At 59.7% G+C, this 57,545-nt stretch carries 50 protein-coding genes and 1 pseudogene (2 of these 51 running past the window's edge); 25 read left to right on the top strand and 26 right to left on the bottom strand.

From position 1 onward, the window contains the following. On the top strand, positions 1-608 hold the 3' portion of the coding sequence (locus tag QZR14_RS16885) for a fatty acid desaturase (protein WP_311997174.1). 463 nt of this gene lie to the left of the window's left edge; the window shows 608 of its 1,071 coding nt (coding positions 464-1,071); the start codon falls outside the window, past its left edge; the stop codon is at positions 606-608. 177 nt (positions 609-785) lie between these two features. Here the strand turns inward: QZR14_RS16885 and QZR14_RS16880 are convergent, their stop codons facing one another. Genes QZR14_RS16880 through QZR14_RS16870 form a run of 3 tightly spaced genes read right to left on the bottom strand, consistent with a single transcriptional unit; the run spans position 786 to position 4,821 of the window. Further along, positions 786-2,396 carry an arylsulfatase gene (locus QZR14_RS16880; RefSeq protein WP_311997173.1) on the bottom strand — a complete coding sequence of 537 codons (1,611 nt, stop codon included), beginning with the start codon at positions 2,394-2,396 and terminating at the stop codon, positions 786-788. 14 nt (positions 2,397-2,410) lie between these two features. Then, positions 2,411-3,226, bottom strand: coding sequence for an ABC transporter ATP-binding protein (locus QZR14_RS16875; RefSeq protein WP_250606466.1), 816 nt, complete (start codon positions 3,224-3,226; stop codon positions 2,411-2,413). Continuing rightward, positions 3,223-4,821, bottom strand: a complete 1,599-nt coding sequence (locus tag QZR14_RS16870; protein WP_311997172.1) for an ABC transporter permease — start codon at positions 4,819-4,821, stop codon at positions 3,223-3,225. Before QZR14_RS16870 ends, QZR14_RS16875 begins: the two co-directional genes overlap by 4 nt. A gap of 396 nt (positions 4,822-5,217) precedes the next feature. Here QZR14_RS16870 and QZR14_RS16865 point away from each other — a divergent pair, with 396 nt between their 5' ends. After that, on the top strand, positions 5,218-6,231 hold the full coding sequence (locus QZR14_RS16865) for an ABC transporter substrate-binding protein (protein ID WP_311997171.1): 1,014 nt from the start codon (positions 5,218-5,220) through the stop codon (positions 6,229-6,231). Between the two features lie 122 nt (positions 6,232-6,353). Here QZR14_RS16865 and QZR14_RS16860 read toward each other — a convergent pair whose 3' ends face one another. Then, positions 6,354-7,274, bottom strand: a complete 921-nt coding sequence (locus QZR14_RS16860; protein WP_250606463.1) for a LysR family transcriptional regulator — start codon at positions 7,272-7,274, stop codon at positions 6,354-6,356. A gap of 181 nt (positions 7,275-7,455) precedes the next feature. Here QZR14_RS16860 and QZR14_RS16855 point away from each other — a divergent pair, with 181 nt between their 5' ends. After that, the gene (locus QZR14_RS16855) at positions 7,456-8,364 is read left to right on the top strand and encodes a TauD/TfdA dioxygenase family protein (protein WP_311997170.1); all 909 of its coding nucleotides are present in this window, start codon (positions 7,456-7,458) and stop codon (positions 8,362-8,364) included. A gap of 182 nt (positions 8,365-8,546) precedes the next feature. On the opposite strand, the gene QZR14_RS16850 is transcribed toward QZR14_RS16855, so the two are convergent. Next, positions 8,547-10,163 (bottom strand): alkaline phosphatase family protein, encoded by a 1,617-nt coding sequence (locus QZR14_RS16850; protein WP_311997169.1) that lies wholly within the window; start codon positions 10,161-10,163, stop codon positions 8,547-8,549. Positions 10,164-10,378: 215 nt separating this feature from the next. Beyond that, a complete protein-coding gene (locus tag QZR14_RS16845) occupies positions 10,379-11,323 on the bottom strand; it encodes a LysR family transcriptional regulator (protein ID WP_311997168.1) in 945 nt (314 codons plus the stop codon). A gap of 165 nt (positions 11,324-11,488) precedes the next feature. Between QZR14_RS16845 and QZR14_RS16840 the strand changes: the two genes are divergently transcribed. Then, positions 11,489-13,849: a TonB-dependent receptor gene (locus tag QZR14_RS16840; RefSeq protein ID WP_311997167.1), complete on the top strand. Its 2,361-nt coding sequence runs from the start codon at positions 11,489-11,491 to the stop codon at positions 13,847-13,849. A gap of 16 nt (positions 13,850-13,865) precedes the next feature. On the opposite strand, the gene QZR14_RS16835 is transcribed toward QZR14_RS16840, so the two are convergent. Continuing rightward, entirely contained in the window at positions 13,866-14,228 is a 363-nt protein-coding gene (locus QZR14_RS16835; RefSeq protein WP_311997166.1) for a hypothetical protein, read from the bottom strand. A gap of 346 nt (positions 14,229-14,574) precedes the next feature. Here QZR14_RS16835 and QZR14_RS16830 point away from each other — a divergent pair. The 12 genes and pseudogenes from QZR14_RS16830 to QZR14_RS16775 form a co-directional block, all read left to right on the top strand. Continuing rightward, positions 14,575-14,916, top strand: a pseudogene (locus QZR14_RS16830) (ArsR family transcriptional regulator); the annotation flags it as partial. Positions 14,917-15,106: 190 nt separating this feature from the next. Further along, positions 15,107-15,433: a hypothetical protein gene (locus QZR14_RS16825; protein WP_038359731.1), complete on the top strand. Its 327-nt coding sequence runs from the start codon at positions 15,107-15,109 to the stop codon at positions 15,431-15,433. A 380-nt stretch (positions 15,434-15,813) separates the two neighbouring features. Beyond that, positions 15,814-16,617 (top strand): energy transducer TonB, encoded by an 804-nt coding sequence (locus QZR14_RS16820; protein WP_311997165.1) that lies wholly within the window; start codon positions 15,814-15,816, stop codon positions 16,615-16,617. Positions 16,618-16,662: 45 nt separating this feature from the next. Continuing rightward, a complete protein-coding gene (locus QZR14_RS16815) occupies positions 16,663-17,388 on the top strand; it encodes a MotA/TolQ/ExbB proton channel family protein (protein ID WP_250606459.1) in 726 nt (241 codons plus the stop codon). A gap of 1 nt (position 17,389) precedes the next feature. Continuing rightward, on the top strand, positions 17,390-17,791 hold the full coding sequence (locus QZR14_RS16810) for an ExbD/TolR family protein (protein WP_003220570.1): 402 nt from the start codon (positions 17,390-17,392) through the stop codon (positions 17,789-17,791). Positions 17,792-18,161: 370 nt separating this feature from the next. Continuing rightward, the gene (locus QZR14_RS16805) at positions 18,162-18,743 is read left to right on the top strand and encodes an alpha/beta hydrolase (protein WP_311997164.1); all 582 of its coding nucleotides are present in this window, start codon (positions 18,162-18,164) and stop codon (positions 18,741-18,743) included. A gap of 55 nt (positions 18,744-18,798) precedes the next feature. Further along, positions 18,799-19,731 carry a sigma 54-interacting transcriptional regulator gene (locus QZR14_RS16800; RefSeq protein WP_311997163.1) on the top strand — a complete coding sequence of 311 codons (933 nt, stop codon included), beginning with the start codon at positions 18,799-18,801 and terminating at the stop codon, positions 19,729-19,731. A 167-nt stretch (positions 19,732-19,898) separates the two neighbouring features. Further along, positions 19,899-20,696 carry a MetQ/NlpA family ABC transporter substrate-binding protein gene (locus tag QZR14_RS16795; protein WP_250606457.1) on the top strand — a complete coding sequence of 266 codons (798 nt, stop codon included), beginning with the start codon at positions 19,899-19,901 and terminating at the stop codon, positions 20,694-20,696. Positions 20,697-21,605: 909 nt separating this feature from the next. Continuing rightward, a complete protein-coding gene (locus tag QZR14_RS16790) occupies positions 21,606-22,271 on the top strand; it encodes an amino acid ABC transporter permease (RefSeq protein ID WP_311997162.1) in 666 nt (221 codons plus the stop codon). Next, positions 22,252-22,911, top strand: coding sequence for an amino acid ABC transporter permease (locus tag QZR14_RS16785; protein WP_311997161.1), 660 nt, complete (start codon positions 22,252-22,254; stop codon positions 22,909-22,911). The genes QZR14_RS16790 and QZR14_RS16785 overlap by 20 nt, the downstream gene beginning before the upstream one ends. Next, a complete protein-coding gene (locus tag QZR14_RS16780; protein WP_250606455.1) occupies positions 22,908-23,690 on the top strand; it encodes an amino acid ABC transporter ATP-binding protein in 783 nt (260 codons plus the stop codon). Before QZR14_RS16785 ends, QZR14_RS16780 begins: the two co-directional genes overlap by 4 nt. Beyond that, the gene (locus QZR14_RS16775) at positions 23,687-24,559 is read left to right on the top strand and encodes a transporter substrate-binding domain-containing protein (RefSeq protein WP_311997160.1); all 873 of its coding nucleotides are present in this window, start codon (positions 23,687-23,689) and stop codon (positions 24,557-24,559) included. Before QZR14_RS16780 ends, QZR14_RS16775 begins: the two co-directional genes overlap by 4 nt. A 209-nt stretch (positions 24,560-24,768) precedes the next feature. On the opposite strand, the gene QZR14_RS16770 is transcribed toward QZR14_RS16775, so the two are convergent. Then, positions 24,769-25,965: an AAA family ATPase gene (locus tag QZR14_RS16770; protein WP_311997159.1), complete on the bottom strand. Its 1,197-nt coding sequence runs from the start codon at positions 25,963-25,965 to the stop codon at positions 24,769-24,771. Positions 25,966-26,166: 201 nt separating this feature from the next. Between QZR14_RS16770 and QZR14_RS16765 the strand changes: the two genes are divergently transcribed. The 3 genes from QZR14_RS16765 to QZR14_RS16755 are packed head-to-tail and all read left to right on the top strand — an operon-like array spanning position 26,167 to position 31,438. Then, on the top strand, positions 26,167-27,270 hold the full coding sequence (locus QZR14_RS16765) for an efflux RND transporter periplasmic adaptor subunit (protein ID WP_250606452.1): 1,104 nt from the start codon (positions 26,167-26,169) through the stop codon (positions 27,268-27,270). Then, positions 27,267-28,331, top strand: a complete 1,065-nt coding sequence (locus tag QZR14_RS16760) for an efflux RND transporter periplasmic adaptor subunit (RefSeq protein ID WP_250606451.1) — start codon at positions 27,267-27,269, stop codon at positions 28,329-28,331. Before QZR14_RS16765 ends, QZR14_RS16760 begins: the two co-directional genes overlap by 4 nt. Beyond that, on the top strand, positions 28,328-31,438 hold the full coding sequence (locus tag QZR14_RS16755) for an efflux RND transporter permease subunit (protein ID WP_311997158.1): 3,111 nt from the start codon (positions 28,328-28,330) through the stop codon (positions 31,436-31,438). Before QZR14_RS16760 ends, QZR14_RS16755 begins: the two co-directional genes overlap by 4 nt. 143 nt (positions 31,439-31,581) lie before the next feature. Here QZR14_RS16755 and QZR14_RS16750 read toward each other — a convergent pair whose 3' ends face one another. The 12 genes from QZR14_RS16750 to QZR14_RS16695 all read right to left on the bottom strand — a co-directional run bounded on the left by QZR14_RS16750 (position 31,582) and on the right by QZR14_RS16695 (position 43,965). Then, complete coding sequence (locus QZR14_RS16750) at positions 31,582-32,208, bottom strand: class I SAM-dependent methyltransferase (protein WP_250606449.1); 627 nt, start codon at positions 32,206-32,208, stop codon at positions 31,582-31,584. A 172-nt stretch (positions 32,209-32,380) separates the two neighbouring features. Continuing rightward, positions 32,381-33,025 carry a methionine ABC transporter permease gene (locus tag QZR14_RS16745; RefSeq protein WP_042557114.1) on the bottom strand — a complete coding sequence of 215 codons (645 nt, stop codon included), beginning with the start codon at positions 33,023-33,025 and terminating at the stop codon, positions 32,381-32,383. Beyond that, a complete protein-coding gene (locus QZR14_RS16740; protein WP_311997157.1) occupies positions 33,015-34,136 on the bottom strand; it encodes a methionine ABC transporter ATP-binding protein in 1,122 nt (373 codons plus the stop codon). The genes QZR14_RS16745 and QZR14_RS16740 overlap by 11 nt, the downstream gene beginning before the upstream one ends. Positions 34,137-34,138: 2 nt before the next feature. Further along, the gene (locus QZR14_RS16735; RefSeq protein WP_311997156.1) at positions 34,139-34,948 is read right to left on the bottom strand and encodes a MetQ/NlpA family ABC transporter substrate-binding protein; all 810 of its coding nucleotides are present in this window, start codon (positions 34,946-34,948) and stop codon (positions 34,139-34,141) included. A gap of 164 nt (positions 34,949-35,112) precedes the next feature. After that, the gene (locus QZR14_RS16730; protein WP_311997155.1) at positions 35,113-36,471 is read right to left on the bottom strand and encodes an LLM class flavin-dependent oxidoreductase; all 1,359 of its coding nucleotides are present in this window, start codon (positions 36,469-36,471) and stop codon (positions 35,113-35,115) included. Then, a complete protein-coding gene (locus tag QZR14_RS16725; RefSeq protein WP_250606445.1) occupies positions 36,471-37,664 on the bottom strand; it encodes an SfnB family sulfur acquisition oxidoreductase in 1,194 nt (397 codons plus the stop codon). The genes QZR14_RS16730 and QZR14_RS16725 overlap by 1 nt, the downstream gene beginning before the upstream one ends. A gap of 38 nt (positions 37,665-37,702) precedes the next feature. Continuing rightward, positions 37,703-38,944 carry an SfnB family sulfur acquisition oxidoreductase gene (locus tag QZR14_RS16720; RefSeq protein ID WP_311997154.1) on the bottom strand — a complete coding sequence of 414 codons (1,242 nt, stop codon included), beginning with the start codon at positions 38,942-38,944 and terminating at the stop codon, positions 37,703-37,705. Positions 38,945-39,232: 288 nt separating this feature from the next. Further along, positions 39,233-39,997, bottom strand: coding sequence for a hypothetical protein (locus QZR14_RS16715; RefSeq protein WP_250606443.1), 765 nt, complete (start codon positions 39,995-39,997; stop codon positions 39,233-39,235). Between the two features lie 470 nt (positions 39,998-40,467). After that, the gene (tcyN, locus tag QZR14_RS16710; RefSeq protein WP_250606442.1) at positions 40,468-41,217 is read right to left on the bottom strand and encodes an L-cystine ABC transporter ATP-binding protein TcyN; all 750 of its coding nucleotides are present in this window, start codon (positions 41,215-41,217) and stop codon (positions 40,468-40,470) included. Positions 41,218-41,221: 4 nt separating this feature from the next. Further along, positions 41,222-41,887, bottom strand: coding sequence for a cystine ABC transporter permease (tcyL, locus tag QZR14_RS16705; RefSeq protein WP_311997153.1), 666 nt, complete (start codon positions 41,885-41,887; stop codon positions 41,222-41,224). Beyond that, positions 41,887-42,687, bottom strand: a complete 801-nt coding sequence (tcyJ, locus tag QZR14_RS16700; protein WP_311997152.1) for a cystine ABC transporter substrate-binding protein — start codon at positions 42,685-42,687, stop codon at positions 41,887-41,889. The genes tcyL and tcyJ overlap by 1 nt, the downstream gene beginning before the upstream one ends. A gap of 285 nt (positions 42,688-42,972) precedes the next feature. Further along, complete coding sequence (locus QZR14_RS16695; protein ID WP_311997151.1) at positions 42,973-43,965, bottom strand: D-cysteine desulfhydrase; 993 nt, start codon at positions 43,963-43,965, stop codon at positions 42,973-42,975. Between the two features lie 190 nt (positions 43,966-44,155). Between QZR14_RS16695 and epsC the strand changes: the two genes are divergently transcribed. After that, positions 44,156-45,082: a serine O-acetyltransferase EpsC gene (epsC, locus tag QZR14_RS16690; RefSeq protein ID WP_311997150.1), complete on the top strand. Its 927-nt coding sequence runs from the start codon at positions 44,156-44,158 to the stop codon at positions 45,080-45,082. A gap of 400 nt (positions 45,083-45,482) precedes the next feature. Further along, complete coding sequence (betT, locus tag QZR14_RS16685) at positions 45,483-47,444, top strand: choline transporter BetT (RefSeq protein ID WP_311997209.1); 1,962 nt, start codon at positions 45,483-45,485, stop codon at positions 47,442-47,444. Between the two features lie 24 nt (positions 47,445-47,468). Here the strand turns inward: betT and QZR14_RS16680 are convergent, their stop codons facing one another. After that, positions 47,469-47,729 carry a hypothetical protein gene (locus QZR14_RS16680; protein WP_311997149.1) on the bottom strand — a complete coding sequence of 87 codons (261 nt, stop codon included), beginning with the start codon at positions 47,727-47,729 and terminating at the stop codon, positions 47,469-47,471. Positions 47,730-48,076: 347 nt separating this feature from the next. Here QZR14_RS16680 and QZR14_RS16675 point away from each other — a divergent pair, with 347 nt between their 5' ends. Next, a complete protein-coding gene (locus QZR14_RS16675; RefSeq protein WP_311997148.1) occupies positions 48,077-48,478 on the top strand; it encodes a type II toxin-antitoxin system HicB family antitoxin in 402 nt (133 codons plus the stop codon). A 5-nt stretch (positions 48,479-48,483) separates the two neighbouring features. On the opposite strand, the gene QZR14_RS16670 is transcribed toward QZR14_RS16675, so the two are convergent. Further along, positions 48,484-49,521 (bottom strand): LacI family DNA-binding transcriptional regulator, encoded by a 1,038-nt coding sequence (locus tag QZR14_RS16670; protein WP_311997147.1) that lies wholly within the window; start codon positions 49,519-49,521, stop codon positions 48,484-48,486. A 131-nt stretch (positions 49,522-49,652) separates the two neighbouring features. Between QZR14_RS16670 and QZR14_RS16665 the strand changes: the two genes are divergently transcribed. The 3 genes from QZR14_RS16665 to mgrA all read left to right on the top strand — a co-directional run bounded on the left by QZR14_RS16665 (position 49,653) and on the right by mgrA (position 54,376). After that, the gene (locus tag QZR14_RS16665; RefSeq protein ID WP_442967406.1) at positions 49,653-51,950 is read left to right on the top strand and encodes a TonB-dependent receptor; all 2,298 of its coding nucleotides are present in this window, start codon (positions 49,653-49,655) and stop codon (positions 51,948-51,950) included. A 2-nt stretch (positions 51,951-51,952) separates the two neighbouring features. Continuing rightward, on the top strand, positions 51,953-53,272 hold the full coding sequence (locus QZR14_RS16660) for an LLM class flavin-dependent oxidoreductase (RefSeq protein WP_311997145.1): 1,320 nt from the start codon (positions 51,953-51,955) through the stop codon (positions 53,270-53,272). Between the two features lie 66 nt (positions 53,273-53,338). Continuing rightward, positions 53,339-54,376 (top strand): L-glyceraldehyde 3-phosphate reductase, encoded by a 1,038-nt coding sequence (gene mgrA / locus QZR14_RS16655; protein ID WP_123449464.1) that lies wholly within the window; start codon positions 53,339-53,341, stop codon positions 54,374-54,376. 198 nt (positions 54,377-54,574) lie between these two features. Here the strand turns inward: mgrA and tauD are convergent, their stop codons facing one another. The 4 genes from tauD to tauA all read right to left on the bottom strand — a co-directional run. Continuing rightward, positions 54,575-55,417 carry a taurine dioxygenase gene (tauD, locus tag QZR14_RS16650; protein ID WP_311997144.1) on the bottom strand — a complete coding sequence of 281 codons (843 nt, stop codon included), beginning with the start codon at positions 55,415-55,417 and terminating at the stop codon, positions 54,575-54,577. A 142-nt stretch (positions 55,418-55,559) separates the two neighbouring features. Then, positions 55,560-56,399, bottom strand: a complete 840-nt coding sequence (gene tauC, locus QZR14_RS16645) for a taurine ABC transporter permease TauC (protein ID WP_311997143.1) — start codon at positions 56,397-56,399, stop codon at positions 55,560-55,562. Then, complete coding sequence (gene tauB, locus QZR14_RS16640; RefSeq protein WP_250606430.1) at positions 56,396-57,190, bottom strand: taurine ABC transporter ATP-binding subunit; 795 nt, start codon at positions 57,188-57,190, stop codon at positions 56,396-56,398. The genes tauC and tauB overlap by 4 nt, the downstream gene beginning before the upstream one ends. Positions 57,191-57,206: 16 nt before the next feature. After that, a protein-coding gene (gene tauA, locus QZR14_RS16635; protein WP_150649930.1) for a taurine ABC transporter substrate-binding protein crosses the window boundary here: on the bottom strand, positions 57,207-57,545 show its final stretch. It continues 639 nt past the right edge of the window; only the last 339 of its 978 coding nucleotides appear in the window; the start codon falls outside the window, past its right edge — the gene reads right to left on this strand; the stop codon is at positions 57,207-57,209.

Below are 57,545 nucleotides of genomic sequence, written 5' to 3'. Positions count from 1 at the left end.
CTCGTTTGCTGATGGTTGGCGATAACGTGATGTCGGCGTTCATCCGCATGCTGCGGGCCAAGACCTGGGCGCACAAGTTCAGCATCATCAAGCGCACGCTGAAGGTCTATGCGCCGCTGGCGCTGGTGCATTGGGGCGCGTGGTATATGTTTCTCGGTTTTCATGCGGCCAATGGGATTGCATATCTGCTGGGCGCACCGATTGAATGGTCAGCGACGACTTTGTCGGTGATGCAGGTGATCGATATCGCCGCCGTGGTGATCATCGGTCCGAATGTGTTGCGCACGTTTTGCCTGCACTTCATCAGCTCGAACATGCATTACTACGGCGATGTCGAGTTGGGCAATGTGCTGCAGCAGTGCCAGGTGCTGAACCCGTGGTGGTTGTGGCCGTTGCAGGCGTTTTGCTTCAACTTCGGCAGCAGTCACGGGATCCATCATTTTGTCGTGAAGGAGCCGTTTTACATTCGCCAGATGACCGTGCCGGTGGCGCATAAGGTGATGCGCGAGATGGGCGTGCGGTTCAATGATTTCGGCACGTTCGGGCGGGCGAACCGCTTTGTTCGTCGGGATGAAGTTGCGGTGTCTGGTGAGGCGGTGGAGGCCTGACAAGCTGCCCTCACCCTAGCCCTCTCCCAGAGGGAGAGGGGACTGACCGAGTTGTTTGCGCTTGATACATCGACCTGAAACTGCGAGTCGAACTCAGGTTTGAAGAACATGAAGATCTGCTCCCTTTCCCCCTCTCCCTCTGGGAGAGGGCTGGGGTGAGGGGCTCTTGATCCTGTCTCAATCCGGCTGAAACGGCGAAGCACTGAGAATCACCCCGGTCTCTTCCACATACTGCTGCCAATGCCCGATCAACGTGCTGAGCTTGTCCGGCTCACTCAACGCCAGATCATGAATCTCCCCCGGATCACTGCTCAAATCATAGAGCTGCCACGTCGCCGGCCCCACCGGCCCGGGAATCCATACCGCTTTCCACGACCCTTGGCGAATCGCTCTCCGTCCGAACAACTCCCAACCCGTCACCGTATGCTCGTCATGCACTTGCACGGTCTCGCCGGACAAGAATCCCAACCACGATTTACCGCGCAACGGCGCCACCGGTTTGCCGTGCCAGAGCTTGCCCGGATGCCTCACGCCGGCCAGATCGAGAATGGTCGGCGTGATGTCCATCACCGTGCCGAAACCATGGCTGATCTGCCCTTTGAGCGGCAACTGCGGATAGTGCAGCAACGCCGGCACGCGAATCCCGCCCTCGGTGGTGAACGCCTTGAACAGACGCGACGGCGCAGTCGCTACCTGCGCCCAGTTCGGCCCGTACCAGACGTAGGAATTGGCCCGGCCGATGTTGTCGAGGCTGTTGTCGTAATGCTGGTTCAGATAGGTCATCAATTCCGGGCCGAACTTGGGGAACGCTTCCAGTAGCGCACCTTCGGCACCGTTGTCGGACATGAACAGGATGAACGTGTTGTCGAGTTGCCCCTGCTGGCGCAGATAGTCGACGACCCGGCCGATGTTCCAGTCCATGCGCTCGACCATCGCCGCGTAGACCTCCATCGCCCGCGCGGAAATCTGTTTTTGTTCCTCGCTCAACGCGTCCCACTGTTGGGTCAACTGAATCAGTGGATGCGGCTCGACGTCTGGCTCGATCAGCCCCAACGCTTTGAGTTTTTCCAGTCGCTCCAGACGCAGCACTTCCGGCCCGGCGTCATAGCGGCCACGGTATTTCTCGACAATGTCGGCCGGCGCCTGCAACGGCCAGTGCGGCGCGGAGAACGGCAGATAGGCGAAGAACGGCCGGCTCTGGTCACGCTCCTTGAGGTATTGCAGCAGCTTGTCGCCAAAGGCATCGGAGGAATAGAAATCCTTGGGCAATTCGTCGAGGAAGTTGTCGTCCTCGATGTACAGCGCCGGGGTGGATTTCAGCAGGCCTGGGGTTTGCTCATCGTAGGTTGGCTCGAAGCCGTAATGGTTGGCCGCGCCCGGCAGCAGCGAAAACGAGCGCTCGAAACCTCGCGCATGGGGCGCCAGTTCAGCCTTCAGACCGAGGTGCCATTTGCCGCTCATCAAGGTTTGATAACCGGCCTCGCGCAGCAGCTCCGGCAGCGCCACAACACGATCATTGAGGTAACCCTCGTAACCCGGTTTGCCGATCAGCTCTGGGGTCAGCGCTTCGGCCATGGTGCCGATGCCGGCGATGTGGTGGTCAGTGCCGGTCAGCAACATCGAACGGGTCGGCGAACAGGTTGGCGCGGTATGAAAGTCGGTCAGGCGCAGGCCGTTGTTGGCCAGGGCATCAAGGTGCGGCGTGGCGATTTCGCCGCCGAACGCACCGATGTCGGAGAAACCTAAATCGTCGGCAAGAATCACCAGAAAATTGGGACGTTGCGGCATCGCAAAACTCCTGTTCAGCAGGCAATGAACGTCAGCGGCAGATCGCGGATCTGCACCGGCACGCTCGGTTGGTAATGGTCGTCACTGGTCAGCTCGTGCAGCAGCTCTTCACGCAACTGATGGAAGTCGAAACTGCTGCGCTGGCGCGGGTGCGGCAGGGCGATGTCAACCACCTGCTTGATCCGTCCCGGACGCGGCTCCATCACCACCACGCGGTCGGCGAGGAAGATCGCTTCTTCGACGTCATGTGTGACGAGGATCGTGGTGATTTTTGCGCGATCGCGAATCGCCAACAGCTCGTCCTGCATCTGCTGGCGGGTCAGTGCATCAAGGGCACCGAAGGGTTCATCAAGCAGCAGAATGCGTGGGCTGGCGACCAGACCGCGAGCGATCGCCACGCGCTGGGCCATGCCGCCGGACAACTGATGCGGGTAGGCGCGGGTGAAATCGCGCAGGCCGACCAGATCGATGAAGTCGTTGATCCGTTGTTGCTTCTGCGCAACGCTCAGCGGTTCGTTGACCAAGCCCAGACCGATGTTGTCGGCGACGGTGAGCCACGGGAACAAACGGTGCTCCTGAAAGACGATGCCACGCTCGCCACCGATGCCGCTGACGGCTTTGCCGTCCACGGTAATCTGCCCGCGAAACTGCGTATCCAGGCCCACCAGCAAGCGCAGCAAGGTGGATTTACCGCAGCCGCTGGAGCCGACAATGGCGACGAATTCGCCCTCGGCGATGTCCAGGTTGAATTCGCGAATCGCCTCCAGTTCGAAACCGTCGACGTCGAAGGATTTGCCTACGTGATTGAAGCTGACAATCGGTGCGTTCATGCGTGTCTCCAGCGGGTCGCGCGAATTTCCAGGCGTTGGCCAATGAGGTTGAGCAAGGCGCCGGTGAGACCGACGAAAAGCATGCCGGCCATGATCAGGTCCATGCGCAGCAGTTGTTGTGCGCCGATCATCTGGCTGCCGATGCCGCCGTTGGACGGCATGAAATATTCAGCGCCGATGGTGCCGAGCCAGGCGTAGATCAGGCTCAGTCTGAGGCCTGCAAAAATCCCCGGCGCGGCGCCCGGCAACACCAGTCGGCGCAGGCGCTGGCCGAGGCTCAGGCGCAGCACTTGTGCAGCTTCGTTGAGCTGTGGCGAGAGGTTGGCGACGCTGCGTTGCGTGGCAATAAACAGCGGGAAGAACGCAGCGAGGGCGACGAACACCCACTTCGCCAATTCGCCGAGACCGAACCACGCGGTGAGCAGCGGCACCCAGGCAAAAATGGCGATCTGGCGGATGGCCGCGAGGGTCGGGCCGAGCAGGCGTTCGCTGGTGCGCGACAAGCCCAGCAGCAAGCCGAGGGCGAAACCGAGTCCGCCGCCCAACAGCAAACCGCCGAGGGTGCGACCGAGGCTGAGCGCCATGCCGCTGATCAACGTGCCATCGAGCACGCCAGCCCATGCCGTGCTCAAAACGGCCAACGGGCTGACCAGAATATTGGCGTCGACCCACTGCTGGTCACTCGCCAATTGCCACAGCGCCAACAAGCCCAACGGCAGCAGCCACGGTTGCAAACGCTGCCAGCCTTCATAGCGCGGGCCGCGACGGATTTCGGCAGTGGCCGGGTGCGGCCAGTGCACCAGTTTCTTGTCCAGCAGACCGATACCGCGATCCATCGCCACGCCGATCAAACCGATGACGACGATGCAGACGAACACGATGTCGAGCATGAACAGTTGTCGCGCCCAGACCATCAGGTAGCCGATGCCTTCGCTGGAGGCCAGCAACTCGACGGCCAGCAATGAGGTCCATCCGGCGGCGAGCGCCAGACGTACGCCGGCCATGAACGCGGGGAGGGCGGCGGGCAATACCAGGCGCCGAATCAGCAGGCGTGGCGGCAGGCGCAAAACGGCGGCGGCTTCACGCAATTTCGGCTGGGCATCTCTTACGCCGACGAGTGTGTGCAGCGTCACCGGCACCACGATCGCTTTGATCAGCACCACCAGTTTCAGCACTTCGCCGATGCCGAAAAAAACCATGAACAAGGGAATCCACGCCAGCGTCGGTACTTGCGACAGGCCGGCGAAGCTCGGGAAGATCAAACGTTCAAGACGCTGACTGAAGCCCAGTGCTGCGCCGAGCAATGCACCGGCCGAAACCCCGGCAAGCAGGCCCCAGAACAAACGCTGCAGGCTGATCCACAAATGGCTCCATAACTCGCCTTGAGACAGCTCGACAGCGCTGTTCCAGACCAGCGACGGCGCGGGCAGGATCTGCTCGCTCATCCATTCATTGCGTGCGGCCAGCCACCACAGCGCGAACAGACTGAGCGGCAGCAGCCATGGCAACAGGCGGTGGTTCAGGCTTGGCCAGGTGCGGCGGCTTTTCAGCGGCGGCGCGGGTAGGGGGAGACTGAGCAAGGATTGGCGGGCCATGGGTGACCTCCGTTCTCGGGTTGGCTCAAGATCAAGATCAAAAGATCGCAGCCTTCGGCAGCTCCTGCGGGGGAATGCGTCCGTGAAGTGACCCCTGTAGGAGCTACCGAAGGCTGCGATCTCTTGCGGTATTAACTAAGAGCTAATGGTTATAAATAATCTTTAATAAGTTGTTTTTAGAGATAAGCAGCGCCATTTAAGGCCTCCAGCCCACACGCATCCAATGCATTCGAAGAATATTTTCAATGCTGTTAATGCATATGCCGCTGCAAGCCCCGGCGCTGCTCGCTTAGCGTAAAAAGCTATAAAAATGTGCATTTATAGTATTTAAGCGCTGGTAGTCGTTCGGCCTACTTTCGGCTCCTCAACGCCCGTCGTGATCAAGGAGCAGCACCCATGAACCTTCCCTTCAAACGTGTTTTCAGTCTGTTTGCCGTTCCGGCTCTGGCGGGCCTGCTGGCGTTCACCGCCCATGCCGAGGAGCTCAAGGAAATCAGGATCGCCGTGCCTGACCTGAGCGCCGGCACTCAGCACAGCGGTGGGGGCGTGGTTGATGTGTTGCGCGATCAGCAGATCTTCGAAAAGGCCTTCGCCGATCAGGGCATCAAGATTCAGTGGAGTTTCTTCAAAGGCGCGGGACCGGTGATCAATGAGGCGTTTGCCAACGGTCAGGTTGATCTGGCGTATCTGGGCGACCTGGCGGCAATCATCGGCAAGTCCAACGGCCTGGATACGCGTTTGCTCAGCGCCAGTGCGCGTGGCGTGAAGCAGTACCTGGGCGTGGTGCCGGGTTCGGGGATCAAGACGTTGCAGGATCTCAAGGGCAAGCGCGTGGCGATCTTCCGTGGCACCGCGACGCAGTTGTCGTTTGATGCGGCGCTGGCCAGTCAGGGCCTCAGCGAGAAGGACCTGAAAGTCATCAATCTGGATTTCAATGCGGCGGTCGCAGCGCTGGCGGCCAAGCAGATCGATGCGTCATGGGGCAGCTCCGGATTGAGCGCATTGCAGGCCAAGGGGCTGGCCGAGTTGCCGCTGAACACCAAGGATCTCGGTGGCGCAGGCAGCGTGCAGTCGGTACTGGTCGGCACGGGCAAGTTTGTCGACGCGCACCCGGAGGCGGTGGCCAGGTTGCTCAAGGCGCAACAACAGGCCGTGGAGTGGCTGACGCAGGACAGCAACAAGGCCGCTTACGTGCAACTGGTCTCGGGTTTGGCCAGCTATCCGCCGGTGATTCTGACCCAGGATCTGCAGGATCAGAAGTTGAGCGAAGTGTTCCCGTCGACGCTGGATCCGGTGTTCCTTGGCAAGTTGCAGGACTCGGTGGATCTGGCGGCGAAGGAGAGGCTGATTCGCAAGCCGTTCAAGGTCAGCGATTGGGTGGCGCCTGAGCTGGCTGCGGCCAAGCTATGAATCTCTAGCGCTTGCTCTGGCCTCTTCGCGAGCAGGCTCGCTCCCACAGGGTTCTTAGGTGAACACAGATTCTGCATTCACCACCGAACCACTGTGGGAGCGAGCCTGCTCGCGAAAGGGCCCTAAACAGCGACGCTGATCTTCTGCCGATCCACCGCCACCAACGTCTCGATCATTGCCCGTGCCGCCGGCGACAGCCGAAACCCGGTACGACTGACAATCCCGCAGCGCGCATTCATGCTCTCCAGGTTCTGCGGCAAATTGCGCCAGTGCAGCAACACCAGCGAACCCTTGGCAATGTCCTCGACAAATGCCTCCTCCGTACCGACGCCAATCGCATTCGATTGCAGCACCACTTTGACCAGCGCCGGAAAGTGCTCGGTCTCGATGCTCGGGGAAAAATCGATGCGCCCGCTGAGGTTCGCCAGCAGTTTGCGAATGCCCGGCGGGATCAGCGTGGTCGCCAGCGGATAGTCGAACATATCGTTGGTCGACAGGCTTTCCTTGGCCAGCAACGGATGCCCCGGGCGGCAGAAAAACACCCCGCGCTTGGGCGTCAGCGCCTGGGTCTGGAAGTTCGGATCGGACTCGAAATGGCGAATGTCGGCGATGAAGAACTCGATCTCTTCACGGCTCAGTGCGCGGCTGAGTTTTTCCCAGTTATCCACCTGAAAACAGGTGCGCACTTTCGGGTGCGCATTGATGAATTGCGCCACCGCATCCGGCACCAGTTTCACCGCCGGTGCCGGGCCGCAGCCGAAGTGCACCTCGCCGGCGTCGAGCTTGGTCATCTGCGTCACTTCGGCGCTGAGCAACGCTGCGCCCTGCACCAGCGTCAGGGCGTGTTGCAGCACCACCTGGCCCTCGGGCGTGGGGCGCAGATCCTTATTGCCGCGATCCACCAGTACGCAACCGAACTCTTGCTCCAGCCCTTGAATACTGCGGCTGAACGCCGGTTGAGTGATGCCCATCGCGTCGGCCGCGCGGACAAAACTGCGGTGTTCGTTGAGGGCGATGAAGTAACGCAACTGGCGAAGATCCATATGCTTTTCCGGCATCCTAAAAATAGCTCGAAGGCATTTGCGACGAGGGTTACTAGAGGTTTTAAATGCATGCTCTTATTCCGTCAACGAAGCATGTGGCTATCTATTAGATGTAAATGGAATATAGATAGAGCGTTGTTTCGCTGCCGCCAAACCGTAAGCAGTCGATGAGGGTCTACCCATGAGCAATGCCGCACTCGCAGTAAAACCCGCTGTCCACGCGCTGGAAATTCATCCGGTGGCCGGTCGTATCGGCGCCGAGATCCGTGGCGTGCACCTGTCCGGTGAGCTGGACGCCGCCACCGTCGAAGCGATTCAACAGGCCCTGGTCCAATACAAAGTCGTGTTCTTCCGCGAGCAGACTCAGCTCGACGATCAGCGTCAGGAAGCCTTCGCGCATTTGCTCGGCGAGCCGGTGGCGCATCCAACGGTGCCGTCCCGCGAGGGCACGCGTTATCTGCTCGAACTGGACGGCGCCGAAGGCCAGCGCGCCAACTCCTGGCACACCGACGTGACCTTCGTCGACGCCTACCCGAAAGCCTCGATCCTGCGCTCGGTCGTCGCGCCGGCGTTCGGTGGCGATACCCTGTGGGCCAACACCGCGACGGCGTACAACGGCTTGCCGACCGAGCTGCGTGAACTGGCCGACAAACTGGTCGCCGTGCACAGCAACGAATACGACTACGCCAGCGCCAAGCCGGACGTCTCGGCGGAGAAGCTTGAGCGCTATCGCAAGGTCTTCACCTCGACCGTTTACGAGACCGAACACCCGGTGGTCCGCGTGCACCCGATCAGCGGTGAGAAGAGCTTGCTGCTGGGGCATTTCGTCAAACGCATCAAGGGCTATTCGCAGGCGGATTCGGCGCATCTGTTCGGGCTGTTGCAGAGCCATGTGATTCGTCAGGAAAACACCGTTCGCTGGCGCTGGAAGGCCGGTGATGTGGCGATCTGGGATAACCGCTCGACACAGCATTACGCGATTGATGATTACGGCACTCAGGATCGGCTGGTGCGTCGGGTGACGTTGAAGGGGGAAGTGCCGGTTGGGGCTTCGGGACAGCGTAGCCAGACCATCAAAGGTCGCGATTGAAGATCAAAAGCCCCTCATCGGAACGCCGCCCGCCCAGCCCTCTCCCGGGGGGAGAGGGAGCCGATCGGGGGCTTTTCGAACCTGAGTTCAACCTTGATATTTCAGGTCGGCGTAAACCTAAAAAACAACTCGTTCAGTCCCCTCTCCCTCCGGGAGAGGGTTAGGGTGAGGGGCTCTTAAAGCTACCAAACCCCAATCTGAACAACCTTCTCGGCTTCCGGCTCACCATAACGAAACCGCTGCCCACGCCAATCAATCTCCTGATGACTAATGGTCGTGCGCCGCTTCAACCCGCGCACCCACTCAAACAAATACCCCGCATGTTCCTCGCGCACCGCCGCGAACGCCGGATCATCTCCCAGGTCACGCAGCTCCTGTGGATCACTCAACAGATCAAACAACTGCGGCCGAAAGCCGTCGTACGCCAGGTATTTCCAGCGCTCGCTACGCACCATGGTCATGCGGCAACGGTCGATCGGCTGGCCCAAACGCTCGCGCGCCGGCGCCTGAAAGGCGTAGTCATATTCACTGATTGCATAGCGGCGCCAGTCCGGATTTTCGCCGTGTAGAAGCGGGATCAACGAACGCCCTTCAAGCCGATGCTCTGCTCCCGGCAGCCCTAATGCTTGAAGAAACGTCGGCAGTGCGTCGATGGTTTCCGCCAGTCGCTCATCAACCGTTCCGCGCGTGATATCTGCCGCCGCCCGAGGATCGCGCACGATCAGCGGCACACCAACCGCCTGCTCCAGCAAATACTCCTTCTCTCCCAACCAGTGATCACCGAGAAAGTCGCCGTGATCGCTGGTGAACACGATCAACGTGTCCTCCCAACGGCCGTTGCTCTGCAAAAAATCGAACAGCCGCCCGAGTTGATCATCCACTTGCTTGATCAGACCCATGTACGTAGGGATTACAGTCAATCGTACTGAATCGCGGGAGAAGTTGAGGCTTTCCTCATGCTGGCGAAAGGCAGCGTATACAGGGTGTTTGCTGGCGTCGGAGGGCGTCGCGCGGACTGCTTCGAGAATCGATTTCGTACTGTACAGGGTGTGGTACGGCGCCGGTACGATGTAGGGCCAGTGCGGTTTGATATAGGAAAGGTGTAAACACCACGATTTCTCGCCTTGCTCGGTGATGAAGTCGATGGCTCGATTTGTAGTGTAGACAGTCTCTGAGTGTTGCTCGGGAATTCGTGCTGGCAAATTCGCATGACGCATTTGCCAGCCGCTGAGGATTTCACCGTGCTCGCCTTCGGCGGCGTTGGCCCAGTCGTGCCAGGGGTTTTTGCCATCGAAACCGTGTTCGCGCAGGTAATGGGTGTAGGGCGCGGATTCGCGCTTGTCGTCGAACAGCGGGTCGTCGGGATAGATGCCGTCATGGCGCATGTAGGGTTCGAAGCCGACTTCGTTGAGGATTTCGGCCTGTTCGCTGTCGGGGTTGATCGCCAGGCGTTGCAAGGCATCGATATTCGCCGTGGCGTGGGTCTTGCCGACCAGCGCAGTACGAATGCCGTGGGGGCGCAGGTAATCGCCGATGGTCAGTTCTTCCAGCGGCAACGGCACGGCGTTCCACGCCACTTGATGACTGCTGACATAGCGTCCGGTGTAAGCAGACATTCGCGACGGGCCGCAAATCGTGCCTTGAGTGTAGGCGCGGCTGAAACGTACGCCGGCTGCAGCCAGGCGATCGATGTTCGGCGTGTACAAATGCGGATGGCCGTAGCAGGACAGGTAATCGCGGCGCAGTTGGTCGCACATGATGTACAGCACGTTGCGCACAGGGTTTGGCGGGGTGGGCATGGGATTCACCGGTCAATGGGACAGGCGAGGGTTTTCGCTTTCGCTGGGGGTGTTCGGCAAGTGCATTTGGGGAATGGGTTTTATGCAGTGGATGCATCGGTGCCTGCGCTGGCCTCTTCGCGAGCAGGCTCGCTCCCACAGGGTTAGTGGCGATCACACATTCTGCATTCACCACAATCCATTGTGGGAGCGAGCCTGCTCGCGAAAGCGTCATCTCAGACAGCGAGGTTATGAAGCGAACAAACCTGCTCATCCTGCTGATCAATCTCTTTGATCTGTTCAATCATTGCCTCCGCCAACGGCGACAGCCGATACCCAGCGCGACTGACAATTCCATAGCGGGTGTACAACTCCTCAAGATCATCGGCCAACCCTTCAATGCGCAAACATATCAGCTCACCCTTGGCCTGATGCAACGCATCCGAATACGCGCCAACAATCCCGATCGCCTCCGAGCGCAGCACCACGCTGAGTAGGCTGGCACTGTTTTCACATTCCACATTGGGCGTGAAATCCGGGCGGCCGCTGAGGTCGATGATGACCTTGCGCAGGTTCGGCGGACGAATACTTACCGCCAGCGGATAGCTCATCAATTGTTCGGCCGTGACCCGCTCAAAACCGGCCAGCGGATGCCCCGCACGGCAACAGAAATGCCATTTGCGCGGACGCAACCGGTGCGTCAGATAGTCTGGATCGGCCTCGAAGTAGCGCGTGTCCGCGACGAAGAATTCGAACTCCTCACTGAGTAACCGCTTGCTCAGACTCTGCCAGTCATCGACCTGAAACTGCACTCGCGCTTTCGGATAGCGCCCGATAAAGCTGCCAATCGCCCGAGGGATCAAACCCGCCGCCGGCGCCGGCCCGCAACCGAAGCGTAATTCCCCCGCTTCCAGCCCATTGAACTGACTGATTTCGTTGGCCATCTGCTGCGCGCCACTGACCAGTCGCCGCGCGTGCTCCAGCAGCACCTGGCCCTGTTTGGTCGGCGGTAACTCCTTGCGCCCGCGATCAACCAACTGACAGCCAACGCTGTGCTCCAGCGCCTGAATGCTGCGGCTGAACGCCGACTGCGACAGGTTCACCGCCTGCGCGCCGGCGACGAAGCTGCGTTGTTCAGCCAAGGCGATGAAGTGACGAAGTTGGCGCAAGTCGATATGCATTTTTCACATAAAAAATATCCGGGAAATGCATTGGATATGCATTAGGTCGACTCCTTATAAAGGCAATCTCTTATGCAGTAAATATTTGTAAATCCATAAATAAATAACTGAAAAGAATATGCAGCGTTGATGATGTCTGTGTGTTTTTTGACCAGGAGCCGCGCCATGAGTCCGTTGAACCTTGCGTCACCCTTAACGCCACGACGGCTCAAACGCCTGCCTCTGGCCCTGCTGCTGGCAGGGAGCGCGAGCTGGACTCACGGTTACGCCGCCGAAGCGGAAACCCCGGCGCCGGTGCCGGCCGGCAAGCCTGCCGCCAACAGTTCACAACTGGAAACCGTGACCGTCACCACCCGCCGTCGCGAAGAAAGTTCGCAGGACGTACCGACGCCAATGAGTGTGGTCAGCGGACAGAATCTGGAGACGCAGCGCGTCTACCGGATTCAGGATTTGCAGCAACTGGTGCCCAGCGTCAACGTCGCCTACATGCACGCGCGGCAGTCCAGCGTGTCGATCCGTGGCCTCGGCAACAACCCGGCGAGCGATGGCCTGGAAGGCAGCGTGGGCCTGTACATCGACAACGTCTATCTGGGCCGTCCGGGGATGGCGGTGTTTGACTTGATGGACATCGAGCAGCTTGAGGTCCTGCGCGGGCCGCAGGGCACGTTGTTCGGCAAAAACACCACCGCCGGGGTGATCAATATCAGCACCCGCGCGCCAACTTTCACGCCTGAGCGCAGCATCGAAACCTCGGTCGGCGAGGACGGTTATTTCCAGACCAAGGGCACCATTTCCGGGCCGCTCAACGACCAACTGGCCGGGCGTTTTTCGGCCTACCGCACGCGCAGTGACGGCGACATCAAAAACGAATACGACGGCCATGATTTGAATGGCGGATCGCGCGAGGGCTTCCGCGCGCAACTGCTGTTCAAGCCCAATGAAGATTTCAACCTGCGCTGGATCGGCGACTACAACGAAGAGGATTCCAGTGCCGGTACCCGCGTGCTGTACAACACCGGGCCGACCATCAACGGCGTCAATCTCTATCAGGCGCGGGCCAATGCCGCCGGCGCAACACTGGTCAACGGATCGCACCGCAAGGTCAATCTGGACAATGACCAGCATGTCACCGTGCATCAGGGCGGCACCTCAGTGGAGGCCAACTGGACGCTGCCAAGCGACTTCACACTGACCTCGATCAGTTCCTATCGCTTCTGGAATTTCACTCCGCGCAACGACGACGGCCTCAACGTGCCGGCGAGTTATAACGCCGGGGTGTCGGTGGAAGACAAGCAGTACTCGCAGGAATTTCGCCTGGCCTCACCCAAGGGTGAGTTCTTCGATTACGTCGTGGGCGCCTACTACTTCGGTTCGGATCTGGACAACAAATCCTTCGCCTATTACGGCCCGCAAGCCGATATCTGGAATGGCACGGCGCGCGGAGCGCTGGCCAATGTCACCAGTATTGGCAACGGCCATATCAAGACCGACAGCTTCGCGCTGTTCGCCCAAGGCACCTGGCACCTTACCGAGCGGCTGGACTTCACCGCCGGGGTACGTGGCACTTATGAAGAAAAATCTGCCTGGGTCACACGGGATGCGCCGATTGGTGGCGCTGCCGTAACGGGCGCTGCGGCCACGGCGCGGCGCGGTCGTGCCGGCGCCTACGATTCCGGCGATCTGAATCAGTACAGTTCCAGTCCGTCCGGGCTGCTCAACCTCAGCTATCGCATCACCGATGATGTGCTCGGCTACGCCACGTTGTCCCACGGCGAGAAATCCGGCGGGGTCAACCTCGCGGTGGGTTCTGCTCCAGTGGCCGGCGCCGATTCGTTGCTGATCGGCACCGAGCGCGCGAACAACGCCGAACTGGGTTTCAAGAGCACGCTGTGGGACCACCGCCTGCAACTCAACGCCAACGTGTTCTGGACCCAGGTCAACGCTTACCAGACCAATGCCTACGACGCGGAAAACCGCGTGCAGTACCTGACCAACGCCGGTTCCGTGCGCTCGCGCGGGGTCGAGTTCGAAAGCACGGTGATCCCGCTGCGCGGCCTGACCCTGAACATCAACGGCTCCTACAACGACGTCAGCTATCTCTCGTACAAAGATGCCCCGTGCCCGCCGGAAGTCAGCCAGGCGCCGGGTGCTCCGGCGTCTTGCGACCTCAGCGGTCATCAAGTGGTCGGCGCCTCGAAATGGATCGGCAACGCCAACGGTGAATACAAATGGAATCTGGATAACGGCTTCGAACCCTACGTCACCGCGAGCTATGCGTTTCGCTCGAAAGCCGTCGGTACGGTCGAGGATTCCGACTACGGACAGATCCCGAGTTACGCCGTGGTCAACTTTTCCACCGGCCTGCGCGGCGACTTCAACCAAGGCCAGTGGGACGTGTCGCTGTGGCTGAAAAACGCCTTCGACAAAACCTACTACACGACCCTGTGGACGGGCGGCAACGGCGGCTATGAAGGCCTGCTCGGCACACCGCGCACCCTCGGCGTCACCGGTCGCTACGACTTCTGACATCGCGCGGAGGAAGTCACTGCACTATCAGGCAAAGGTCGGTCGCACATCGAGTGCTGCGCGCTTCGGAAATGACGTACTTGATGGTCGATTCCGTATTTGCAGTGGTTATGGAAATGACGCCTTTCGAGTAGTCAGAATTCCAGACATCGTCCTTTTGCAGGACGATTTTTGTGCGCTGCTGGAAGACGTTGACCGGGCCATCGTGATTGTTTCTAACTGATACCGAGAGCTCCGGCGGTGTTCCGGAACTGGTCGTTGGCGCTTGGGCTGGTGCGACGTCAACTTGGCCGCCGGGCGGCACGGTATCGGCCTGTGCGACCAGCAAATAGCCAGTCAGCATCAGAGGGGAAAAACGAATAAGGCGTTTGGCTTCCATGGCGAATTTCCTTGATCAGTCAGGTGATTTCGGGTGTAGAGAAACGACGCCTTTATTTAGGAAGCAAAAACACTGGCGTGTCACCTGTCAAACCTGACAGGTATTGAGTTCATGTGTGTTTCCCGTCGGTTTGATTTATCGCGATCAGCCTGCAAACACGCTTGAGTTATCAATCGATATACCTTGAAGGAGTTCTGCTTATGCTTGCTGGGAAATTCGCTTCACCAATTTTATGGGTGTCGATTTTAATCAGCAGCGGCGCCCTCGCCGCGCCTAGTGTGTATCCGACCGGTGTCACCCGTTACGACCCGAACAAGGCCTTCAATCAGTAGGTGATTTTCAGCGGCGCCGACAGATTGTCTGGCAGTACAGCGCGGCAAACTCGAAGCAACCGGGGTGGGCGTTCTACAGCTCTTTCATCAGCAGTGCGCGACGCTTGCCCACTGGCAACACGTTGATCGACGAAGGCATGAGCGGACGGTTCTTCCAAGTGACGGCGAGCGGTGAAAACGTCTGGGAATACGTCAGCCCCTACCTCGGCAAAGCGCCGGGCAGCGACACGATCAGCAACTGGGTGTATCAGGCGCTGGCTGTGAGTTATGACTGGGTGCCAACGGGTACGCCACGCTGCGAGACGGCGGTTAATGCCCTGGTTGTCGGCGCGCAACAAACCAGTGCCAGTCGTTAGTTGAATTGGAATAAGTGCTCGGACAAACGGCGATAAGTTATGAGCGGGTTGAATAGTGCTTATTGCAATTTGGTTGGTAAGTCGCGTGGACAATAATTGAATGTGCAACCATCCTGACTGTCGTGAGTTTCCAGGAGGAAACTTGCTCTCATCGGAAGATACTTATCCAAACGATAAAGGAAATCGAATCATGTCGAGCATTAATGGCACTTATGTGAACGCTAACGCTGGCGCCAAACTGACGATTACCGATGGCAACGATTCCAACGGTACATTCAGTGGCACGTTCAGCCAGGGCGGCGTTAACTATGACGTCAGCTACGGACACTACCATTTCCAGAACAGCACCGGACAACCTACCACCATCACATTTGTCGGTCTGAATGGTAATAGCGGATTTCAAGCGTGGTCATTGTTTTCTCCTGATCACAATTACGCAAAAGTTCGTGCGGCCGGTTCCCGTACTAATTTTGACGGTGAAGTAGTGACACTGGCAGGGGAATTCGTCAAACAATAATTCGCACGCAATTGATAAAGGCCGACGCACGAAAGTGCACCGGCCTTTTTTATTGTTCCGGGAAAATAATAATCAACTATCTACTTGGTATCAGTTGTCCCACAAAACCGGGTCAGGCGAATTTGATGCGTTGCATGAATACTTTCAATGCCTGAAAAGCATGCCATTTTTCACGCATCGCTGCAGCCCGCGTGGCACGTGGCTTTGGCGAAATTGATCATTTTTTATATTCCATAAAGACCTATACATAACGTTAAAGATTACTTTCGGAGATAAGCCTCAAGCCCAATGATTCATCCATCGATCCGCCGTGGGGGATTCAACAAACGGTGATCGGCAGTTTTTGTAGAGAACGCAAAAAGACCGCAGGGAGTGAATCAATGGGCAATGTCCAGACCGCCGCCAGCGCAGAGGAGTGGCTGTGGCGTCAGACGCCGGGTGGCGAGTTGGTCGATCTCGGCCGGCCGCATCGTGTGCCGTTGGGACAGCTGCGTTTGCTGCGTACGCCCAAGGGCATACTGAGTCGACGCGAAACCCTTCTGCTCGGCGTGCTCGCGTTGGTGGTGCATGGCGTGGTGATCTACTGGATCAGCCAGAAGCCGACGCCGGTGCTGCCGATCGTGCCGCCGGAAATTCCGCCGATGACCATCGAGTTTTCGCGCCCGGCACCGCCAGCGCCACCGGTGGTCGAGCCGCCGCCACCTGTGCCTGTGGTCGAGCCGCCACCGCCAGTGGAAGACGAGCTGGCGGTAAAACCACCGCCGCCAAAACCCGTTCCGAAACCCAAACCGTTGGTCAAGCAGGCACCCAAGCCAGCACCGAAAGCGGTCGAGCAGCCTCCCGCGCCGCCACAACCGGCAGCCCCGGTTGCAGCGCCACCTGCTCCGCCCGCGCCGGCACCGGTAACTCCGGCATCAGCGAACGCCGCGTACCTTAAAAACCCGGCACCGGAATACCCGTCGCTGGCTCAGCGTCGCGGTTGGGAAGGCACGGTGTTGCTGCGCGTGCATGTGTTGGCCAGCGGTAAACCGGGTGAGATCCAGATAGCCAAAAGCAGCGGCCGGCAACAGCTCGACGACGCGGCGCTGAACGCCGTGAAGCGTTGGAGTTTTATCCCGGCCAAGCAGGGTGATGTCGCCCAGGACGGCTGGGTCAGCGTGCCCATCGATTTCAAGATTCATTAAACCGAAACCAAATTCGCGCGAAATGTTTACACGAGGGAATACATCATGACGTTACTGGCATCTCCACTGGAATCCATCGAAAGCGCGGTGATCTGGCTGCTGGTGGTTTTTTCCGTCGCCACTTGGGGGCTGGCATTGCTCAAGGCTTTGCAGTTCGGACGTCTGAAGGCACAGGATCGGCGCTTTCATAAGCGTTTCTGGGCGGCGTCGAGTCTCGATTCTGCCGCCGAGTTGAGTGAAACCCAGCCTGGCGCTGCAGCGCGGGTGGCACAGGCCGGTTACGCGGCGATTCAGGTGGGCGAGGCGCCACAGGCCAATGATTTGAGCCAGGCGATCAACCATCAGGATCGACTGGAGCGTGCCCTGCGTCAGCAAATTGTCCGCGAACGCCGTTCGCTGGAAACAGGCCTGGCAGTGGTCGCCAGTATTGGCAGCACCTCGCCGTTCATTGGTTTGTTCGGCACGGTGTGGGGAATCATGGAAGCGTTGAAAGGCATCAGCGCCGCAGGTTCGGCGAGCCTGGAAACGGTCGCCGGGCCAATCGGTGCGGCACTGGTCGCCACGGGTGTGGGGATCGCCGTCGCGGTGCCGGCAGTGCTGGTTTACAACTATTTTTTGCGCCGGTTGAAACTGACGGCGGCGGATCTGGATGACTTCGCCCACGACTTCTACAGCCTGGCGCAGAAGAGTGCGTTCCGCGTGTTGATCCACCCGACGGCGCACAAGGTCGCAGTGCCGGGCAACGCAGCAAAAGTGAAGGAGGCGTCCTGATATGGCCTTCTCCACGCAAGACAGTGATGAGGTACTCAGCGAGATCAACGTGACCCCGCTGGTGGACGTGATGCTGGTGCTGCTGGTGGTGTTTATCGTCACCGCGCCGCTGCTGACCAACGCGATCCCGATCAACTTGCCGAAGACCGAAGCGGTGGCGCCGGTCGAGCAGAAGGACCCGCTGGTGGTGAGCATCGACGGCGCCGGCAAGCTGTTTATCAACAAGGACGAGATTCAGCCGGACTTGCTCGAATTCAACCTCAAGTCGGCCAAGGCCAAGGACCCGGAAGTGCGCGTGCAGTTGCAGGCCGATGACGGGGTGAACTACGGCGAAGTGGCGCGGGCGATGGCTTCGATTGAACGGGCGGGGATTACCAAGTTGTCGGTGATTACTGCGCGGTGACAGATTCAACGTTTTTCCGGGGCCGTCTCCTTGGCAGGGTGCGGCCCTTTTTTTTATTTCTGGCGGGGGAGAAAAGCCCCTCACCCTAGCCCTCTCCCAGAGGTAGAGGGGACTGATCTGGATTGTTCTCACGAGTTACGCCGACATGAAAAATCCAGTCGTACTCCGGATTTGACAGGCCAGGTGATTGGCTCCCTTTCCCCCTCGCCCCCCATGGGGGAGAGGGCTGGGGTGAGGGGGAAAAGATTTCCAGCCATGCACACATCTCATATTCAATTCAGGTCTTAATAAATAGCTTCTTATTCCTTAACGAATATAAATCCCCTCCCTATACTCGTTCAGGAACAGACACGACGCAGGAGAGCTCCCCATGCGCAACGAATCAATCCGCTACCTGATTGTGCCGGGCTGGCAAGGATCGCCAGAAGATCATTGGCAAAGCCACTGGCAAAACAGCCTGCCGAACAGCGCGCGGGTCGAGCAGGCCGATTGGCTGACGCCGCGTCGTGAAGACTGGGTGGCGGCACTGGCCGAGGCGATTGCTGCCGACAGCACGCCGGTCATCCTTATCGCCCACAGCCTCGGCTGCATCACCGTTGCCCACTGGGCGGCCACGGCGCCGTTGCAATACCTGCGTCAGGTCCGCGGCGCCTTGCTGGTCGCACCAGCGGATGTCGAGCGTCCGGCCTGCGCGCCGGCGCTGCGCAATTTCGCGCCGATCCCGAGCGATCTGCTGCCGTTCCCGAGCCAGGTCGTCAGTTCCGACAACGACGCCGCCGTGAGTGCGCCGCGAGCGCTTGAGCTTGCGCGTAACTGGGGAGCCGAGGCGGGGATCCTCGCCGGTGCCGGACACATCAACGTCAAGTCCGGGCATCAGCGTTGGGAGCAGGGTTTTGCTTATCTCTATCGCCTGCAAAACCGCATGGAACACCACGCCCGTCGGCGCGCCTGATTTCTTTTTTCTTTGAACGCCCCCGTCTCCCGGCGGTTTTGGGCGGGAGTCTGCCATGAGTTTCGAAACCTTCGGTCAGCCGTTGCTGACCTTTCCCGATGCGGAAAAAAGCCCCTTGAGCATTCGCGCCAAGGCGCTGGTGTTCGTCGATCCACGCTCGCGTCAGTTGCGCGAAGAACTGGAGCAACTGGCGCCGCGTTCGATTTCAGTATTGATTCGCGGCGAGACCGGTACGGGTAAAGAATTGCTCGCCCGGCATATCCATCGCGCCAGTGACCGCAGCGGTCTGTTCGTTTCGGTCAATTGCGGAGCGATCAGCCCGACCTACGCCGATGCCGAGTTGTTCGGCTACGCCGCCGGCAGTTGCAGCGGCTCGGCCAGCAGTCGTGCAGGCTGGTTCGGTTCGGCCAATGGCGGCACCTTGTATCTGGATGAAATCGGCGATCTGCCGCTGCCGATTCAAATCAAATTGCTCGCGGCATTGGAGAATCACGAAGTCACCCGTGTCGGTGCGCCTCAACCAAGTCCCGTGGATGTGCGCCTGGTCGCGGCCACCAGCATTGATCTGGCGCAAGCGGTGGACGCCGGGAAATTCCACGAGCGGCTTTATCACTATCTCAGCGAAGGCCATCTCGAGTTGCCGGCGTTACGCGCGCGCACCGGCGATATCCTGTCGCTGGCCGAGTACTTTTTAGGCATCTACAGCCAGCGCCTTGATCTCCCTGTGCCGCTGATTAGCGAAGCGGCGCAGCATGTGCTCGAACAACACAGTTGGCCGGGCAATACCCGTGAGCTGGAAAACGTCATTCATTTCGCGTTGCTGGTGAGCACGGGCGACGAGATTCTGCCGGAGCACTTGAACCTCCCCGAGGCGTCTGGGCCGCAGCTTCAGATCGAACGGCTGGTGGCACAAATCAACATCGGCGGTAGCGTCGCTGAGCGTAAGGCATTGAAAGATTTGCTGATTCGTTTGAGTGAGGGCTTGTAACCGTTTTGTTCAACATGAACAAAATGGAATATGAAGCTGAATAAACGTTATTGTCCGGTAATAAAAAATCCCGGTATTGTCCGACCCACGCCAGCGATGTCACTTCACTGGCACACGTATTAAATGCCGTCGTCGATGACGACCGTGATTTTCGATAAGGACACTGCATGAAAAAGGTTCTGTTGTTTACCGCATTGGCGGCTGCTCTGACTGCTTCCCTGGCCAATGCCGGCGAGAAACTGGTGGTTGCCGCGACGCCGGTACCACACGCTGAAATTCTCGAGCTGATCAAACCGACCCTGGCCAAAGAAGGCGTGGATCTGGAAATCAAAGTCTTCACCGACTACGTTCAGCCGAACGTACAAGTGGGCGAGAAGCGTCTGGACGCCAACTACTTTCAGACCAAGCCGTACCTGGACAGCTTCAACGCCGGTAAGTACAAGGACGACAAGGCCAAGTATCTGGTGACCGTGCAGGGCGTGCACGTTGAACCGTTCGGTGGCTACTCGAGCAAGTACAAGACCCTGGCTGAACTGCCGGACGGCGCCACCATTGCTATCCCGAACGAAGGCAGCAACAGCGGCCGTGCACTGATCCTGCTGCAGAAGGCTGGCCTGATCGAGCTGAAAGACCCGAAAAACGCCGTGGCAACGCCGAAAGATATCGCCAAGAACCCGCACAACTTCAAGTTCAAGGAACTGGAATCGGCCCTGCTGCCACGCGTTCTGAAGGAAGTTGATCTGGACATGATCAACACCAACTACGCGCTGGAAGCCAAGTTGAATCCGCAGAAAGATGCGCTGGTGATCGAAGGTTCTGACTCGCCGTACGTGAACTTCCTGGTGGCCCGTGAGGACAACAAGAACAGCGACGCGATCCAGAAACTGGCCAAAGCCCTGACCAGCCCGGAAGTCAAAGCGTTCATCGAGAAGAAGTACAACGGCGCGGTACTGCCGGCGTTCTGATCTGACGCTTGAGTGAATCCCTTCAAGGTGTGAAAACGCCGATGGCCAGTGATGGTCATCGGCGTTTTTGTGTGTGCGTTGAAAAGCCCCTCACCCTAACCCTCTCCCAGAGGGAGAGGGAACTGATTGGGGGATGCTGTGGAAGTACGCCGACGTGAAAGATCTTTAGCTGAATCCATAATCGACTCGATCTCTCAGGTCGATGTCAAACGCCATACGACTCGGTCGGCTCCCTATCCCTCAGGGAGAGGGAACTGATTGGGGGATGCTGTGGAAGTACGCCGACGTGAAAGATCTTAGCTGAATCCATAATCGACTCGATCTCTCAGGTCGATGTCAAACGCCATACGACTCGGTCGGCTCCCTATCCCTCAGGGAGAGGGGGGCTGATTGGGGGATGCTGTGGAAGTACGCCGACGTGAAAGATCTTTAGCTGAATCCATAATCGACTCGATCTTTCAGGTCGATGTTAATCGCCAGACACTTCGGTCGGCTCCCTCTCCCTCCGGGAGAGGGTTGGGGTGAGGGGCTTTTGATTTACGCTGTGGCCTTCAACGCTCGGCGCAACGCCACCAACAATTTCACAATCTCCTGCGGATCCAGTCGCTGCGGCACTTTTACGTCCATGTTCTCTTCCTTGTTATGTAATTGGCCGGGGGAGTCTGGCCAAAAGCTGTTCGTCCTTGGAGGGCTTTCATGAAAAAAAGATCCGTCCTACAGCGCAAAGGAAAATAGCCTTCTTATTCCTTCCCGGCAAACCCACAAGATAGTTTTTTGGGTGATATCAATATGCTTTAACGGTATTTAAATTCTTTTTTTTATACCTATAAAGTCGGTGTCTGCCGGACAGCCACCCGCTGTCCATGGACTGCACCACCGTCGCTTACCGAGCGGCGTTCAGGACGTTTCATGACCTTCGATTACGCATTTATCCTCAGTACCCTGCCGGCGTTTCTCAAAGCCGTGGGCGTGACGTTGCAGGTCGGGTTTATTGCCATTGGTACTTCGCTGCTGGTGGTGCTGCTCAACGCGACGATTCTGGTGTTCCGCACGCCGTACCTGCAAAAACTGGTCGGCCTGTATGTGGAACTGGCGCGCAACACGCCGCTGCTGATCCAGTTGTTTTTCGTCTACTTCGCCTTGCCGGCGCTGGGCATCAAGGTCTCCGGTTTCACTGCCGCGATCATCACCATGACCTTTCTCGGCGGCGCTTACCTCACCGAAGTGTTGCGTGCGGGTGTCGATGCGGTGCCGCAGGCGCAACTGGAGTCGGGGCGTTCGATTGGCCTGTCCCATGGTCAGTTGCTGCGCTACGTGATCCTGCCGCAAGCGGGGATTCTCAGCCTGCCGTCGCTGTTCGCCAATTTCATTTTCCTGCTCAAGGAAACCACCGTGGTTTCGGCGGTGGCCGTGCCGGAAATTCTCTACACCACCAAAAGCTACATCGCGCTCTACTACAAAACCTACGAAATGCTCGCCGTGCTGACGCTGATCTGCGTGCTGCTGTTCTTGCCGCTGTCGTTGCTGCTCAGCCGCCTGGAAAGGAGGCTCCAGCATGGCCAGTTCGGGTCTTGAACTGCTCTGGGTGTCGTTGCCGCAATTGGCCAAAGGCGCCGGGCAAACCCTGTCGATCTCGTTTCTGAGCATCGCCATCAGCACCGTTGGCGGCGTGCTCTACGGCGTGCTGCGCACGCTCAACGTGACCTGGCTGAACGCGCTCCTGCGGGCCTATCTGGAGTTGTTCCGGGCGATTCCGGTGCTGGTCTGGTTGTACCTGCTGTTCTTCGGCTTACCGATCTTTTTTGGCCTGAGCCTGCCGAGTTTCTGGTGCGCGGTGCTGGTGCTGTCGCTGTGGGGCGCCAGCGAGGTGGGCGAAGTGGCGCGCGGTGCGTTGCATTCGTTGCCACGCGGGCAGCGCGAAGCAGGGCTTTCGATTGGTTTGAACGCCGCGCAACTCTACCGCTACGTGTTGCTGCCGCAAGCGCTGAAACGCATGACGCCGCCGACCATCAACGTCTACACGCGAATCATCAAGACCAGCTCGCTGGCGGTGCTCATCGGTGTGGTCGACGTGATCAAAGTCGGCCAGCAGATCATCGAACGCACCTACGAATCGGTGCTGATCTACGGCGCGCTGTTCCTGTTTTTCTTTTTCATCTGCTACCCGCTCTCGGCCGCTTCGCGCGTGCTGGAGCGGCGCTGGACGCAAGCATGAGCGCATTGATCGAGTTTCACGGCTTCAATAAATTCTACGGCGAGCAACAGGTGCTCAACGGCATCGACCTGCAGGTGCAGAGCGGAGAAGTGATCGTCATCCTCGGCCCCAGCGGCTGCGGCAAAAGCACCTTGCTGCGTTGCCTCAATGGCCTGGAAGAGGCCCACAGCGGCAGCCTGAAATTTGTCGGCCGCGAGCTGCTGGACAAGGCCACCGACTGGCGCGAGATCCGCCAGCAGATCGGCATGGTGTTCCAGAGTTATCACCTGTTCCCGCACATGAGCGTGCTCGACAACCTGCTGCTCGGCCCGCTCAAGGTGCAGAAGCGTCAACGCCGCGAAGCGCAGCAACAAGCTGAAGCCTTGCTCGAACGCGTTGGCCTGGCGGACAAGCGCGATGCTTTCCCGCGTCAGCTCTCCGGCGGCCAGCAGCAACGCATCGCCATCGTTCGTTCGTTGTGTATGAACCCGCGCGTGATGCTCTTCGACGAGGTCACCGCGGCCCTTGATCCGGAAATGGTCAAGGAAGTTTTGCAGGTCATTCAGGGCCTGGCCCGCGAAGGCATGACCCTGTTGATCGTCACCCATGAAATGGCCTTCGCCCGCGCGGTGGCCGACCGCATTGTGTTCATGGATGCCGGGCGCATCCTTGAACAGAACCCGCCCGAGATTTTCTTTACGAACCCGCAAACCGCACGCGCGCAGCAGTTTCTGGAGAAGTTCTCCTTCGTGGCAACACTGCCCAAAACGAATCCGACAAAGGAACTGGAACTGTTATGAAAACTGCCGCTTTTTTACTGCCTCTGCTCAGCCTTGCCTTGCTTGCCGGTTGCAGCAAAACCGAAGAACCGCCGAAGCCGAAAGTCGCCAGCGAAAGCACCGCGCCGGCCGGTTATCTGGACAAGATCAAGGCCCGCGACAAGTTGATCGTCGGCGTCTTTACCGATAAACCGCCCTTCGGATTTGTCGATGAGGCCGGGCGTTACGTTGGCTTCGATACCGACATCGGCCGCCGTTTCGCCAAGGATCTGCTCGGCGATGAAAACAAGGTCGAGTTCGTCGCTGTTGAACCGGCGAGCCGTATTCCATTTCTGCAAAGCGACAAGGTCGACCTGATCCTCGCCAACATGACCGTGACCCCGGAGCGCAAGGAAGCGGTGGAGTTCACCAATCCGAATCTCAAGGTCGCGGTGCAGGCGCTGGTGCCGCAAAGCAGCGCGGTGAAAAACCTTGATGACCTGGCGACCCGCACCACCATCGTCACTACGGGCACCACCGCCGATATCTGGCTAACCAAGAATCACCCGGACTGGAAACTGCTCAAGTTCGAGAAGAACTCCGAGTCGCTGCAAGCCCTGGCCAATGGTCGTGGCGATGCCTATGCGCAGGACAATCTGGTGCTGTTCAGCTGGGCCAAGCAGAACCCGGGCTATCGCGTGCTGGATGAAAAACTCGGTGCCGAAGCGCCGATTGCGCCGGCGGTGAAGAAGGGCAATATCGAGCTGCGTGACTGGGTGAATAGCGAGCTGACCAAGTTGGGTGAGGAGAAGTATTTGCTCAAGCTGTACGACCAATATGTGCGTAAAGAGCTGAGCGATGACACCAAGCCTGAGAGCGTGATTGTCGAGGGTGGCAAGTGGCAGGGGTGATTGCCTGTTGAATCGGTGGTGAGGCCTGCCCCTCACCCCAGCCCTCTCCCGGAGGGAGAGGGCGCCGACCGAGTTGTTTTGCATTGGACATCGACCTGACAAACCGAGTCGGTTATGGATTCACAGAAGCATTTTCAGGTCGGCGTAATTCACCAGCATCCCCCAATCAGTCCCCTCTCCCTCTGGGAGAGGGTTAGGGTGAGGGGCTTTTAATCCGGCCAGTTCCAAGCCGGCTCATCCAGCACCCGCTGCCCGACCATCCCGGTCTGCCCCAGGGTTTTCTCCAGCACAATGCAGTTGCACTCCGGGTCTTGCTGCAACGCCGAAATCAACCGCCGCGCATGGGACACCACCCACACCTGACACTGCTCCGAGGCACGGATAATCAACCGCGCCAACGCCGGCAACAGATCGGGGTGCAGGCTGGTTTCAGGTTCGTTCAGCACCATCAGCGACGGCGGCCTTGGCGTCAGCAGTGCTGCGACCAGCAGCAGATAACGCAACGTCCCGTCTGACAGCTCCGCCACCGACAATGGACGCAGTAAACCTTCCTGATAGAACTCGATGGCAAACCTCCCACCGGCCTGCGCTTCGATATGCACCCGTGCGCCAGGAAACGCATCGGTAATCGCCGCCCGCAGGGCATCGCCATCACCGATTTCGATGATGGTCTGCAACGCCGCCGCCAGATCTCTGCCGTCGTGATGCAGCACCGGCGTGCGTGTGCCCAATTGTGGCTGACGCACCGGCGCATCGGCATCGCTGCGAAAGTGATCATAAAAGCGCCAGCGGCGAATGAACTCGCGCATCTGGAATACTTCCGGCGAGCTGCGCAGGCTACCGACCTGATCAAACAGACTGTCGAAATTCGGTGTGTGCTGCGCCAGCACATCCCATTTGCGCTCGGCGCGTGCGCGGATCATCGGGCCGTCGCGATCCACCAGCAGGCTGGCGGGGCGGTAGAGCGCGCCGGCCCAGATGCACTCGCGCTTGATCTGCGGATCTAGACTGAATCGCGAGGGAATGGGGTGCGAATGCTCGGGCAGCATGAAGTGACCGTTGGAGTCGGGCAGCCCCAGGCTGATCGAGTAACTGAAATCTTCCCCGGCGAACCCCAGGCGCAGACGCTTCACGCTTTGGCGAAGCGTCGACTGGATCGGCACTTCACCATTGCGCATGCGCCGGCTGATGGTTTCCGGCCCGGCCCAGAACGTCGAATCCAGCCCACCCTCACGGGCCAGCGCATTGACCACGCCGCCCTGAGCGGTTTCGGCAAGCAGGCGCAAGGCCCGGTAGAGGTTGGACTTGCCGCTGCCGTTGGGGCCGGTGATCAGGTTCAGCCGGCCGAGCGGAATCACCAGTTTGTTGATCGAGCGGTAATTGGCCACCGCGAGAGTATTGAGCATGGAATTCCTTCTCTTGAGGCGCCCATTGTAGGAGCTGCCGCAGGCTGCGATCTTTTGATGCTGTTTTTAAAAGATTAAAAGATCGCAGCCTGCGGCAGCTCCTACAGGGAAATATGGGGATCGAACGGGCGAACGTTGAACCCTGTTCTAAGCTCACAGTCGTATCGTCACTTGCACGTTCGTACACAGGAAGGAGTCTGCATGGCGAGTCCCGGATTGAAAACAGCGGTCATGCTGAGTCTGTTCACCCTGCTGACCGCCTGCGGCGAGAAAAAGGCCCCTGAGGAATACCTGCCCAGGGTCTTTGTACAGGAAGTCAAACCCACGGATTACGCGGCATCGGTGACGTTGACCGGTGACGTGCAGGCGCGCGTGCAGACCGAATTGTCGTTCCGTGTTGGCGGCAAGATCATCCAGCGCATGGTCGACGTCGGCGACCGGGTCACCGCCAAACAGGTGCTGGCCAAACTTGATCCCAAGGATTTGCAGACCAACGTCGATTCGGCCCAGGCCCAGGTCGTCGCTGAGCAAGCCCGGGTGAAACAGAGCGCTGCAGCGTTCGTGCGCCAGCAAAAACTCTTGCCCAAGGGTTACACCAGCCAGAGCGAATACGATTCCGCCCAAGCCGCGTTGCGCAGCAGCCAGAGCGCCTTGAGCGCGGCGCAGGCGCAATTGGCCAACGCTAAGGATCAGCTCAGCTACACCGCGCTGATCGCTGATGCGCCGGGCGTGATTACCGAGCGTCAGGCCGAAGTCGGCCAGGTCGTGCAGGCCACTGCGCCGATTTTCAGCCTAGCCCGCGATGGCGATCGCGACGCGGTGTTCAACGTTTATGAATCACTGCTGGCCGAGCGGCCAGCGGACAACAAGATCACCGTCAGCCTGCTCGACAATCCCGAAATCAAAACCACCGGCACCGTGCGCGAAGTCACCCCGGCGGTGTCGGCGCAGTCCGGCACCGTACAAGTCAAAGTCACCCTCGACAAACTGCCGCCGGGCATGCAGCTCGGTTCAGTGGTCAGTGCCACGGCCAAAGGCTCGGGTCAGTCGGCGGTTGAACTGCCGTGGTCGGCGCTGACCAAAAACGTCAGCGACCCGGCGGTGTGGATGGTCGACGACAAGGGCGAGGCGCAACTGCATACGGTCACGGTCGGCCGTTACCTGACCGGCAAAGTCATCATCAGCGAAGGCCTCAAGGGTGGCGAAAAAGTCATCGTCGCCGGTGGGCAATTGCTGCACCCGGGGATGAAAGTCGAGATCGCCGAAAACACCTACAAGGATCTGCAACCGGGAGCACAGCCATGAAGCGTCTGTGGCTGTTACCCATGGCTGTGTTGTTGGCCGCCTGCTCAAAGAAAGAACCTCCGCCGGAGCCGGTGCGCCCGGTGCTGTCGGTCAAGGTTGAGGCCTTGAGTGAAGAAAATCTCGGTCGCTTTGCCGGCAGTATTCAGGCGCGCTACGAGAGCAACACCGGTTTTCGCGTCGGTGGCCGTATAGCCAGCCGTAACGTCGATGTCGGCGCCGAAGTGGAGAAGGGCACGCTGCTCGCCACCCTCGACCCGTCCGATCAGCAAAACCAGTTGCGCTCGGCTCAGGGCGATCTGGCGAAAGTCCAGGCGCAGTTGATCAACGCCCAGGCCAACGCGCGCCGTCAGCAGGCGCTGTTCGATCGCGGCGTCGGTGCGCAGGCACAACTGGACATTGCCACGACCGATCTGAAAACCACCCAGGCCTCGCTGGATCAGGCGCGCGCGGCGGTCAATCAGAGCAAGGACCAGCTCGGCTACACCGAATTGCGCTCTGACCACCGCGCCGTGGTCACCGCGTGGAACGCCGAGGCCGGGCAGGTCGTCACCGCCGGCCAGCAAGTGGTGACCCTGGCGCAACCGGACATCAAGGAAGCGGTGATCGATCTGCCGGACACCCTGGTCGACCAGATTCCCAGCGACGTGGTGTTTGCCGTGGCTGCGCAACTCGACCCGAGTATCAACACCACCGCGGTCATCCGCGAGATCGAGCCGCAGGCGCAAAGCGCTACGCGCACGCGGCGCGCGCGCCTGACCCTGGCCGACACGCCGGACGGCTTCCGCCTCGGCACGGCGATCAGCGTGACCTTGAGTTCGGCGATCAAACCACGCATCGAGTTGCCCGTGACCGCGCTGCAGGAGGTCGACGGCAAATCGCGGATCTGGGTAATCGATACGCAAAACAAAACCGTCAGCCCGCGCGACATCACGGTGGTCAGTCGCAGCGACAGCAGCGTGGTGCTGGCGGGCGGCGTGAAGAACGGCGAGCGCGTGGTCAGCGCCGGCGTCAACAGTCTCAATCCCGGGCAATCGGTAAAACTTGACGAGGACAGTCAATGAAAGGCTCTTTCAACCTCTCCGAATGGGCCCTCAAGCATCAGTCATTCGTCTGGTACCTGATGTTCGTCGCGTTGCTGATGGGCGTGTTCTCGTACTTCAATCTGGGACGCGAAGAAGACCCGTCCTTCACCATCAAGACCATGGTGATCCAGACCAAATGGCCGGGCGCGACCCAGGAGGAAACCCTCAAGCAGGTCACCGACCGCATCGAGAAAAAACTCGAAGAACTCGACTCCCTCGATTACGTGAAGAGCTACACGCGCCCGGGTGAATCGACGGTCTACGTGTACCTGCGCGACACCACCAGTGCCAAGGACATCCCGCAAATCTGGTACCAGGTGCGCAAGAAGATCGATGACATTCGCGGGCAGTTTCCCCAGGGGATTCAGGGGCCGGGATTCAACGACGAATTCGGGGATGTGTTCGGTTCGGTGTATGCGTTCACCGCTGACGGCCTGACCATGCGCCAGTTGCGCGACTACGTCGAGCAGGCCCGCGCCGAGATCCGCAACGTGCCGGGGCTGGGCAAGATCGAAATGGTCGGCCAGCAGGACGAAGTGATTTACCTCAACTTCTCCACGCGCAAACTCGCTGCACTGGGCATCGATCAACGTCAGGTTGTGCAGAGCCTGCAATCGCAAAACGCCGTGACCCCGGCGGGTGTGATCGAAGCAGGTCCCGAACGGATTTCCGTGCGCACCTCGGGGCAGTTCGCTTCGGAGAAGGATCTGGCCGAGGTCAATCTCAAGCTCAATGACCGTTTCTATCGTCTGGCCGACATTGCCGACATCAGCCGTGGTTACGTCGACCCGGCCACCCCGGAGTTCCGCTTCGACGGCAAACCGGCCATCGGTCTGGCCATTGCCATGCAGAAGGGCGGCAACGTTCAGGAGTTCGGCAAGGCGCTGCACACACGCATCGATGAGCTGACGGCGGACTTGCCAGTGGGCGTTGGCGTGCACACCGTTTCCGATCAGGCTGTGGTGGTGGAAGAGGCTGTCGGCGGCTTTACCAGCGCGCTGTTCGAGGCGGTGATCATCGTGCTGGTGGTGAGCTTTATCAGTCTCGGCGTGCGTGCCGGTCTGGTGGTGGCGTGCTCGATCCCGTTGGTGCTGGCGATGGTGTTTGTATTCATGGAATACAGCGGCATCACCATGCAGCGGATTTCCCTCGGTGCACTGATTATCGCCCTCGGCCTGCTGGTGGACGACGCGATGATCACTGTGGAAATGATGGTCACGCGCCTGGAAATGGGCGAGACCCGTGAGCAGGCGGCGACGTTTGCTTACACCTCGACGGCGTTCCCGATGCTCACGGGAACACTGGTGACAGTGGCCGGATTCGTGCCGATTGGCCTCAATGCCAGCTCCGCCGGTGAGTACACCTTCACCCTGTTCGCGGTGATCGCCGTGGCGATGCTGGTGTCGTGGGTGGTGGCGGTATTCTTCGCCCCGGTGATTGGCGTGCACATTCTCAGTGCCAACGTAAAACCCCATGAGGCCGAGCCGGGCCGGATCGGTCGCGCGTTCAATGGTGGCCTGTTGTGGGCCATGCGCAATCGCTGGTGGGCGATCGGCATTACCGTGCTGCTGTTTGCCCTGTCGATCTTTTGCATGCGCTTTGTGCAGAACCAGTTCTTCCCGGCATCGGACCGCCCGGAAATTCTGGTCGACCTGAACCTGCCGCAAAACGCCTCGATCGACGAAACCCGCAAGGCTGTCGACAAGCTCGAAGCGACGCTCAAGGGTGATCCGGACATCGTGCGCTGGAGCACTTACATCGGTCAGGGCGCGATCCGTTTCTACCTGCCCCTCGACCAGCAATTGCAGAACCCGTACTACGCGCAACTGGTGATCGTCAGCAAGGATTTCGAGGCCCGTGAGGCGTTGAGCCAACGCCTGCGCGAACGCTTGCACAAAGACTTCGTCGGCATCGGCAGTTACGTCCAGGCGCTGGAAATGGGCCCGCCGGTGGGACGTCCGATTCAGTACCGGATCAGTGGCAAGGACATCGACCAGGTGCGCAAGCACGCCATCGACCTGGCCACCGAACTGGACAAGAACTCGCACATCGGCGAGATCATTTACGACTGGAACGAGCCGGGCAAAGTCCTGCGCATCGACATTGCCCAGGACAAGGCACGCCAGCTCGGGCTGTCGTCCGAAGACGTGGCGAAGCTGATGAACAGCATTGTCAGCGGTTCGCCGTTGACTCAGGTCGATGACGATATCTACCTGATCAATGTGGTCGGGCGTGCGGTGGATTCCGAGCGTGGCACCCCGGAAACCCTGCAAAACCTGCAGATCGTCACCCCGAGCGGCACGTCGATTCCGCTGCTGGCGTTCGCCACCGTGCGCTATGAACTGGAGCAGCCGCTGGTGTGGCGTCGCGACCGTTTGCCGACCATCACCATCAAGGCCTCGGTACGCGACGAGATCCAGCCGACCGACCTGGTGAAAATCCTCAAGCCATCGATTGATGCCTTCGCCGAGAAACTGCCGGTCGGCTACAAAGTCGCCACCGGCGGTACGGTCGAGGAGAGCGGCAAGGCCCAGGGGCCGATTGCCAAGGTCTTGCCGTTGATGCTGTTTTTGATGGCGACTTTCCTGATGATCCAGTTGCACAGCGTGCAGAAGATGTTCCTCGTCGCGAGTGTCGCGCCGCTGGGGCTGATCGGTGTGGTGCTGGCGCTGGTGCCGACCGGTACGCCGATGGGCTTCGTGGCGATTCTGGGGATTCTGGCGCTGATCGGCATCATCATCCGTAACTCGGTGATTTTGGTGACGCAGATCGATGAGTTCGAGCAGAAAGGCTATGCGCCCTGGGATGCGGTGGTGGAAGCGACCGAACACCGGCGCCGGCCGATCCTGCTGACCGCCGCCGCGGCGAGCATGGGCATGATCCCGATTGCCCGGGAAGTGTTCTGGGGGCCGATGGCTTACGCAATGATTGGCGGGATTGTGGTGGCGACGTTGCTGACGCTGCTGTTCCTGCCGGCGCTGTATGTGGCCTGGTACAAGATTCGCGAGCCGAAGAAGGATCAAGTCAACAACGACCCTCACCCTAACCCTCTCCCGGGGGGAGAGGGGACTGACCGAGGTGTCTGACGCTATCCATCGACCTGAAAAATCGAGTCGATTATGGGTTCAGCTAAGTTAGATCCGGTCGGCGTACTGCTTGAATATCCCCCAATCGGCGCCCTCTTCCTCCGGGAGAGGGCTGGGGGTGAGGGGCTTTTCTCTGACTCGACTCAAGCCTTACGCCAAACGCTGGCCAACCAAGGCTGCTGCTCACGCGGCAGCCCCGCCGGGCGGTAGTAATGCTCCAGCTCGACAAACCCCGCGTCCGTCAACAACCTCTGCCACGCCGACAGATCGTGATACGAGCCATAGCGCGGCCCGTTCCAGCCTTCGCGGTTATCCCCACGCGGATTGGAGCTGAACAACACGCCACCGGGCTTCAGCGCGCCATGTAATTGCTTGAGCACCCGTGGCAATTCCTGCAACGGCACATGAAACAACACCGCGTTGGCGAAGATGCCGTCGAAGCGTTCGGGCGGCAGATCAAGTTTCAGAAAGTCCTGCTGCAACACCTCGCAGCCACTGTCCTCACGGGCCATTCGCGCAAACTCTTGAGAGCCGTCGAGCCCCACAGCGACGTGGCCCATGCGCGTAAATGTCTGCAGATCCCGCCCCGGGCCGCAGCCGAAATCCAGAATCGTGAAGGGCGCCGTGCCCTGGATATGCCGCAGCAACGCATCGATGTTCTGGCTGACATCGTGATCGCGGGTGCCTTCGCGGAAGTCTTCGGCCACTGAGTTGTAATGGCCGAGGGTGGTGGCGGTGATCTGTTCGAGATCGGTGGGGGTCTGCTTCATGGTCGAGGGCTGCACGGGCAAAGGAGATTTGCCGAATATACGCCATCGGGTTCGGGGCTGCTGCGCAGCCATTCGCGAGCAGGCTCGCTCCCACAGGGGAACACATTCCAAATGTGGGAGCGAGCCTGCTCGCGAAAGCGGGTTCAGAGGCGCCGCATGAACTCGGCCAGACTCAGCGCTTGTTCAACCCCCGCGCCAGGCGATCCCCACCCAACTGAATCACCGCCACCAACGCCACCAGCAACACAATCACCGTCAACATGATCTGGCTGTCAAAGCGCTGATAACCATAGCGATAAGCGATGTCCCCCAACCCGCCCGCGCCAATCGCCCCGGCCATCGCCGAGGAGTTGATCATCGTCACCAGCGTGATGGTGAAGCCGCCGACAATCCCCGGCAGCGCCTCCGGCAACAGCACATGCCAGACAATGTGCCAGCGCCGGCAACCCATTGCTTGCGCGGCCTCGATCAAACCATGATCAACCTCGCGCAGACTCACTTCGGCAATCCGCGCAAAGAACGGCGTTGCCGCAATCGTCAGCGGTACCACCGCAGCCCAGACACCGTAGGTGGTGCCGACGATCAGCCGGGTAAACGGAATCAGCGCGACCATCAGAATCAGAAACGGGATCGAGCGGAACAGGTTCACGAATGCGCCCAGAGCGCGATTCAGCACCGGCGCTGCATAGATGCCGCCCTTGTCGCTGGTGACCAGGATCACCGCCATGGGAATCCCCACCAGCAAGGCGATCAGCGACGACACGCCGACCATCAGAAACGTGTCGATAAAACCCTGCAACAAGCGATCAAACCACATAACCGACTACCTCCACGCGTTGGGCCCACGGTGCGGCGCGTTCGCTCAATTGCCCGGCACTGAACGCTGAGCCGCTGACGGCCAACAACAATTGCCCCAGCGCATGCCCCTGAATCCGCTCGACGCCGCCCTGAAGCAACTTCACCCGGCCACCCAATGCAGTGAACAGCGCCGCCAGATCCGGTTCATCACTGGCGCTGCCGGTGAACTGCAAACGCAACACCACAGCAGCGTCAGCGCAGGGCGCTTGGCCGTGCAAGCGGCTCTGCAACTCTTCCGGCAACGCGTGTTGCAGCGGTGCAAGCAAGGTCTGGCTGACCTCGTGCTGCGGATTGCCGAACACTTCCCAAACCGGGCCTTGCTCGACGACGCGGCCATGCTCCAGCACGACAACGCGGTCGCAGATCTCGCGGATCACTGCCATCTCATGGGTGATCAGGACGATGGTCAGGCCCAAGCGTTGGTTGATCTCGCGCAACAGGCCGAGGATCGACTGCGTGGTCTCCGGATCGAGCGCCGAAGTCGCCTCGTCGCAGAGCAGAATATCCGGGTCATGCACCAGCGCGCGGGCGATGCCGACACGCTGTTTCTGCCCGCCGGAAAGCTGCGCCGGATAAGCCTTGTGCTTTTCCTGCAAGCCAACCAGATCGAGCAGTTCGCGGACCTTTTTTTCGCGTTGTTCTTTCGGCACGCCAGCGACTTTCAACGGCAGCTCGACGTTCTGCCAAACAGTCTTGGCCGACATCAGATTGAAGTGCTGGAATATCATGCCGATGCGTCGGCGCAAAGCGACGAGGCGGTCTTCATCGAACTCGCCAATGTCGACTTGATCGATCAACACGCGCCCCGAGGTCGGTTGTTCCAGACGATTGATCGTGCGGATCAGCGAGGACTTGCCGGCGCCGCTGCGGCCAATGATGCCGAACACTTCACCGCGCTGAATCGCCAGATCGATGCCCTGCAATGCCGCCACCGGGCCTTGCCGGCCGTTGTAGGTTTTACCCAGGCCGATGAAGCGCACGTGGGCGCGATTCAGCTCAGGGTGCAGCTCGGTTTTTTCAGCATTGTGTGGCTCTGGAATTTCCAGTCGCCGTTGGATCGCGGCCGTCATGTTCAGCTTTCCCAACCGGCTTGATACAGCTTGCCGTGAGCCTTATCCAGCGCGGCGCGAACGGCTGGCGAATGCTGGTAGATGTCGACGAATTTGATCAGGCGTGGATCGGTTTTGCTCTTCGGCTGGATGACAAACTGGATCACGTATTCCTTGTGGTCGAGGCCGTCAAACAGCAGCGCGGAACCGGCATCGAAGGTCTTCGCCAGACGAATGTAGGCTGGGTAGCCCTGGACCAGATCGGCGTCGTCATAGGCGCGTACCAGTTGCACTGCTTCGACCTGGAGGATTTTGATCTTCTTCGGGTTGGCGACAATGTCGTCTTCGGTGGCCTTGTAACCAACGCCCGGTTTCAGGTTGATCAAGCCAGCCTTGGCCAGCAGCTGCAGGCCGCGACCGCTGTTGATCGGATCGTTGGCGATAGCGACGCTGGCGCCCTCTGGCAACTCGTCGAAACTTTTGTATTTTTTCGAGTAGAGGCCGACGTTGTTGATGATCCCCGGCGCGAACGGCACCAGATCAAAACCCGACGCGGTTTTGGCATTTTCCAGAAACGGGATGTGCTGGAAATAGTTCACGTCGATGTCGCCGGCGGCGAGGCTGACATTCGGCGCGATCCAGTCGGTGAACTCCACCAGCTCGACGTTCAGGCCTTGTCTGGAAGCTTCTTCGACGGCGGCTTCCAGCGGGATGGCGAAGGCGGCGGTGGTGCCGATTTTCAACGGCGCATCGGCGGCGAACACCGCCGAGCTGAACAGGCCGAGGGCCAGGGCCAGTGCTTTGACTGGGTGGGACAGGGTTTTCTTGGTCATGATGAGTTTTCCAGTCAGTGCATAAGATTTGTGGTGTCTGTTCTTAGATCGTTCCCACGCTCTGCGTGGGAATGCCTCTATGGACGCTCTGCGTCCGCTGTTGGGACGCGGAGCGTCCCGGGCTGCATTCCCACGCAGAGCGTGGGAACGATCAGTACAAAGAGTTATTGGCGATAGTGGGAGCCGGTGTGTTGCACGGGCAACTGCGCCCCGCCATGAAACAGCTTCTCGCGCAGGGTGCCGGTGTCGTACGCAGTCTTGTACGACCCGCGTCGCTGCAACTCTGGAATCACCAGGTCAATGAAATCGACATAGCTTTCCGGCGTAACAATGCGGGTCAGGTTGAAGCCATCGAGGCCGGTCTCGGCGATCCACGATTCCAGCTCATCCGCCACTTGCTCAGGCGAGCCGACCACGGTGATGTAGCGGCCACCGAGGGCGTGCTGGTCGAGCAATTTGCGCCGGGTCCAGTCGTTGTTCTGGAGGTTCCTGGTGGCCGATTGAATCGCGTTGCTCTTCACGTACTGGATCGGTTCGTCGATCTCGTACCGGGAAAAGTCGATGCCGGTCGACGCGGAAAAATGCGCCACGCCGGCTTCGGCGCTGGCGTAGCTCAGGTACTCGGCATGCTTGGCCCATGCGGCTTCTTCGGTCGCGCCGACGATCACATTGAGGCCCATGAACACCTTGATGTCCTCAGGGTTGCGCCCCGCTTCGACGGCACTGGCGCGGACCTTGTCCACCTGAACCTTGGTCGACGTCTTGTTCTGGCCACTGATGAACACGCACTCGGCGTGACGCCCGGCGAAGAGCAAACCGCGATCGGAACTGCCGGCCTGAAACAGCACTGGCGTACGCTGCGGCGACGGCTCGCAAAGGTGATAACCCTCGACCTGATAGAACTCGCCCTTGTGCTCGACCTTGTGCACTTTTTCCGGGTCGGCGTAGATCCGCTGCTCGCGGTCGTTGAGCACCGCGCCGTTGTCCCAACTGCCCTCCCAGAGTTTGTAGAGCACTTCCAGGTACTCGTCGGCCTGGTCGTAGCGACGGTCGTGTTCGACCTGTTCGCGCAGGCCCATGGCTTTGGCGGCGCTGTCGAGATAGCCGGTGACAATGTTCCAGCCCACCCGACCGCGGCTCAGATGATCCAGTGTCGACATGCGTCGGGCGAACAGATACGGCGGTTCATAAGTGAGATTCGCGGTCAGACCGAAACCGAGGTTTTTGGTGACAGCAGCCATCGCCGAAACCAGCAACAAAGGATCGTTGACCGGCAACTGAATCGACTCTTTCAGCGGGACATCGACCGAGTTCTGATAGACGTCATACACGCCGACGATGTCGGCGATGAACAAGCCGTCGAACAGTCCACGCTCAAGCAACTGCGCCAGTTCGGTCCAGTATTCAAGGGTGTTGTAGCGCGTCGAGGTGTCGCGCGGATGCGTCCACAGGCCATGGTTGATATGACCGATGCAGTTCATGTTGAACGCATTGAGCAGGATCTTCTTTTTCGCCGCGCTCATCAGATCGTCCCTCGCAACGGAGGGTTTTCATTGTTGAGGTAGTAGTTGCCCACCGCGTGATATTTCCAGCGCACCGGGTCGTGCAGGGTGTGCACGCGGGCGTTGCGCCAGTGGCGGTCGAGGCCGTGTTCGATCAGGGTTGCCTGGCTGCCAGCCAGTTCGAACAGCGTGCTGCCGGCAGCCAGAGAGATTTCAGTGCTGATCGCCCGTGCTTCAGCGACGGCAATCGAGGCCGCCGCAACCGTGTCAGCGTTGGTGTCAGCCTGCGCGGCATCAAGAAATTCGCCGGCCCGTTCAAGCAAGGCTTCGGTGGCGTGCAGGCGAATGCTCAAATGGCCGAAGCTTTTCAGCGTCAATGGATCTTCAGTGGCGTTGTCATTGCCGGAGTCGATCCACGGGCGCGTCTTGCTGCGCACGAAATGCAACGCGTCTTCGTAAGCGGCGCGGGCGATGCCGGTGTCGATGGCGGCGTGAAGGATCTGTGCCAGCGGGCCGACAGTGGTCGGGCGTTCGAAGGCGCTTTGAAACGGCAGGACGTCTTCAGCGGCAACGTACACGTCTTCGAACACCACCGAGCCGCTGCCGGTGGTGCGCTGACCGAAGCCGCTCCAGTCGTCGATCACGGTCAGGCCTTTGCTGTCACGCGGGACGAAGGCCAGTTGCTGCACGCCGTTTTCATCGACAACCGAAGTCGGAATGCGCTGCGCGTAAATCGCCCCGGTCGAATAAAACTTGCGGCCGTTGATGCGATACCCATCACCGTCGCGCTTGAGGCTGGTGAGGCGGTCGTGGGCGGTTTTGGTGCCCAGTTCTGCCAAGGCATTGCCGAAGCGTTGGCCGGCGAGCACTTCGGCGTACAGCCGTTGTTTCTGCGCGTGACTGCCGTTCACACGGAGCACTTCGAGTGCGTAAAAATGGTTCTGCGGAATCTGCCCGAGCGAGCCGTCAGCCTGAGCGATCAGGGCGATGACTTTGGCCAGGGTCACGTTCGACACACCCGCACCACCGTATTCCTTTGGCACGCTGATACCCCACAGACCCGAGCGGGAAAACACGTCGAGTTCCGGCAGGGGCAGGCGGCGTTCGCGGTCGCGCACGGCGCTGTCGCGTTTGAAATCTTCGGCCAGGTCGCTGGCGACGATCAGGGCTTGCTCATCGCTGGTGATGACCGCGACGGGATGGGAAAAAGTCATAGGTTTCTCCATTGCACTTGAGAAAGTGTGCGGTCGTCTCAGATCCAGGAATGGCGAGCAGGCAACGTGCCGTTCAGGCGATAGGCGCCGACCGCGTGATATTTCCAGCGCACCGGGTCGTGCAGGGTGTGCACGCGGGCGTTGCGCCAGTGCCGGTCGAGGTTGAATTCGGCGAGGGTCGCGCGGCTGCCGGCCAGTTCGAAAAGCTTCTCGCTGGCGAGCAAGGAAATCTCGGTGGTCAGCACTTTCGCTTCGGCCACGGCAATCGAGGCGCGGGCGGCGGATTCGGCGGTCAGCGGCGCAGCATGGGCTTGATCGAGTACTTTGCCGGCCTTGCGCAACAGTGCTTCCGCGGCGTGCAATTCGATTTTCAGTTTGCCGATGTCGGCGATCACGTAGAGGTCATCACTGGCGTGTTCGACCTTGGCGTCAATCCATGGCCGTGCACGGGTTTTGACGAACTCGATGGCGTCGTCGATAGCGCCACGGGCAATTCCGGCGTCGATGGCCGCTTGGATCAACTGCGACACCGCGCCCTGAGTATTCGGGGTTTCGTTGATCTTCCAGTTGTCGACGACCAGGCTCGACTCGACACGCACGTTGTTCAGCACAATCGTGCCGCTGGCGGTGGTGCGCTGACCGAAGCCCGACCAGTCATCAACAATGCGCAGGCCCGGCGTGCCGCGACGGACGAAGGCCAGCACTTGCTTGCCGTCATCGTTGAGCGCTTTGACCGCGACCCAGTGCGCAAACAGCGCGCCGGTGGAGTAGAACTTCTGGCCATTGATCACGTAATCATCGCCATCGGCGGTGATCCGCGCTTTCAGTTCCAGGGTGTTTTTGGTGCCGCGCTCGGGGCCGGCATTGCCGATGCGCCAGCCTTCCAGAACGCTCTGGAACAGCTGCTTTTTCTGCGCTTCGGTGGCGCTGCCAAGCACCAGATTGATGATGCCGAACTGGTTCTGCGGAATCTGCCCCAACGCCGGGTCGGCGGCGGAAATGATCGCGAACACTTCGGCCAGGGTGACGAACGAAACCTGCGGGCCACCGTATTCGCGCGGGATGGCGATGCTGCCCAGACCGCTGCGGGTGAACTGTTCGATTTCCGACCACGGCAACTTGCGCTGACGGTCGCGTTTGGCCGCCTGCACGCGGGCGACCTGCGCCAGTTCATGGGCGGCTTTGATGGCTTGGGCGTCGTTGCGCAAGACCTGCGCGGGCAACAACAACGGGGCGATATCCAGATCAGACTGGACGTTTGCATCTGCCAGACTGGACATCAGTGCCGCTCCCTGGCTGCACGCAATGCCCTGGCGATCTGCACTGGGGTGATTGTGTTCCGGACCATACTACCTACCTCACATCTCATGAAAAGCGCCGCAAAAGTGCGGCGAACGAAAGAATGTCCGGTGGTCCGGTTCATATACCCTAAGCGTGTATAAATATTAAATAAACTAACTTTTAGGAATATGCATAGAAGGGGTGATGGTCGGGTTGGTTAACAATTTTTTGCGGCGGGATTGATCCTGTGGCGAGGGCGCTTGCTTTCTCGCCACAGGTCGTTGTGTTCAGGACTTGCGGGATTCGGCAGCCATGAGTTCTGGCCGCAGGGGGACTTTCAGATAGGGATTTGCGCAGCCGATCTTCAAGGTGCGAGGCGGTGCCCAGCGTGAGTTGTTGCCGACCCGATCGAGGATGCAATACGTCACATCCAGGCGCAGATCCTCGCCTGCATCGACAATTACCGACGGCGGTACCCAGACCTGAATCGGCAAGCCGATATCCGCAGCGGTGACTGGCGCCAGATCCATGCGCACATCCCCCCAGCGCAAGGTGATGGCGTCGTCTTCGGCCATGTTCAGATACGGCTCGATGGTCAGCGGCACACCGCGTTTGATCTGGTTCGGATTGACGCCCTGACGGCGTATGGCGTCGGGGATGGTCACCGGGGCCAGTTGCTGATTTTCGTCTGCACTCAGCGCCGTGGGTTGCCCGCCGGGGCAGTCCAGTTTGACCTGGACGCGTGTCGCCGCCGATAACGCCGGACCCTGACCGACCTGCATCACCCGATAGTGGATGCGCGCGGTGCCGTTGGCGATGAAACTCTCCGGCACCCTCAGGCTGACTGGCGCGCCAACGTCATCCGCTGTGAGCACTTTGGAGGCGACATAGCATTTGTTCCAGAACAGCTCGATGAGATCGCCGCTGTCCATATCAGGGTAGGGCGACACCTCGATCAAAAGGTGTGCGGCGGCGACCAGATTGATACCTGTTTTTTGCGCTGGCGCGAGGGACGGCGCGGCCAGTTCGGGGGTGTGCGAAGTGCGGGTCATCGATTTCTCTCCTTGAAGCCTTGCAGCGAAGTCCGTTTCTGAAAGAACAAAAAGCGTGAATAAACTGGCAATAAAGCTTTGGGCTTTTATTCAAGTTGAAGACGGGGTGGTTGAACTAAGTGGTACGGGTTGCCGACTAGATAAGAGTGTGCGGGTTGGGGTGTCAATAGACGATATTAGTTAATCCGTGAATTACGAATTAATCAGAAGTTTCCTACGCTGTTGCGGCCATATGCCTAAGTGATCAGGCGAAATGAACCACGGGGCGCAAGGCTTTCATGGCGTTTTATGCGCGGATTTATTTGAGCACTATCATTTCAAGTGGAAGGGAGGGAGGCAGGCATCATCTGTTGCAGAACATATATATGTACCGCTTGGGATATGTTTTGTTTGAGTGGGGTTGGAGGATGTTGGGGATTTATAAAAGAAACTTCCATCCATGGAAGTTACCGTTCAAGCAATAAAAGTTCTCAGGCGTGATTCAGAAACTTGCTGAGAAACTGTTTAGTGCGTTCTTCTTTCGGGTTGGCAAACAATGCTTTGGCTTCGCCTTGTTCAACGATCACACCTTTATCGAAAAACACCACACGGTTGGCCACGTCGCGAGCAAAACCCATCTCGTGAGTGACAATCACCATGGTGCGTTTTTCTTCAGCCAGGCCACGAATGGTCGCCAGCACTTCGCCGACCAGTTCCGGGTCGAGGGCCGAGGTCGGCTCGTCGAACAGAATCACTTCCGGCTCCATCGCCAGCGCGCGGGCAATCGCTACGCGCTGTTGCTGACCACCGGAGAGACGACGCGGATAAGCGTCCTCTTTGCCGGCGAGTCCGACCTTGGCCAGGAGTTTCTTGCCCAGAGCAACCGCCTCTTCGCGCGGCATCTTCTTGACCACAATCGGGCCTTCGATGACGTTTTCCAGTGCGGTGCGATGGGGGAACAGGTTGAAGTTCTGAAACACGAAGCCCACGTGCTGGCGCAGGTTGCGCACCAGACTCTGCTGCTGGTTCAACGGGCGACTGGTATCGATTTCGATATCGCCGACCTTGATCCGGCCACTGGTGGGTTGTTCAAGGAAATTCAGGCAGCGCAGGAACGTCGTTTTCCCCGAACCGCTGGGGCCGATGATTGCGACGACTTCGCCTTCCTTCACCTCAAGGTCAATGCCGTTGAGCACGACCTGACCCTTGAATTGCTTGGTCAGTTTTTCCACGACAATCATGGGGTCAGGACTCCTGGTCGTGCCGATTGACCCGCTCTTCCAGCTTGGTCTGCAGGTGCGCGAGCACTGAGGCCAGAATCCAGTAAAGCAGTGCGGCGCTAAGGTACATGGTGAAAATTTCGAAGTTACGGGCGCTGATCAACTGCGCCTGACGTAACAACTCCGGCACCTGGATGGTGGCGGCCTGTGCAGTGTCCTTGACCAGGGAAATGAAGCTGTTGCCCAGCGCCGGTAATGCCGTACGCATCGCCTGCGGCAGGATGGCCCGCCGCAGGGTTTGCGCGCGGGTCATGCCAATGCTCGCAGCGGCTTCCCACTGACCGCGTTCGATCGAGCTGATCGAAGAGCGCAGAATTTCACAAATGTAGGCCGCCATGTTCAGCGAAAGGCCGATCAGAGCGGCCGGAATCGGATCGAGTTCGATCCCCACCTGTGGCAAGCCGTAATAGATCACGAACAGTTGCACCAGTAACGGTGTGCCGCGAAAGAACGATACGTAGATGCGGGCAATCCAGTTCGCCACCTTGAAACGCGACAGACGCATCAACGCCAGACTGAAACCGAGCAGGAAGCCGAAGAACATGCCACCCAGACTGAGGATGACGGTGAAGTACATGCCCTTGAGCAAAAAGGGCATGGCCTCCCGTACAATTTGGAAAGTTGCTTCCATTATTTAGTGACGTCGGCGCTGAAGTATTTTTCCGAAAGCTTGGCCAGCGTGCCATCGGCGCGCAGCTTGTCGATGGCCTTGTTCACTGCAGCCAACAGTTCAGGCTCGCCTTTGCGCAACGTAACGCCAGCTTCCTGACGGGAGAACGGTTCGCCGGCGGCGGTGGTGTCCTTGGCTTTTTTGGCATATTCCAGTGCGGCCAGACGGTCGATCAGGATGGCGTCGATACGGCCGACACGCAGGTCCTGGAATTTGGTCGGATCATCTTCATAGGTGCGCACATCAGCGGTCGGCACGTTGGCTTTGACCCACTGCTCGTAGTTGGTGCCCAGGCCCACGCCGACTTTCTTGCCACCCAGATCGGCAGCGGATTTGATGTTCAGGTCGGCGGCTTTCTTGGTCAGCACCAGCGCCTGAATCCCGGAAACGGTGTACGGCTCGGAGAAGTCATACTTCTTCTTGCGCTCTTCGGAAATGGTCACCTGGTTGATCACTGCATCCAGACGCTTGGACTCAAGCGCCGCGAGGATGCCATCCCACTTGGTGGTCTGCAGTTTGACCTTCACACCCAGCTCTTTGGCCAGCGCCTCAGAGAATTCGACTTCGAAGCCGGACAGCTTGCCGTTCTCGTCAACGAAGCTGAACGGTGGGTAAGTGCCTTCCAGGCCGACGTTGATAACGCCTTTGTCCTTGATCTGTTGCAACTGTTCACCGGCCACTGCCTGGCCGATCAGGCCGGCGCTCAGCGCAAGACCCAGCGAACCCACCAGCAGATTGCGACGTAGTGCGGAAAAATTCATGACAAGCCCCTGTGTTTTCTTATGGAAGACGCTTAAGGAAAGTTGGCGAATGGGTGATTCGGACGACAGCGCTATCTTGCCTTAAAGCAGCTTATGCGTCTCTCGCGAAATTCGCCTGCGGCGAGACTATAAGATGTCTGCGTTAGACTTGAAAATACTTAATATCTAAAACTTTATTCTTTATTGGAATAAGATTTGCCTGTGGAAAAAGATCGCAGCCTGCGGCAGCTCCTACATGAGATCACTTGTGGGAGCTGCCGCGGGCTGCGATCTTTTGATCTTCTGCTACAGGAAATCCTTGTAAGCAAACAACGCCGGCGCCCCACCGGTATGCAGGAAGATGATCGGGCCTTCATCAAAGCGCTGACGGCCAATGCCATCGAGCAAACCTGCCATGGCCTTGCCGGTGTACACCGGATCGAGCAACACCGCTTCCTGACTCGCCAGCAACTTCACCGCCGCCAGCGTCCCGGCATTCGGCTCGCCATAACGCGGGCCGAAATACTCGTCCCACAACTCGACCTTGAAACCGGCCGGCAGTTCGACGCCGAGTAACTCCGCCGTACGCTCGGCAAGTCCTTGAACCTTCGGTCGCTGATCTTCTTCACTGCGCGAAACGGTCACGCCAATCACCGGCAATTGCGGCAACACTTCGCTCAACGCCAATGCCAGACCGCTGTGAGTACCGGCGCTGCCCGAGGCCAATACCACCGCAGCGAACTCCAGCCCGGTGTCCTTGATCTGCTCGGCCAGCTCCAGACCGGCGCGCACATAACCCAACGCACCGAGCGCATTGGAGCCACCGATTGGCACCAGATACGGCTTCTTGCCGTTGCTGCGCAGGCGGGCGGCGAGGGCGGTCAGTTGTTCGTCGGCGTTGTCGAGGTTGTCGACCAGCTCGACCTTGGTGTCGAACAGATCCAGCAGCAGGCGGTTGCCGTTGCCGGTGTAGTTGCTGTCGTCAGTGCCCAGCGGATTTTCCAGCAGCGCCACGCAACCCAGGCCCAATTTGGCGGCCAGTGCGGCGGTCTGGCGGACGTGGTTCGATTGCAAGGCACCGGCGGTGATCAGCGTGTCGGCGCCTTGTGCGAGGGCATCGGCGGCGAGATATTCGAGTTTGCGCAATTTGTTGCCGCCCATGGCCAGCGGCGTCAGGTCATCGCGCTTGATGTACACCTCGCGGCCGAGCCAGGTGGACAGGCGTTCGAGTTTTTCCAGGGGCGTCGGGTGGCCGAGCAGGTCGAGACGGTTAAAGCGGTCCAGCTGTTGTTTGATCATGAGTCCGTACTGGCGGAGGAAGATGAAAGGACTATAGGCACGCGCTTTTGCAGGGGCAACCGCGAATCGCTTATAGCCAAATGAACTGAGGCCAGCACTATCGGTTCTTAATTCGCTCTCGTGAGCATGCCGTAAAGTAGGCGCCGATGACGCGGCCAGACAGTCCGGCCGCCCGTGAGGAGTCTTTACCGTGAGCGAGCGTTCCAGCCATTGGCAATTGCAGACCATCGTCAGTCAACTGCGCAGCGCGCGGGATCAGTGGCGGGCACAGAACGGCCGGGCGTCCGGCGAGCAGGGCGGCCGCGAGTTGCCGTCCCGCGCAGCGATGGCGGAGATTCTTGAAGCATTGTGTGGCGCGTTGTTCCCGATGCGTCTGGGCCCGGTGGATCTGCGCGAAGAGAGTGAAGATTTCTACGTCGGCCACACCCTCGATGTGGCGCTGAATGCCTTGCTGGCGCAGACCCGCCTGGAGCTGCGTTATGTCGCCCGCCACAGCGCGCAGGCCGACACCGAAGTCGAAGCCAGCGCGATTCAGATCGTGCAGGATTTCGCCCTCGCACTGCCGGGCTTGCGCACGCTGCTCGACACCGATGTGTTGGCGGCCTATCACGGTGATCCGGCGGCACGCAGTGTCGATGAAGTGCTGCTGTGCTATCCGGGGATTCTCGCGGTGATTCACCATCGTCTGGCGCACCATCTGTATCGCGCCGGTTTGCCATTGCTGGCGCGGATTAGCGCGGAAATCGCCCATTCGGCGACCGGTATCGATATCCATCCGGGCGCGCAGATCGGCCGTAGTTTCTTTATCGATCACGGCACGGGTGTGGTGATCGGCGAGACCGCGATCATTGGTGAGCGCGTGCGGATTTATCAGGCGGTGACGTTGGGCGCCAAGCGCTTCCCGGCGGATGAAGACGGCCAGTTGCAAAAGGGCCATCCGCGCCATCCGATCGTTGAAGATGATGTGGTGATTTATGCCGGGGCGACGATTCTCGGGCGGATCACCATTGGCAAAGGGTCGACCATTGGCGGCAATGTGTGGCTGACGCGCAGTGTGCCGGCGGGGTGCAATCTGACCCAGGCGAATCTGCAGCATGATGACGGGACGCAGAAGTAGGCTCTGAAATTGCGTTGCGGCATCTGGCCTCTTCGCGAGCAGGCTCGCTCCCACACTGGAATGCGTTTCAAAGGTGGGAGCGAGCCTGCTCGCGAATGGTTTTCAGACCAAATCAAGATAATGGCAATCAGCCAAATCTCCAGTGAACGAATACCCTCAAACCCGCGTCATACACCTCCTTGGGCTACCGTAGGAAAACTACCGCCTAGCCGTACGATTAGTCCTTACCACCCTATCCATGTTTAACTTGAACGTTCATTCAAGTTAAACCGGTGGTTCGCTGCCCGCTCACAACAGGAGGCTTGCCTTTGCTGAGTCCGATCATTTCAGCCACGTTTCAACCCCTCGAGGTGCACGTTTCATGAGTGCATCGTCTACCCCCGCCAGCGGTCTGGTACGCATGAATCCGCCGGTGTTCTATTTCGCCGCGACGGTCATTCTGCTGTTTGGTCTCGTTGTTATCGCCATGCCTGAGCAGGCAGGCGCCTGGCTGCTGCAAGCGCAAAACTGGGCGGCCAATACGGTCGGCTGGTATTACATGCTCGCGATGACCCTGTATCTGGTCTTCGTGGTGGTCACCGCCTTATCTGGCTACGGCAAGATAAAGCTCGGTGCCGACCACGACGAACCCGAATTCAGTTACCTGTCCTGGGCCGGCATGCTGTTCGCCGCCGGGATCAGCATCACGCTGTTCTTCTTCTGCGTCTCTGAACCGCTGACCCATATGCTCCAGCCGCCGCAAGGCGAGGCGGGCACGGCGGATGCGGCCCGTCAGGCGATGCAGATTCTGTTTTTGCACTGGGGCCTGCATGGCTGGGGCGTGTTCGCCTTTGTCGGTATGGCGCTGGCCTACTTTGCTTACCGCCACAATCTGCCGCTGGCCCTGCGCTCGGCGCTGTATCCGCTGATCGGCAAACGCATCAACGGCCCGATCGGCTACGCGGTGGACGGCTTCGGCATCATCGCCACGGTGTTCGGTCTGGGCGCGGACATGGGCTTTGGGGTGCTGCACCTCAACTCCGGTCTCGACTACCTGTTCGGCATCGCTCACACCCAGTGGATTCAGGTCGGCCTGATCACGCTGATGATGGGCGCGGCGATCATCGTGGCCGTCTCCGGGGTCGATAAAGGCGTGCGCGTGATGTCCGACATCAACATGCTGCTGGCCTGTGCGCTGCTGCTGTTTGTGTTGTTCGCCGGTCCCACCCAGCACCTGCTCAACACCCTGATCCAGAACTTGGGCGACTACCTCGGCGCCCTGCCGATGAAGAGTTTTGACCTCTACGCCTACGACAAACCGAGCGACTGGCTTGGTGGCTGGACAGTGTTCTACTGGGCCTGGTGGATTGCGTGGTCGCCGTTCGTGGGCTTGTTCATCGCACGTATTTCCCGTGGCCGCACCATCCGCGAATTCGTCTTCGGCGTGCTGTTGATCCCGCTCGGTTTCACCCTCGCGTGGATGTCAATTTTCGGCAACAGCGCGCTGGATCAAGTGCTCAACCACGGCATGAGCGCGCTGGGCATGTCGGCCATCGACAACCCGTCGATGAGCATTTACTTGCTGCTGGAAACCTACCCGTGGAGCAAAACCGTCATCGCCGTGACGGTGTTTATCAGCTTCGTGTTCTTCGTCACCTCTGCCGACTCCGGCACCGTGGTGCTCTCGACGCTGTCGGCCAAGGGCGGCAACCCCGACGAAGACGGGCCGAAATGGCTGCGAGTGTTCTGGGGCGCGATGACGGCGCTGATCACCAGTGCGCTGCTGTTCTCCGGCAGCATCGATGCGCTGAAATCGGCGGTGGTGCTGACGTCTTTGCCGTTCTCGCTGATCTTGCTGTTGATGATGTGGGGCCTGCACAAGGCGTTCTATCTGGAGTCGCAGAAGCAGATCGCGCAATTGCACTCGCTGGCACCGGTCTCCGGTTCACGGCGCGGCACGGGCGGCTGGCGACAGCGCTTGAGCCAGGCTGTGCACTTCCCGTCGCGTGACGAGGTGTACCGCTTCATGGACACCACGGTGCGCCCGGCGATTGAAGAAGTGACGGCGGTGTTCGTCGAGAAAGGCCTCAACGTGGTCACCCAGCCTGATCCGGCGAATGACAGCGTCAGCCTCGAAATTGGCCATGGTGATGCGCATCCGTTCATCTATCAGGTGCAGATGCGCGGCTACTTCACGCCGTCGTTCGCGCGTGGCGGCATGGGTTCCAAGCAACTTAACAATCGCCGCTACTACCGTGCCGAAGTGCATCTGAGCGAGGGCAGTCAGGACTACGATCTGGTCGGCTACACCAAAGAGCAGATCATCAACGACATCCTCGACCAGTACGAACGGCACATGCAATTCCTGCACTTGGTGCGTTGATCGGTGGTTGGGCGCCGGGTCTGCTCAGGACTCGGTGCTCAGCACCATGAACAACACCATCGCCGCCACCGGCACCCCGAACACCGCGCTACCAATGGCTATTTCCGACCCTGCGGACTGGCCGGCATGCACCACCCCCACCGCACCATTAATCACCGTCAATGCCAGCCACAGGGCGGCGAAGCCGTAGGCCATGGTCTGACGGCTGAAGCCGATGCGTTCGCCGATGTAGAGCATCAGGGCGAGCAGGATCAGACCGAAGAAAATGATGATGGCGGTGTGCATGGCGGATTCTGCCTGGTGGAGGTGCATTGCCTGAAGGATCGCTTTCGCGAGCAGGCTCGCTCCCACAATGGATCCCGGCTGGACATAAATTTCATGTACACAGGAAATCCCTGTGGGAGCGAGCCTGCTCGCGAAGGGGCCACCTCGGTGTTCTTTAGAGCATAGCCAATCCAGCCTACTGTTCTTTTATCTGACCATTGATAGTTTGTGGCTAGTGCGCGATGTTGATTCGCAGAACAGAGTTAGCTCTCAAATGACGATCAATTTCAGGATGTGTCGTTTGAATTACTCCCCGAGAGTTACGCCTATAGTTGCCGACATTAAATGGCTTGAAGAATGGGTTTCCTATGAAATTCCCGGTCGTTCTGCACAAGGATGTCGACTCAGACTACGGCGTGATCATCCCGGATGTACCGGGGTGCTTCTCTGCGGGCACTACGGTCGCTGAGGCGTTTGAGAATACTCAGGAAGCATTGGCGCTTCATTATGAGGGTTTGGTCGCCGACGGCGCGCCGTTGCCGCAAGTGCGGGACATTGATGCTCATCTCGATAATCCGGATTACGCGGGAGGGATCTGGGGTGTGGTCGATTTTGATATCACCCCGTATTTCGGTAAGTCAGTGCGTTTTAACGCCACGCTGCCGGAGCAGTTGCTTGAGCGTATTGACCAGACGGTCCGTCGTGACCAGCGCTATCGCTCCCGCTCCGGTTTTCTCGCGGCGGCTGCCTTGCGCGAATTGTCGGTATAGCGAAGTCAGGTGCTTTCGCGCTCTATGACTTGGCACTGCAGCAGGTTGAGTCGTTGCACTTCGTCGCTCGGCAATACCCCAAGACTTTCCAGTACGCGGGTTGCGGCCAGTACGCCGATCTCCAGTGCCGGTGGTTTGATGGTGCTCAGGCTGGGCAAAAGCATCTCGGCGAACGGGTAATCGCCGAAGCCAAGAACGGCGCAGTCTTCGGGGATTTTCAAACCCGCGCGTTGCCCGGCGAGCAGACCGCCGGCGGCGAGGTTGTCGTTGGCGAAGATGATTGCATCGGGGCGCGGGGATGCGCTCATCAGGGCGTCCATCGCCTGTTTGCCGGCCTCGAATGGTGCACGATCAGCGTCAGGGGCGAAGATCCACGGCTCCAGGCCGGAATTTCGTAAGGTCGCCGCGTAACCATCGCGGCGCTCCAGTGCGCTGAAGTCGCCCGCAGCGCTGTTCTGCACGAAGGCGATACGTTGGTAGCCTTTTTCCAGCAGATACTTCGCCGCCGTTACGCCCACTTCAAAATGCGAAAAACCAATCTGCATTGGCTCGCGATCCGGCTGGTAATCCCAGGTTTCGATCACCGGAACTTCGGCCTCGGCAATCATCTTTTCCGTGCCCGCACTGTGAAAGTGACTGGTCAGCACCAACGCCGCCGACGACCAGCCGAGAAACGCACGCACGGCGTTTTCTTCTTGTTCAGTGCTGAAGTAACTCGACGCCAGCAACAGCTGATAGCCATGGCGGCTAAGCGTGTCGCTGAAGCCTTGAATGGTATTGGCGAAGATGGGCCCGGAGATGTTCGGGATGACCATGCCGACGATTTTCCCCCGCGCCGAGGCCAGCCCGCCGGCCACCAGATTCGGCACATAACCCAACTCGGCCACCACCGCCGCAATCCGCTCGCGACGCTCGGGCGAAACCTGCTCCGGCTGATTGAAGTAGCGCGACACGGTAATCGCCGAAACCCCGGCTTGGCGCGCCACGGCATTCAGCGTTACACGTCCGGCGCCACGACGTTTGCGGGGCTTTTCTTCGCTCAAGGGTCGATCCTTCTTAAAAACAAAATCGCATATAAAAGTAATTTTTCAGTATTGGACGATCTATGTGCAGCTTGCCAATACTGTCGATGGTAGCGCTAACAAAGCGCGCTGTCTGCTACTCGCTCGAGCGAATGCCCAAGACACCGATTCAGGCGCTGTCGTCGCAGAACGGCAGCGGTTCAGGGCCAATTTCGAGCGGGCATACATGCACAATATTCCTGGGGCGACACACACTGGCGCAGTCGATTCGCGCCGCCGGCTGGGTATTCACGGGGTTGGCGGCGCTGCCGTTGCCCAACGCATTCGCTGCCGAGAGCAGTGATCAGGAACCCACTCTCAAATCTGTGACCGTCACCGCCACGCGCCGCGAAGAGTCGCTGCAAAAAGTGCCGGTGGCGGTCTCGGTGATCGACGGCGAACAGCTTGAGCGCGACAACCGCAACGGCGTGGCGAGCATCGTCCAGCAAGTGCCGTCGCTGAATTTCCGCACCGGCGCATCGAACAAGGACACCTCGTTGTTCGTGCGCGGCGTCGGTACGATTTCCACCTCTCCCGGCGTCGAGCCGACCGTGGCGACGGTGATCGACGGCGTGGTCTATGCGCGTCCGGGGCAGTCCACGCTCGACCTGCTGGATCTGGAACGCGTCGAAGTATTGCGTGGCCCGCAAGGCACGCTGTTCGGCAAAAACGCTTCGGCCGGTGTGCTCAACATCACCAGCAAGGCACCGACCGCCGAAACCCACGGCTACATCGATCAGTCGTACTACAGCGGCAACGAAAGCCGCACCCGTTTCGGCATTGGCGGCAGCCTGATTCCGGAGACGTTGAAAGGCTCGATCAGCACGCTGTTCGGCACCTACGACGGTAACGTCGACAACCAGCACAACGGTCAGGAGGTCAACGGCTACAACCATCGCGGCGTGCGCGGCAAACTTGAATTCACGCCGAATGACGACGTCACCTTCACCCTGATTGCCGACTACATGCAGTCCCACGACGACGGCCCCAACGGCGTGGTCAGCAAGTCGCTGACACCGGCCTTCGCCAACGCGCTGAGCCCGGTCAATGCGAGCAGCCACAACCGCGACATCAACACCGACACCCGCAGCCATGTCGAGGACATCAACAAAGGTTTGTCCGGCCAGCTCGATTGGCAACTGGGCGATTACACCCTGACCTCGATCACCGCGTGGCGCGGTTGGGACAACACCCAGTATCAGGATGGCGACCGACTCGGCACCGTGTCGGCTGCGTTCCCCGGCACGGCGGACAAGGGCTATCTGGCCTTCGATCAGTACTCGCAGGAACTGCGTCTGGCCTCACCGAAAGGTGAATTCCTTGAATACGTCGGCGGCCTGTTCTACATGCACGGCAAGGATGACGAGACCTATCAGCGCACGCTGACAACGACCACACGCACCGATCGCGGCGTCGCCGATTACAGCACCACCAGCGACAGCTACGCAGCATTCGGCGAGGCCACGCTGAACTTCACCTCGGATTTGCGCGGCATCGCCGGCCTGCGCTACACCCACGATGATCTCGAATACGATCACCGCCGCGTTTCCACTTCGGCGACCACCGTCAGCGGCATTCAACCGGCCACCAGCAGTTCCGGTTCGGTGGACGAAGACGGCTGGTCCGGCCGCCTCGGCGTGCAGTACGACCTCAGCGATACCGTCACTACTTACCTGACCTACTCGCGCGGCTACAAAGGCCCGGCCTACAACGTGTTCTTCAACATGCAGCCGCGTGACACCGAAGCGCTGAAACCGGAGACCTCCAACACCTGGGAGGCGGGGATCAAAGCGACGAGCTGGAACAATCGCCTGACCACTAATCTCGCGGTGTTCCACAGCGACTACGACAACTATCAGGCGAACTTCTTTGACACCGTCGCCGGGCAAGTGGTGACGCGCCTGATCAACGCCGGCAGCGTCAGCAGCGAAGGCGTCGAACTCGATTACGCCTTGCAGGCCACCCAACAATTGAAGCTGTCCGGCGCACTGGCCTACACCCGCGCACGCATCGATGAATTCGCCTGCCCGGCGGGCGCGGCGGCGTCGTGCAACGTCAACGGCAAACCGCTGCCGTTCAGCCCGGACTGGAAAAGCTACGTGCGCGCCGACTACAGCATCCCGCTGGATAACGGCCTGGATATCGAACTGGGCACCGACTACAGCTGGCAAAGCGAAGTGCAGTACGACATCAGCCAGAACCCCGACACCAGGCAGGGCGCCTACGGCCTGTGGAACGCCAGCGTCGCCTTGGCCGATTACAGCGATGGCTGGCGCGTCACGCTGCTGGGCAAGAACCTCACCGACAAGTCCTATTCGCCACTGCTCGCCAGCGGCGGCAATTACATTTATCGCGCCGTGCCTCGGGATGACGAGCGCTACTTCGGTGTGCAACTGCGCAAGGATTTCTGACGATGAGCAGACAGTTGAAACTCGGCGCGTTCCTCATGGCCACCGGGCACCACGTGGCGGCGTGGCGTCATCCTGATGTGCCAGCCAATGCGGGTCTGGATTTCACCCATTACAAGCGACTGGCGCAGATTGCCGAGGCGGCGAAGTTCGATGCGCTGTTTGTCGCTGACAGCGTTGCCGCGCCGACTCAGGACATCGCCAGCCGCATGGCACGTTCCGATCACTTCGAACCGCTGACACTGCTCTCGGCACTGAGTGCGGTGACCGAACACATCGGCCTGATCGCCACGGCGACCACCAGTTACAACGAGCCGTACCACGTGGCGCGCAAATTCGCTTCGCTCGATCACCTGTCGGGTGGCCGCGCGGGGTGGAATCTGGTGACGTCGGACAATGCTGCCGAAGCGCTGAATTTCGGTCGTGACGAACACATTGGCCACGCCGAACGCTACAGCCGTGCTCGCGAGTTTCATCAAGTGGTCACCGGGCTTTGGGACAGTTGGGAGGACGACGCTTTTGTGCGCGACAAGGCGAGCGGGGCGTATTACGACCCTGGGAAATTGCATGTGCTGGATCACGCTGGCGAGCACTTCCGGGTCAAAGGCCCGCTGAACCTCGCGCGCTCGCCGCAGGGGCGCCCGGTGATTGTTCAGGCCGGCTCTTCCGAAACCGGGCGCGAACTGGCGGCGCAGACGGCTGAAGTGGTGTTCACCGCGCAAACTTCGTTGGCCGGTGCCCAAGCGTTTTACGCCGACCTCAAAGGACGCTTGCCCAAGTACGGTCGCAGCGCTGACTCGCTGAAAATCATGCCCGGGGTTTTCGTCGTGGTCGGACGCACTGAAGCTGAAGCGCAGAAAAAATGTGAAACGTTTCAGCAATTAGTCGAACCCGAAGTTGGCGTCGCGTTGCTTGGGCGTATGCTGGGCAACTTCGATTTGTCGAAGTACCCGCTGGACGGGCCGCTACCGGAATTGCCGCTGACGGAAAGTGGCCAGCAGAGTCGGCAGAAATTGCTCACTGAGCTGGCCGGGCGGGAGAAGCTGAGCCTTGCCGAACTGGGTCGCAAGATTGCCGGCGGGCGCGGGCATTACAGCCTGGTCGGCACGCCGGAGCAGATCGCTGATCGCTTGCAGCAGTGGTTCGAACAAGGCGCGGCGGACGGCTTCAACGTGCTGGTACCGCACCTGCCGGGCGGGCTCGAAGACTTCGCCAATGGCGTGGTCCCGGAACTGCAACGGCGTGGGCTGTTCAGAACCGAGTATGAGGGCCGGACGTTGCGCCAGAACCTGGGTCTCGCTCGACCCGGCAATAGATTTTTGTAGCGCCCAATCGCTAGCCTGCTAGCGAAGCAGTCGACACCCCATTCAAGACAGACAAGAGAGGATTCGATGACTTACACCGCTGCCGAAAACCGCTACGACTCCATCCCTTACCGCCGCGTCGGCCGCAGCGGTCTGGTGCTGCCGGCGCTGTCGCTGGGCCTGTGGCACAACTTCGGCGACAGCACGCCGATCGACACCCAGCGCGCCTTGCTGCGCACCGCGTTCGATCTGGGCATCAACCACTTCGACCTGGCCAACAATTACGGCCCGCCGTACGGCAGCGCCGAGATCAATTTCGGTCGTTTGCTGCGCGAAGATTTCAAGCAATACCGCGATGAGCTGATCATCTCCAGCAAGGCCGGTTGGGACATGTGGCCCGGCCCCTACGGCCAGGGCGGTGGCTCGCGCAAATACGTGCTGGCCAGCCTCGACCAGAGCCTGCAACGCCTCGGTCTGGACTATGTGGATATCTTCTATTCACACCGCTTCGACCCGGACACCCCGCTGGAAGAAACTGCCAGCGCCCTCGCCACTGCGGTGCAACAGGGCAAGGCGTTGTACATCGGTATCTCGTCGTACTCCGGGGTGAAAACCCGTGAGATGGCGGCGCTGCTGAAAGAGTGGAAAGTGCCGTTGCTGATTCATCAGCCGGCGTACAACCTGCTCAATCGCTGGGTGGAAAAGGATTTGCTCGATACCACCGATGAACTCGGCACGGGCGTTATCGCTTTCACCCCGCTGGCGCAAGGTCTGCTCACCGACAAATACCTCAACGGCGTGCCGGCAGATGCGCGGGTCAATCGGCCGGGCGGTGGTTCATTGCAGGCTTCGCACCTGTCCGATGCCAACATCGCTCATGTGCGGGCGCTGAATGAAATCGCCAAGCGTCGTGGTCAAAGCCTGGCGCAACTGGCGCTGGCCTGGACCCTGCGTGATCCACGGGTGACGTCGGCGCTGATCGGCGCGAGCCGGCCGGAGCAGATCATCGAGAACGTCGGGGCGTTGAAGAATCTGAGCTTCAGTGCTGAAGAGCTGGCGGAGATTGACCGGTTTGCCCAAGAGGGCGGGATCAATCTTTGGGAGAAGCCTTCGACGGCGGAGTGAGTCACCCTCACCCCAGCCCTCTCCCAAAGGGAGAGGGAGCCGACCGAGGTGTCTGTAGCCATACATCGACCTGAAATACCGAGTCGATTATGGATTCAGCAAAGTAATATCAGGTCGGCGTACCTCCAAAGCATCCCCCATTCAGTCCCCTCTCCCTCGGGGAGAGGGTTAGGGTGAGGGGCTTTTGCTGTTCAAGGCTCAGCGAAAAAACGGCACATCCCCCAACACCGTCGCCCGCTGCATCACCCGCCGTGCCGGGCGGTAATCGTCTACCGCGTAATGCTGGGTCACGCGGTTATCCCAGAACGCAATATCGTCTTTCTGCCAGCGCCAGCGAATGGTGAATTCCGGCCGCGTCGCGTGGGCGAACAAAAACTTCAGAATCGCCTCGCTCTCGGTGTCCGACAGCTCATTGATCTTTGAGGTGAAGCCTTCATTGACGAACAACGCGCGCCGCCCGCTGACCGGATGTGTACGGATCACCGGGTGCGACAGCGGTGGATTCTTGCGTCGTGCCTCTTCCCACTGCGCCAGCGCTTGCGGTGTGTTGCCATAGCGCTCCAGCGGAAACGAGCGAGTGAAATCGTGAGTCGCGGTCAGCCCTTCAAGCAAGCCTTTCAGCGGCGCCGACAGCGCTTCGTACGCAGCAATGCCGCTGGCCCACAGTGTGTCGCCACCAAATTCCGGCAGCAGCTTGGCACTGAGCACCGCGCCCATCGCCGGGGTCGGCAGGAAGGTCACGTCGGTGTGCCAGATCGCGTTGTCGCGCACGTCGGTGACGGCGGTGTCGAGGATCAGCACTTCCGGTTGCTCCGGTACGTTCGGGTAGATCGGGTGAATGTGCAGATCACCGAAATAGGCGGCGAAGCGCGCCTGTTGCGGCGGCTCGATTGGCTGGTTGCGGAAGAACAACACTTGATACTTGAGCAGCGCCTGCTCGATGGCATCGCGGTGTTCCAGGCTCAGTGGCTGGCTGATGTCGACGCCGCTGATCTGTGCGCCGAGGGCTGAGCTTAACGGGGTGATGTTCAGGCTGCTCATGGTCTTTCTCTTCAATTGCGGTCATCACCCTATGTAGGAGCTGCCGAAGGCTGCGATCTTTTGATCTTGATCTTTTTAAAAACAAGATCAAAAGATCGCAGCCTTCGGCAGCTCCTACACGGGGATTCAAAAACGGGATGCTTTAGTGAGCCTGGCCGTGCCACGGCACCAGTTTGCGCTGCAGGGCGCGCAGGCCCATTTCCATGGCGAAGGCGATCAGGGCGATGACCAGAATCCCCAGCACCACGACATCGGTGACCAGGAACTGCGCGGCCGACTGCACCATGAAACCCAAGCCGCTGGTGGCAGCAATCAGTTCGGCCGCAACCAGCGTCGACCAGCCAACCCCCAGACCAATGCGCACGCCGGTGAGAATGTCCGGCAGGGCGCTGGGCAAAATCACATGGCGAATCAGTTGTGCGCGAGTGGCGCCCAACGACTGCGCCGCGCGCAATTTCGCCGGATCCACGGTACGTACACCGGTCGCGGTGGCGATGGCAATCGGCGCGAAAATCGCCAGGTAGATCAGCAGCACTTTCGACAACTCGCCGATGCCGCACCAGATCACGATCAGCGGCAAATAGGCGAGCGGTGGAATAGGGCGATAGAACTCGATCAGCGGATCAAGCACGCCACGGGCGATGCGATTGGCGCCAATGGCAATGCCCACCGGCACGGCGGTCAGAATGGCGAAGCCGAGGCCCAGACCGATGCGGCTCAGGCTCGCGCCGAGGTGCTGCCACAGCGTCGAATCCATGTACCCGGTGGTTGCCAGCAACCAGCCTTTTTGCAGAACGGCGGACGGTGGCGGCAGGAACAGCGGTTCGATCAAGCCGCTGGCGGTGACCGCCCACCAGATGGCCAACAATGCAAACAACGTCAGCAAGCTGATCCAGCGTGTGCTGAGACTGCGGCGTACGGGAATGACCGTCGAAGCGCTGACCGGTTTTACCGCAGCCGAGGAAACGTCGTAACTGCTCATGCGCGCTCCTGCCGTTGCACGGCGCTGCGTTGCGAGAACACTTTGCTCAGCACGTGTTCGCGGGTTTCGATAAAACGCGGGTCGGATTTGATCGCCCGGGCGGACTCGCCAGCGGCATAGCGCTGACCGAAATCCAGGTGCAGACGCTCAACGATCTGCCCCGGATTCGGTGCAAGCAAAATCAGGTCAGTGGCGAGGAACACGGCTTCTTCGATGTCGTGGGTAATCAGGAAAACCGGTTTGGCGGTGCGCTGCCAGACTTGCAGCAGCAGCTCCTGCATCTGCTCGCGAGTGAATGCGTCGAGGGCACCGAAAGGCTCATCCATCAGCAATACACGCGGGTCGGCGGCGAGGGCGCGGGCGAGGCCAACACGTTGTTTCTGGCCCCCGGAGAGTTGCCAGATACGACGGCTTTCGAAACCGGAGAGATCAACCAGCGCGAGCATTTCACGGGCGATCTTTTCGCGTTTGTCCCTGGCGACACCGGCCAGTTCCAGACCGAACGCAACGTTGGCCAACACGTCCTGCCAAGGCAGCAGAGCGTCGTCCTGGAACACCACGCCACGTTCGGCGCCCGGACCTTTGACCGGCACACCGTCGAGGGTGATGCGCCCGGCGCTCGGTCCGACGAAACCGGCAATCAGGTTCAACAGCGAAGTCTTGCCACTGCCGGACGGGCCGAGGGCCACCAGCAATTGCTGAGGCCCCAGGGTCAGAGAAATATCCGCCAGCACCGGTGTCGGGCTGCCCGGGTACTGTGCGCTGATGCGCTCCAGCTGTAGCAAGGCCATCGCGGTTAACTCCCGATCAGTTAGTGATGTATTTGGCGCTGACGTACGGCGCGTAGTCCGGCAGAACCGCTTCGACCTTGCCTTGCTCCTTGAGGAACGCAGCGGTGTCGGTGATGGCTTTGGTGGTCGGCGCGCCGAGGGTGACGACCTGATCCGCCGCCAGCGGGTAGACGTTGCCTTGCAGCAACAGCGGAATGTCGCTGGCCTTGGCGCCGGAGAGTTTCACCAGTTTGTCGACGTTGGCTTGATCGGCGAGCCAGGCTTTCGGGTCTTTGCGGTAATCGGCGTAGGCGTCGAGGGTGACCTTGGCGAACGCGGTGACGATTTCCGGATGTTTCTCGGCGAAGTCCTTGCG

This window comes from Pseudomonas sp. rhizo66, from assembly GCF_031931925.1.
In the GTDB taxonomy this organism is placed as follows: domain Bacteria; phylum Pseudomonadota; class Gammaproteobacteria; order Pseudomonadales; family Pseudomonadaceae; genus Aquipseudomonas.
Note: the sequence above shows the minus strand (reverse complement) of the source record. Positions and strands in the feature narration are given on the sequence as shown.

Coding starts and splice junctions, on each gene's coding strand:
- tcyN (WP_250606442.1), bottom strand. CDS start 41,217: ATGATTGTCGTGGAAAAACTGACCAAGCAATTCAAGGGTCAGGTCGTG.
- QZR14_RS16785 (WP_311997161.1), top strand. CDS start 22,252: ATGGCCAGTTCGGGTCTTGAACTGCTCTGGGTGTCGTTGCCGCAATTG.
- QZR14_RS16675 (WP_311997148.1), top strand. CDS start 48,077: ATGAAATTCCCGGTCGTTCTGCACAAGGATGTCGACTCAGACTACGGC.
- QZR14_RS16815 (WP_250606459.1), top strand. CDS start 16,663: ATGACGTTACTGGCATCTCCACTGGAATCCATCGAAAGCGCGGTGATC.
- QZR14_RS16765 (WP_250606452.1), top strand. CDS start 26,167: ATGGCGAGTCCCGGATTGAAAACAGCGGTCATGCTGAGTCTGTTCACC.
- QZR14_RS16820 (WP_311997165.1), top strand. CDS start 15,814: ATGGGCAATGTCCAGACCGCCGCCAGCGCAGAGGAGTGGCTGTGGCGT.
- tauD (WP_311997144.1), bottom strand. CDS start 55,417: ATGAGCAGCCTGAACATCACCCCGTTAAGCTCAGCCCTCGGCGCACAG.
- QZR14_RS16825 (WP_038359731.1), top strand. CDS start 15,107: ATGTCGAGCATTAATGGCACTTATGTGAACGCTAACGCTGGCGCCAAA.
- QZR14_RS16740 (WP_311997157.1), bottom strand. CDS start 34,136: ATGACGGCCGCGATCCAACGGCGACTGGAAATTCCAGAGCCACACAAT.
- QZR14_RS16870 (WP_311997172.1), bottom strand. CDS start 4,821: ATGGCCCGCCAATCCTTGCTCAGTCTCCCCCTACCCGCGCCGCCGCTG.
- QZR14_RS16745 (WP_042557114.1), bottom strand. CDS start 33,025: ATGTGGTTTGATCGCTTGTTGCAGGGTTTTATCGACACGTTTCTGATG.
- QZR14_RS16695 (WP_311997151.1), bottom strand. CDS start 43,965: ATGATCAAACAACAGCTGGACCGCTTTAACCGTCTCGACCTGCTCGGC.
- QZR14_RS16770 (WP_311997159.1), bottom strand. CDS start 25,965: ATGCTCAATACTCTCGCGGTGGCCAATTACCGCTCGATCAACAAACTG.
- QZR14_RS16795 (WP_250606457.1), top strand. CDS start 19,899: ATGAAAAAGGTTCTGTTGTTTACCGCATTGGCGGCTGCTCTGACTGCT.
- QZR14_RS16660 (WP_311997145.1), top strand. CDS start 51,953: ATGAGCAGACAGTTGAAACTCGGCGCGTTCCTCATGGCCACCGGGCAC.
- QZR14_RS16790 (WP_311997162.1), top strand. CDS start 21,606: ATGACCTTCGATTACGCATTTATCCTCAGTACCCTGCCGGCGTTTCTC.
- mgrA (WP_123449464.1), top strand. CDS start 53,339: ATGACTTACACCGCTGCCGAAAACCGCTACGACTCCATCCCTTACCGC.
- betT (WP_311997209.1), top strand. CDS start 45,483: ATGAATCCGCCGGTGTTCTATTTCGCCGCGACGGTCATTCTGCTGTTT.
- QZR14_RS16715 (WP_250606443.1), bottom strand. CDS start 39,997: ATGACCCGCACTTCGCACACCCCCGAACTGGCCGCGCCGTCCCTCGCG.
- QZR14_RS16720 (WP_311997154.1), bottom strand. CDS start 38,944: ATGTCCAGTCTGGCAGATGCAAACGTCCAGTCTGATCTGGATATCGCC.
- QZR14_RS16835 (WP_311997166.1), bottom strand. CDS start 14,228: ATGGAAGCCAAACGCCTTATTCGTTTTTCCCCTCTGATGCTGACTGGC.
- tauC (WP_311997143.1), bottom strand. CDS start 56,399: ATGAGCAGTTACGACGTTTCCTCGGCTGCGGTAAAACCGGTCAGCGCT.
- tauB (WP_250606430.1), bottom strand. CDS start 57,190: ATGGCCTTGCTACAGCTGGAGCGCATCAGCGCACAGTACCCGGGCAGC.
- QZR14_RS16665 (WP_442967406.1), top strand. CDS start 49,653: ATGCCCAAGACACCGATTCAGGCGCTGTCGTCGCAGAACGGCAGCGGT.
- QZR14_RS16680 (WP_311997149.1), bottom strand. CDS start 47,729: ATGCACACCGCCATCATCATTTTCTTCGGTCTGATCCTGCTCGCCCTG.
- QZR14_RS16880 (WP_311997173.1), bottom strand. CDS start 2,396: ATGCCGCAACGTCCCAATTTTCTGGTGATTCTTGCCGACGATTTAGGT.
- tcyJ (WP_311997152.1), bottom strand. CDS start 42,687: ATGAATTTTTCCGCACTACGTCGCAATCTGCTGGTGGGTTCGCTGGGT.
- QZR14_RS16865 (WP_311997171.1), top strand. CDS start 5,218: ATGAACCTTCCCTTCAAACGTGTTTTCAGTCTGTTTGCCGTTCCGGCT.
- QZR14_RS16755 (WP_311997158.1), top strand. CDS start 28,328: ATGAAAGGCTCTTTCAACCTCTCCGAATGGGCCCTCAAGCATCAGTCA.
- QZR14_RS16735 (WP_311997156.1), bottom strand. CDS start 34,948: ATGACCAAGAAAACCCTGTCCCACCCAGTCAAAGCACTGGCCCTGGCC.
- QZR14_RS16845 (WP_311997168.1), bottom strand. CDS start 11,323: ATGCATATCGACTTGCGCCAACTTCGTCACTTCATCGCCTTGGCTGAA.
- QZR14_RS16780 (WP_250606455.1), top strand. CDS start 22,908: ATGAGCGCATTGATCGAGTTTCACGGCTTCAATAAATTCTACGGCGAG.
- QZR14_RS16805 (WP_311997164.1), top strand. CDS start 18,162: ATGCGCAACGAATCAATCCGCTACCTGATTGTGCCGGGCTGGCAAGGA.
- QZR14_RS16850 (WP_311997169.1), bottom strand. CDS start 10,163: ATGCCCACCCCGCCAAACCCTGTGCGCAACGTGCTGTACATCATGTGC.
- QZR14_RS16730 (WP_311997155.1), bottom strand. CDS start 36,471: ATGAGCGCGGCGAAAAAGAAGATCCTGCTCAATGCGTTCAACATGAAC.
- QZR14_RS16800 (WP_311997163.1), top strand. CDS start 18,799: ATGAGTTTCGAAACCTTCGGTCAGCCGTTGCTGACCTTTCCCGATGCG.
- QZR14_RS16840 (WP_311997167.1), top strand. CDS start 11,489: ATGAGTCCGTTGAACCTTGCGTCACCCTTAACGCCACGACGGCTCAAA.
- QZR14_RS16750 (WP_250606449.1), bottom strand. CDS start 32,208: ATGAAGCAGACCCCCACCGATCTCGAACAGATCACCGCCACCACCCTC.
- QZR14_RS16775 (WP_311997160.1), top strand. CDS start 23,687: ATGAAAACTGCCGCTTTTTTACTGCCTCTGCTCAGCCTTGCCTTGCTT.
- QZR14_RS16760 (WP_250606451.1), top strand. CDS start 27,267: ATGAAGCGTCTGTGGCTGTTACCCATGGCTGTGTTGTTGGCCGCCTGC.
- QZR14_RS16725 (WP_250606445.1), bottom strand. CDS start 37,664: ATGACTTTTTCCCATCCCGTCGCGGTCATCACCAGCGATGAGCAAGCC.
- tcyL (WP_311997153.1), bottom strand. CDS start 41,887: ATGGAAGCAACTTTCCAAATTGTACGGGAGGCCATGCCCTTTTTGCTC.
- QZR14_RS16810 (WP_003220570.1), top strand. CDS start 17,390: ATGGCCTTCTCCACGCAAGACAGTGATGAGGTACTCAGCGAGATCAAC.
- QZR14_RS16875 (WP_250606466.1), bottom strand. CDS start 3,226: ATGAACGCACCGATTGTCAGCTTCAATCACGTAGGCAAATCCTTCGAC.
- QZR14_RS16860 (WP_250606463.1), bottom strand. CDS start 7,274: ATGGATCTTCGCCAGTTGCGTTACTTCATCGCCCTCAACGAACACCGC.
- QZR14_RS16855 (WP_311997170.1), top strand. CDS start 7,456: ATGAGCAATGCCGCACTCGCAGTAAAACCCGCTGTCCACGCGCTGGAA.